Raw genomic sequence first — 55,370 nt, forward strand, 5'->3', positions numbered from 1 at the left:
CGCGAGCTCTGCCGCCGACACCGATGACCGGCCCGCGAGCGGATGATCCACCGACATCGCCACGTCGAACGGCTCGCTCAACAGCGTCGTCACCGACAACTGTTCCGACGGCCAGGGCTCGTCGTGGTCCATCCGGTGCGCGATGACGAGGTCGTACTGATCGACGAGCTCGGCGAACTCGGGCTGCGCGACATCATGCTCGCCGAACACCAGCGACGGTCCACCCTCAGCGTCCTCCAGCAACCCCGGCAGCAACGCCTGCCCCGCACTCTGGAACGCCGCCACTCGCACCCGCGCCCCAGTGTCGCCGCCGTATTCGCGCACCGTCTCGGCCGCACGGTCGATCAGCGTGTGCACCGTGCCGGCCATCTCGGCGAGCGCCGTGCCTGCTTCGGTCAGCCGGATCTCGCGCCCCACCCGATACGTCAGCGCGACACCGAGCTCGCGATGCAGGGCGGCCAGCTGCTGCGAGATCGCCGGCGCCGTCACGTGCAGGTGCCGCGCGACCGCCGCGATCGTTCCGCGCTCGGCCAGTTCGCGCATGATCCGCATCTGAGAGAGATTCATCAGCTCAAGCTAACTGGTCACGTGGAAACCCTCAATATTCATGACGGATCGATCTGGCTACGTTGGTCACCAGGACAGCGCAAGGACGCCCGTCCGCGACAGCCGGTACCACCGGTCGCCGCCGCTCCCGCAGGAAGGAACGCCGTTGCTCGCCCTCTGGAAACGACCCGACACCGCCGGTTTCGAACTCGTCGAGCGTGCGATGCCGGCCATGGGTTCCGACGACGTCCTCATCCGCGTCCACCGCACGGGTATCTGCGGCACCGACCTCCACATCGAGTCGTGGGACCCGTGGGCGGCCGGCGCGGTCGACGCCCCGCTCGTCCCCGGCCACGAGTTCTCCGGCGAGGTCGTCGAGGTCGGCAGCCGCGTCGAAGGGATCCCTGTCGGCGCAGCGGTCTCCGGTGAGGGCCACCTCGTCTGCGGCACGTGCCGCAACTGCCGCTCCGGCCGCCGCCACCTCTGCCGCCACACCCGCGGCCTCGGCGTCAACCTCGACGGCGCCTTCGCCGAGTACGTCGTCCTGCCGGCCACCAACGTGTGGGTCCACGGCGACCAGGTCACCCCCGACCTCGGCGCCCTCTTCGACCCCCTCGGCAACGCCGTCCACACCGCGCTCAGCTTCCCGATCCTCGGCGAAGACGTCCTCATCACCGGCTGCGGCCCCATCGGGCTCATGGCCATCGCCGTCTGCCGGGTCGCCGGGGCGCGCAACATCGTCGCGACCGACGTCGTCGCCGACCGCCTCGAGAAAGCCCTCGCCGTCGGCGCGGACCGCGTCGTCGACGTCTCGAAGGAGCGGGTCGCCGACGCCCAGGCCGAGCTCGGCATGCTGGAGGGCTTCGACATCGGTCTCGAGATGTCGGGACAGGCTGCCGCGGCCAGTGAGCTCATCGAGAACCTCAACACCGGTGGCAAGGTCGCGCTCCTCGGTCTCCCGTCGACCAACATCGAGATCGACTGGACCAAGGTCATCACCCGCATGATCACCATCAAGGGCATCTACGGCCGGGAGATGTTCGACACCTGGCACCACGCGAGCGCGATGGTCGACCACAGCCCCGAGCTCCGCAACGCCCTCGAATCGCTCGTCACCGCCCGCTTCCCGCTCGCCTCCTGGCAGGACGCGTTCGACACCGCACGCGGGGGAGCGGCGGGCAAGGTGCTCATCGACTGGACCGACACCCGCGACGTCGTCATCACCGGCGTCATCGACGAACAGGCACCGGTCGCCGCCCACGCCGCGACCGCCGCCTGAGCGACCGCCACACTCAGCTCAACCGCCCACTCGACCCCGAGGAGACGACATGTACGGCACCATCAAGACGCAGCTGCGCGATCAGCTCGACCGCATCGAGGCCGACGACCTCACGAAGCGCGAGTTCGCGATCACGTCCCGCCAGGGCAGCCACGTGACGATCGACGGCCGCGAGGTGCGGAATTTCTGCGCCAACAACTACCTCGGCCTCGCCAACGAGCCGTCGATCGTCGATGCGGCGAAGCTGGCGCTCGACGAGTGGGGCTACGGGCTCGCGAGTGTCCGCTTCATCTGCGGCACGCAGCAGATCCACCGCGACCTCGAGCAGGAGCTGAGCGCGTTCCTCGGCACGGAGGACACCATCCTGTTCTCCTCCTGCTTCGACGCGAACGGAGCCGTCTTCGGGGCGCTGTTCGGCGAGCACGACGCGATCATCTCCGACGCGCTCAACCACGCGTCGCTCATCGACGGCATCCGTCTGAGCAAGGCCCGACGCCTGCGCTATCGCAACCGCAACATGGCCGACCTCGAACAGCAGCTCATGAATGCGGCCGACGCTCGTCGGACCGTCATCGTCACCGACGGCGTGTTCTCGATGGACGGCTTCTACGCACCCTTGGACGAGATCTGCGACCTCGCCGACCGCTACGGCGCGCTCGTCCTCGTCGACGACTCGCACGCCGTCGGCTTCGTCGGCCCGGGTGGTCGCGGAACGCCGGAGTTGTTCGGCGTGCAGGACCGCGTCGACATCCTCACCGGCACCCTCGGCAAGGCGCTCGGTGGTGCGTCGGGCGGGTATGTGAGCGCGAAGCAGGAGATCGTCGACGTGCTGCGGCAGTCGGGCCGGCCGTACCTGTTCTCGAACAGCCTGGCGCCGTCGCTGGTCGCCGGAGCGCGTCGGGCCGTGGAGCTCGCGGCGGAGGGTGACGAGCTGCGCGAGGGACTGTTCCGCAAAGCCGACCTGTTCCGTGCCCGCATGACCGAGGAGGGCTTCTGTCTGCTGGAAGGCTCGCACCCGATCATCCCGGTGATGTTCGACGACGAGCAGCAGGCGGTGCAGGTAGCGGCGCGGATGCTGGAGCAGGGCATCTACGTGATCCCGTTCAGCTTCCCGGTGGTGCCCCGCGGCGAGGCTCGCATCCGCGTGCAGATCAGTGCCGCCCACAGCGAGCAGGACATCGAGGACTGCGTCGCCGCGTTTGTAGCGGCGCGGGGGTAGGTGCGGCGGCTACTCAGTGAGGTGATCGGCGTCGCTGAGGCCGGCCGTCGATCGAAGTCGCATGCTCAGCACGTGCCGCACCGACCCGTTTGCTCCGAGGTCGTCGTCCACCCGTCGCATGCCGATCTTCTCCGCCACGCGCGACGACGCCCGGTTGTCGGGGTGGACGATCGCGACGAGCTCTGACGAGTCCGTGTGCTCCCGGGCGAAGTCCCGACTGGCGGAGGCGGCCTCGGTCGCGAACCCTCGACCCTGCCAGGCGGGGCTCACGTGGTACCCGACCTCGAGCTTCAGCTCGCCGTTGACCCGTTGCCACGTCAAGCCACAGTCACCGACGAAGTCGCCGTCGTGGGTCTCGAGGATCCACAGGCCGAGGCCGTACTGAGCGTAGTTGTCCTCGTTCCAGGCGATCCACGCCGCGGCCTGCTCGCGGGTCTTCGGTGACGGGTAGAACTCCATGACCGCAGGGTCGCCGAGGAGCTTCGCCATCTCGTCGAGGTCCGCCGGTGTCATGCGCCGGAAACGGAGGTGCTCCGTGTCGTGGGGAAGCGCCATCAACCGCGCCGCATGCTGCGCGCAGCGAACCCGTCGAGCGCTGCCAGAACGGGAGGCGCAGTCCAGAGACGGTTCCGCTGTCGCGACGAGCCGACCGTGAGGATGCCACGGTCGACGAGGGTGTCGAGGGTGTTGAAGACCGTGCGATCTGAGGCGTCGAGATGTTCGCGCACGAACCGACTGTTCATCACCGGATGTTCCAGTGCCAGTGCCGTGATGCGATGCGCGGCCGAATCGGCGCGGATGTCGCGCAAGGCCTGCTGCCATGCGGCCCGGATGGTCTCGATCTCCTCCACCAACGTCCGTCCGTTGGCGATCGCGAGGAACGCACCGTCGGCGAAGACGCGGACGATCGGCTCGACGTCGCCCTGCCGATAGCTGGTGAGTGCAGCGAAGTAGTCGTCGCGCTGCTGCAGGATGCCGGCTGAGATGGGTACAGTGACCCCGCTGGTCAGTCCGACTCGCCGGAGGGCGGCCTGCACCAGCGCTCGACCGGTGCGCCCGTTGCCGTCAGGGAACGGGTGGATGGTCTCGAATTGCGCGTGAGCGACGGCGATCGCAGCGAGCGGGAGGGGTGCCGGTCGGAGGGAGTAGGCGATGAAGTCGTCCATCGCCGCTGCGACACGGTCATGGTGCGGCGGAACGAAGTCTGCTTCATGCGGTCCGAAGTTGCCGCCCCCGATCCAGACCTGCTCGTCGCGATATCGGCCGGTGATCTCCGGTGCCGATGTGCCGAGGAGCTGCTCCTGCATGGCGATGATCGTCGTGTTGGAGAGCTCGTCCGATGCTGCGAGTGCTGCCTCGAGAGCTCGGACATTGGCGACGATGAGTGGGGCGTTCCCGGTGTCGCGCTCGTCCAACTCGGCCTCGGCGATCGCCTTCGCGCTGCTCGTCAGGTTCTCGATCTGCGAGCTCGACGCAGATTCGCTCCGCAGCAGGATCGACGAGAAGGGCGCGGTGACGTGACCGACCTCGTTGTCGAAACGGATGATCCGTTCCTGCGCTTCGCCCAGCAGCTCCACGAGATCATCCGACAAGCGGATGTCGAGGTCCGCGATCGGCGGCGGGACCGCGGCGTCGTATGGCTGTGCGAGGAGCAGCCGCTCGCGCTTCGGTAACGCGTCGGGAGCGATACGCGACCGCCAGGGCCGCTGTTCATACATGACAGCGGTTGTCATCGTTCCCTCCTGTTCCCGGCCGAAGTTGCAGTTGTGAGAGCCGTTAGTGAAGTTTAGACGCTTATCCTTCACTAAGGAACCTTCGGGGTGCAGTCTGGACGCCGATGTCAGCGGTTTGACTCTCCCGTAGGGGGAGGCGTGATGCTTGAAACATGTTGCACATCGGAGAGTTCGCAGGCATGACCGGGTTGAGCGTCAAGGCGCTCCGCCACTACGACGAGAAGGGCGTCCTGGTTCCGGCTGACGTCGATCCCGACTCCGGCTACCGCCGCTACGGCGAGGAGCAGGTGCGCTCGGGCGTGATCGTGAAGGCCCTCCGCGATGCCGGCGTCCCCCTCGCCGCGGTGGGTGTCTCCGTCGCAGGCGCCGACCCGTCGACCGCTCTCGACGTGCACCACCGCCTGGTCCTGGAGCAGCGGGAGCAGGAGGACCACGCGTTCGCGCAGGCCCGCTCGGTCGTCGCGTCGCTCGCGGCACCGGTCGAGATCGTCGAACGCGCGCTCCCGCCCCAGCCCTACGTCGGCCGGGTGCTCACCGTGCCGCGCGGCGACGAGGACGCCGTGACGGACGACGACGCGAACGAGCAGTTCTCACAGCTCTACGTCGCCCTGCAGGAGGCCGGGGTCGGTCCGACGGGCACGTTCTGGACCGCGCTCCGTCCGGGTGAGCAGGGGGCGGTCGAGATCGTCTGCTGCTGGCCGACCTCGTCGCAGTTCGAACCGAGGTGGGGTGGTGACGAGACCACGGTCGACGTGTTGCCCGAGCGGACCGAGCTCGCCGCGGTCTGGCGATCCGAACCGGGCGTCGAGCTCCCCGAGGGATCGACGCACCCCGCGGTGGTCGCCCTGTTCGACGCGATCGCGGAGCGCGGCATCACGATGCCGACCACCGAGCTGCGGCAGCGGGTGCTCGGCCAGACCGCCGACGAGTACACGGTCGAGGTGTCGATCACCCTGCCGTGAGGTCGCGGTCCCATCGCGCTTCCCGGGGGTGTGTCGGGCCGGGTCGTTAGGCTGGAGTCGTGGCCAACAGCAAAGATTTCGACACCCGGTACGAGCTCCGTGAGTTCCCGTTCGCGAACGGGGCCGACGGCGAACCGACGCCCGAGAGCCTTGCGGCCCTCGACGCCATCGGATTCGGCTTCCACGAGTCCACCCCGAAGCCGGAGGCGCGCAAGCGCAAGGTGAACGAACTCATCGCCGACGAAGCGGTGCTGCTCGGCGCCTACGTCCGCAAGCCGCAGCCCGGTTCGGTCGACGAGACCTGGCCCGCCGGCACCTTCTCCTGGTTCCCGAAGGCGCTCAGCTGGGGCGACGGCACCAGCATCAACACGCAGGCGATCTCCGACGTCACGGTCCGCCCGACCGAGCGTCGCCGCGGCATCCTGCGCCGCATGATGACGCAGGCTCTCGAGCGCGGCGTCGCCGACGGCTATGCGGTCGCGGCCCTCACCGCCAGCGAGGGCACGATCTACCGTCGCTTCGGATTCGGCTCCGCGATCCGCGAGCGCAACGTCGTCGTGAAGCGCGCGAAGGCCCTGCCGTTCCTCGCGCCGACGAGCGGCATCGTGTCGGTCGTCACGCCCGAGTACCTGGTCGACGGCGTCGCACGTCAGGTGTTCGACCGCTTCGACGAGCGTTCGATCGGGTCGATGGTCCGCAACACCGGGTCCTGGCCGCTGGTCCTCGGCACCTTGGGGCGCGACGGCGAACCGGCGAAGGACACCCGCGCCGCCGTGCACCGTCCCGCCGACGGCGAAGAGGTCGACGGCTACGTCACCTGGCGCATGGTCGAGCAGCCCGGCGGTCAGACCGGCATCGAGATCATCGACCTCGTCTACGCGACCGACGCGGCCTACCTGTCGCTGTGGGAGTTCCTGCTCTCCATCGACCTCAACGACGTCGTGAAGTACAACCGCGCCCGGCTCGACGACCCGATCGTGTCGGCCCTCGGCGACAACCGCGCCTACGACATCGAGCACGAAGAGGACCACGTGTGGCTGCGTGTCCTCGACCTCCCGGCCGTGCTCGCGTCACGGCCGTTCGCGGTCGACGGCACGTTGACGATCGCCGTGACCGACGCCCTCGGCTACGCGGCGGGCACCTTCCGCCTCGAGGTGACCGGTGGTCGTGGAACCGCCACGAAGCTGAGCGACGAGACCGACGCTGCCGGTGCCGACCTCGCGCTCGACGTCGCCGACCTCGGTTCGCTCCTGCTCGGCGCGGTCTCCCCGGTGTCGCTCGCCGCAGCCGGTGTGCTGCAGGCGGCCGACCCCGCTGCGCCGCTCCTGCTGCGATCGATGCTCCAGACGCCGCGCGCGCCGCACGGGATCACCTTCTTCTAGGGCGGTCCCGAGCAGCGACCCGCGGACATCGCGCTGTCGCGGATCAGTCGCGTTGCTCGATGAGGGTGAGCTGCGTGCCGTCGGGGTCGATGAGGAATCCGGCTCGGAGTCCCCAGTCCTGCATCCGGACCGGGTGCAGGCGAGGCGCGCCGACGGTCGCCTCGGCGACTCCTGAACGTCGGATGGCGTCGTAGAGCTCGTCGACGTTGGCCACACGCAGGCAGCACATGAAGCTGCTCGACGCGGGGTCGAGGTCGGGCGCCGGGAAGAACTCGAGCTGCAGACCACCGCGGACGAGGATCAACCAGCCCTCGTCTCGGAACGCGCGCTCGAAGCCGAACGCCGAGTAGAACGTCTCCGTCACGTCGAAGCTGCGGGACGGCAGGTTCGGTGTCGCGCGGTCGTGTCGTGTCGAGGTCATGGAGTCGATGATCGCAGCGCGACGGCCGGCTGGGAAGGTCAGGCCGACGCGGTCGGTGTCGCGAGACGTTCGCGGAGGAAGGCGACCACGCGCTTGCGTGCTTCGAACGCCGGGTGGCCGTCGCGCTCGCGGACCTCGCCGGTGAGGACCGAGTGCGCGGTCTTCGAGAAGCCGGCGGCGTTGCCGGGGGAGGAGTCGAGTTCGATGACCTCGAACGCGTCGCCGAGTTTGGCCGCGATGGTGGCGAAGCGCTCCCGCGGGACGGCCCGATCCTCGCTGAAGCGGAGGCCGAGTGCGCAGACCGAGCCCCGAGCCGCACGGGCTGCGACGGCGTCGAACTCGGCGGCGGACATCCCGGGGTCGATGCGGCGGGCCCGGCTGACGGGGAACGGCGTGGACGGCTGGCTCATGACGGACGCGAGGACGTGCTCGTCGACGGCCGCCGCGAGCGCGAATCCGCCGGTGAAGCACATGCCGATGACGCCGACGCCAGGACCCGGCGTGCGGGCGGCGAGGTCGGCGGCCAGTGCCCGGACGTGGTCGGCGACCGGTCGGTGGGCGCCGGTCGCGAACGCCTTGAACTCGGCGGAGACGCAGACCTTGCTGACGCTCGCGAGCGTGTAGCCGAGGGTCCCCTCGTGTCCAGGCGTCCCGAACGGTGACGGGATCGCGACGGTGAAGCCCTCCGCGACGAGGTGCTCCGCGAGCCCGAGGACCTCGGGCGTGAGCCCGGGCAGCTCGGGGATGAGGACGACGCCCGGCCCGGACCCCTTCTCGAAGCGGTCGTGCGTGACGCCGCCGCCGGTGAACGGGGTCCGCACCCAGCCGGTGAGGTCTGCGCGTGGAGCGGTGTCGGTGGTCGCGTCGTCGGTCATGGGGTGAGCGTAGTCCTGCGGACTGGAGCCACGGGCACTGTCGCGCACTCGGGGCACGTGGTACACGGCGTGCCCCGAGTGCGGAGGCGTGCCCCACTTGCCGGCACGTGCCCGAGCGCGAACGCACGTCCCGCCTGGGAAGCCACCCGCCGTTCACCTCCCGGTCACCGCCGCTCCTCCACCCGGCCACCCCACGCCGATGGGATGGGACACGATCCCCGTCCCTTCGTGCCCTGGAGACCCATGCCCCGCCTCAACCGCGTGTTGACGATGACCGCCGCGTGCGCCATCGGTGCAACCGCACTCATCGCGACGCCCGCCGCCGCCATCGCCGCCCCAGCGCCGGGGCTCCAGATCAACGAGGTCGAGTCCTCCGACGGCGTCCCCGGCGACTGGATCGAGTTCACCAACACCGCGACGACCGCCGTCACGCTCGACGGCTGGGTCGTGAGGGACAACAAGGACGACAAGCCCTACGCCTTCCCGGCCGGCACCGTCGTCGAGCCTGGCGCGTTCCTCGTCATCGACGACACGCAGTTCGGCTTCGGTCTCGGCAAGGACGACTCGGTCCGCCTGTTCGACCCGACCGCCGCGATCGCCGACGAGTACTCGTGGACCGCACACGCGCCGGTCACCTACGGCGTCACCGCCGACCGCGCCGGCTGGGCCGAGACCACCGAGTCGACGAAGGGCGCCGCGAACGTCTTCACCGCACCCGAGGTCCCGGAGACCGACGGTGAGATCCGCATCAACGAGATCGACTCGCAGCCATCCGACTGGGTCGAGTTCTTCAACCCCGGCACGACGGCGCTCGACATCTCGCGCTACGAGATCCGCGACAACTCCGACGACCACCGCTGGCAGTTCCTGCCCGGCACGTCGATCGCGCCCGGCGAGTTCCTCGTGGTCGACGAAGCGACGATCGGCCTGGTCGGCGGCACCGAGACGCAGGGCGCGTTCCGCGAACCGATCGGCATCGGCAGCGCCGACGAGATCCGCCTCTTCGACGCCGCCGGCACCCTCATCGACCGCTCGGGAACGTGGAGCGGCCACGCGGCCATCAACGGTGACTTCATCGCCGCGACGCTCGCCCGCTGCCCCGACGGCGAAGGCGACTTCACGCTCGCACGCATCACCAAGGGGGCCGCGAACGACTGCGTCCTCCCGAACGTCGCGATCAACGAGGTCGAGTCGAACAAGGACACGACCGACTGGGTCGAGATCGTCAACCTCGAGGCGACCGCGCTGGACATCTCCGGCTGGACGCTCATGGACAACGACCCGGTGAGCCACGCCGCTGACACGACCCCGCTGCCCGCGGGCACGATCCTCGAGCCCGGCGCCTACTTCGTCTTCGACCAGAACGTGAACTTCGCGTTCGGGCTCGGCAACGGCGACACCACCACCGTGCGGAACGCCACCGGCGCGACGGTCGCCGAGTACACTTACGCGGCCCACGCGGACGGCGTCTTCGCGCGCTGCCCCGACGGCACGGGCGAGTTCGTCGACACCGCCGTCTCCACCAAGGGCCTGCGCAACGCCTGCGGCAACCCGGTGCGCATCAACGAGGTCGAGTCCGACGGCGGGTCGCCCGACGACTGGATCGAGCTCGTCAACCCGACGGCCGCCGCCCTCGACGTCTCCGGCATCGTCGTGAAGGACGACGACGACACCCACGCCTACGCCATCCCCACCGGCACGACCATCGCGGCCGGCGGCTACCTCGTCATCGAGCGCGCAGCCCTCGGCTTCGGGCTCGGCGGCGGCGACACGGTCCGTCTGTTCGAGGGCGACGCACTGCTCGACTCGACCACCTGGGGCGAGGGACACCCGGCGAACACCTGGGGACGCTGCCCCGACGCGACCGGCGCCTTCGCAGCGACGGCCGAGGCCACCAAGGGCGCGGCCAACGTCTGCGCCGGTGAGATCCCGGTCGATCCGTGGCCCGGTTCGCCCGACGTGACGGTGCTCGACACCACGCCGATGTTCCTCGAGGACAGCTCGGGACTCGACACCCAGGTCACCGCCGACGGCGCGTTCCTCTGGGCGGTCGACAACGGCACCGGCTCGTTCTGGAAGCTCGCGATCGCCGCAGACGGTTCGGTCTCGTTCGTCGACGGTTGGGAGAACGGCAAGCGCGCCCGCTTCCAGAAGGACGCGTCGAACCCGTCCGCTGCCGGCCCCGACACCGAGGGCATCACCGTCGACGGGGCTGGTTCCGTCTATGTCGGTGTCGAGCGCGACAACAGTGTGAAGGGCACGACCCTCAACGCCGTGCTCAAGGTCGACCCGAACGCGCCCGGCCCCGACGTCGTCGCGTCGCAGGAGTGGGACCTCACGGCCCTGCTGCCGACGGTCGGTGCGAACCTCGGTGTCGAGGCCGTCGAGTGGGTGGCCGACGGCGACCTCGCCGGCAAGCTCTACGACGACAACACGAAGGCGACGTACGACCCGGCGGACTACGCGGGCCACGGTGACGGACTGTTCTTCGTCGGCGTCGAGGACACCGGCGACGTGTACGCGTTCGCACTGAACGCCGACGGCTCGGCCACGCTGATCTCGACGATCGACCCGGGGCTCCCGGCGGTCATGGCGCTCGACTACGACACGACGCTCGGCGTGCTGTGGGCCGTGTGCGACGACGGCTGTGCGGGTACCGGTGCACAGATCACGCTGAACGGGACCGAGCAGCCCGGGATCGCTCAGGTCGAGCGTCCGGCGGGACTGCCCAACCTCAACAACGAGGGCTTCGCGACCGCGCCGGCCTCGCTGTCGGTCGACGGCAAGCGTCCCGTGTACTGGTTCGCCGACGGCTACGCTTCCGAGGCCCTGCGCCTCGGTTCGCTGCCTGGGACCACGACGACACCGCCGACCGGTGGGGTCACGCCGCTTCCAGGGACGAGCCTCACCGAGGCCAACCGCGGTGCGATCACGCTGGCGGACTCCGTGCGACGGGGCGAGACCGTGACGGTCGGCCTCGAGGACCGATTCGCGGCGACGGCCGTCGAGGTGTGGCTGTACTCGACGCCGGCGCGAATCGCCACCGGCACGACGAACGCCGCCGCTGACCTGTCGGCCACGATCCCGGCCGACGCGACGCTGGGCGACCACCGGGTCGCGGTCTACGCGGCGGATGGCTCGCTCGTCGGCTGGACCGAGGTGCGGATCGTCGCGGCCGACGGGACGAGCGTCGACGGTTCGGCGTCAGGTGGGGCACTCGCGACGACGGGTACCGAGCTGTCGTTCGGCACGATCGGTGCGGGGGTCCTGCTGGTCCTCCTCGGTGGAGTCCTCGTCGCGATGCGTGCGCGTCGCCGGGCGGCCTGACCGACTGAACGTCCGACGGCCCCGGGAGCACACTGCTCCCGGGGCCGTTCGCGTCACCGGTCGGGCCTGCCCGGTGTGTGGTGGTGTTGCCAGCGCGGTGCTGTGACGTGAGCGCGGGTCTGGCGCGTGGGCGCGGGTCTCCGGAGGGGCGCGCTCGCGGGTGTGGGGTGCGCCCGCGCCGGGTCGGGTGCACTCGCGTCAGCGCACCGCGCTGGCAGCAGGCAGAGGACGCAGGTCGGGTCCGGGTGCGATGCTGGGTGGATGGACGAGCAAGGGAGGGCCGAGGGTGGCGTGACCGTCGGTCGGGCGGCGGCGGAGATCGGCGTCAGCGTGCGGACGCTGCACCACTGGGATGAACTCGGGGTCGCGCACCCGTCCGGAAGGAACCAGAGTGGCTACCGCTCCTACCTGCCCGTCGACATCGCCCGCCTCCGCCGCGTCCTGCTCCTCCGCGACCTCGGTGTCCCGCTCGCTCGCATCCCCGCCCTCCTCAGCGCACCGGCCGCGGAACGACGCGCGGAGCTCACACAGCGTCGGCGCGAACTCGGCGACACCATCAAACGGCTCGAAGCCGTCGCCCGGTCCGTCGACCGCCTGCTCGAAGCCGACGAGGTCGGCGTGCTCGTCCCCGAGGAGGAGCGCCAGGCGGTGTTCAGCGACGACTGGAACCCCACGATGGCCGAGACCGCCCGCGCCCGCTGGGGCGACTCCGCGCAGTGGGCCGAGTACGCCGAGCGGTCCGCGACCCGCACGCCGGACGACTGGCGTGCGCTGGTCGGGCCCATGCGTGACCTGGTCGACGAACTCGCCGAGGCCAAGCGCGCCGGTGTCGTCGCCGGGAGCGAGACGGCGAACACCCTCGCCGAACGGCATCGCGCCGCCCTCAGCGAGTACTTCCACTGCACGCCGTCCATGCACGTGATCACCGGCCGCCTCGCCCTCACGGAGCCCGGCATGGCCGACACCTACGACCGGATCGACCCCGGCCTCGCCGCGTGGCTCTCACTGGTCATCGACGCGAACGCACGCAACCACGGCGTGGACCCCGACACCGCCGTCTGGGAGTGAGGGGGAGCCGCCTCAGCCCAGCTCGCGGAGTGCCACCTCGATGATCGTCGCGCTCGGGACGTGCAGCGCCTCCGCGGCGGTCGTCCCCGTCGCTGACAGGTAGGCGTCGACGAGACGGTTGCCCGCTGCATACCCGGCACCCATCGGCAGACCGACCGGCTCGCCCCCGTATCGCAGCGCGGCTTCGTCGCCGTGCACCCACGAGACGAAGTGCTGCATCCCTCCGACGTGGAGACCCTCGACGACCCGGTCGAACACCGCGTCGTCGTCGAGGTGCGCGACACCGATCGGCGTGTAGCCGGACGGTCCGTACATCTGCCGGGCGAATGCGTCCGCGATCCCCTCCGACACCACCTGCTCACCGACCACGACGGTCGCCGGATCCCACACCACCCCACCCGGCGCGTATCGCAGGTTGTGGTTGAGTTCGTGGACGGCGGCCGCCTCGAGGCGCGCGAGGTTCTCCTCCGTCGGCCAGAGGATGAGGGAGATGAACCCGGTCGCGCTGCCGTTGCCGATGAACCCGCGGATCGACTCCATGAAGTAGGTGTCGTCGGGGTCGCCGAGGACGAGCAGGACGGTGATGTCGGGGACGACGAGGTTCGACACCGCCGCGAGCTGGGTGGCGACCGCCGCGTCGAGTGCCCGTGAGATCCGTCCCCATGCGTCCGCCGCGACGAGTCGATCGAGGGCGTCGACGACCCGATCCCGGCTCCGATCGATCGGGAAACCCGAGCCCATCGTGTGCATGGCGAGCAGGTCGACCTCGCCCGGGAAGTACCGGTACATGTCGGCGACGGGCTCGAGCATGGCGCGGAGTCGCGCGGGTCGTTCGGCTTCCGGCGCGTCGAGGACGGAACGCATGCCGCTGGCGGTGTCGAGGATCGTGATGGTCATGGCGACGACGCTAGAGCCTCACGCCGCGTGAGGGTCAAGTGCCCTACCCCGGGAAACTGCCAGCGCGGTGCGCTGACGCGAGTGTGGTGTACCCGGCGTGACCGGTGCACGACCGGCCCGGCCGCTGCACAACCGGCGTGGCCGCGCCCCGCGCGCGTGAGCGCGACCCTCCGGAGACCCGCGCTCACGCGTCAGACCCGCGGTCGCGTCAGCGCACCGCGCTGGCCCAAGGCGACGGCGGGCGGAGGAGCGGGCTACCGGGAGCGCAGCACGTCGAGCGCGTGGGGCGAGAGCGGTGACCCGGCGCGCTTCGCGGCGTACAGTGCGGCGCCGATCGCCGGACCCAAGAGCGGGGTCCGGAGTTCGTACCGGGCCGGCAGTGCCGCGATGGCCTGCTCGAAACCCGACCGCACCGGCTCAGCGGAGAACACCCCGCCCGAGTACGACACCGGAACGACCTCGTCGCCGCTGAAACCGAGCTCCACACGGGTCGCCTCGACGATCTCCGCCAGCTCCCCGCTCGCGTCGGCCAGGATCCGCGCCGCGACCTCGTCACCCTGCTCGGCCGCAGCGACGACCGTCTTCGCGAGATCCGCGATCCGGCCACGTTGACCCTTCCAGCGGTTCATGACGACGTCGATCACATCGAGGTCGCTCGTGATCTCGACCCTCGCTCGCACGAGGTCGACGAGCGGGCCGCGCGGCAGGCGGCCGTCGCTCATCCGCGTGAACGCGTTCAAGCCTCGAGCGGCGATCCAGTACGCCGAGCCCTCGTCGCCGAACAGCTCGCTCCAGCCGCCGACCCGGTGCCCGCGGCCACGGCGCTCGCCGTACGTCATGGAGCCCGTGCCGCTGATCACGTTGATCCCGTCGACGGCGCCGAGCGATCCGGCCCACCCGCACACCATGTCGTTGTCGCAGGAGAACCGGTCATGACCGAGCACGTCGCGCGGCAGCGCATCGAGGTGGACGATGTCGGAACTCACCTCGCCGTACCCGGGCAGACCGAAGAAGGCCTGATCGATGTCGGCGGTCGTGACACCCGCCTGCCGGCACACTTCCGAGACACCCTCGGTGAGGATGCGACCGACCAGCTCGATCCCCTCGTCGAAGTAGTAGCAGCTCGCCGTCCTCGCTTCCGCGAGCACCCGTCCGGCGTCGTCGAGCAGCACGAAGGCCGTCTTCGACCCGCCACCGTCGACGCCGAGGTACCGCGCCACGACTACTGCTCCTGCAGCTGAGCGGCGACACTCCGAGCGTCGTCGACGCCGTCGAACTCGTGGATCCGCACGCCCTGCACGACGCGGTTCACCGTGCCGCTCGGGAACGGGTTGTCCGGGGTCGCACCGAGCTGCAGCGAGTAGGACAGGCCGAGCAGCTGGGCCACGAGCACGTAGCCGATCGCGAGCTGCGCGTCGTCCAGGCCGGCGAGCTCGGGCAGCACCCAGTCGTACGCCGTGGCGCCGTCGACCGGCTCGGAGGAGATCGCGATCACGCGCTCCGGCGACAGCGTCGCGCGCAGTTCGGTGACGATGTCGAGGTCGTACCGCCGCGTGTACGGATCGGACGACAGGTAGACGACGACGAGCGTGCTGTCGTCGACGACCGCCTTCGGTCCGTGACGGAACCCGAGCGCCGAGTCGTAGTAGGTGACGATCCGTCCGGCGGTCAGCTCGAGCAACTTGAGCGCCGACTCGCGGGCCAGACCGGTGAGCGGGCCGCTACCGATGTAGACGACGCGTTCGCACCCTTCGTTGGCGAGCGCGCGGATGTCCACCTCGCGCTGGTCGAGGATCGTCGTCGCTCCGGCCGCGAGCGCCTGCACCGCGGCGTCGTCAGCACCGCCGAGGATGAGGAGGACCGAGAGCAGCATCGAGCTGAAGCTCGACGTCATCGCGAAGCCCTCGTCGTTCGACCGCAGGGGCATGAGGACGGTGAGCGACGAGGCGCGGTCGTGGTGGCGTCGGTACAGCTCGCCGGTCTCGTCGCACGTGATCACGAGGTGGTGCACCTCGGCGAGTGACTGGTCGGCGAGTTCCGTCGCAGCCACGCTCTCGGGGCTGTTGCCGGAGCGCGCGAACGACACGAGGAGCAGCGGGACGTCCTCGGCGAACGACTCCTGCGGGTTGGAGACGATGTCGGTGGTCGCGACGGCGTCGATCCGGCGACGGAGCGTCCGGGTCAGGGCCGGTGCCGCGATCTCGCCGATGAAGGCCGAGGTCCCCGCCCCGGTCAGGACGATGCGCAGCTCGGGCCGTGCCAGAAGCGGCGCGAGGAACGCGTCGATCTCCTCGCGGCGGGCGGCGATCACCGTCGACGCCTCGAGCCAGACGTCGGGCTGCTGGGTGATCTCGCGGACGGTGGCTTCCGAACCGACGATGGTGGTGATGGACACGGGTTGCTCCTGGGGTGGGTCGAGGTGACGAGGGGGAGTTGCGAGGTATCGATGTTGGTTGAGCGTTCGACGCGCGCGCGGCGATGGACGTGATCCTGCCACGCCGGGATCGGCGCCTACCCCTTGAGGCCTGAGAAGGTCATGGTCGCCACGAACTGCTTCTGGGCGAAGAGGAAGAACACGATCAGCGGGAGCGTGGCGACGACGTTGCCGGCCATGAGGAGCGCCCAGTCGGTGCGGCGCGCGCCCTGGAAGTTCGTGATGCCGAGCTGCAGCGTGAAGGCCTGGTCGTTGTTGATCGCGATGAGCGGCCAGACGAGGTCGTTCCACGAGCCCAGCAGGGTGAAGATCGCGAGCGTCGCCAGTGCGGGCTTCGCGAGCGGCAGGATCACCCGGAAGAACACCTGGAGTCGGGTGCAGCCGTCGATGAGCGCGGCCTCTTCGAGCTCCGCCGGCAGCGACAGGAAGAACTGCCGCATGAGGAAGATGCCGAACGCGGACGCCAGCCACGGCACGATCGCCGCCCCGAGGCTGTCGATGAGCCCGATCCGGGAGAACAGGATGTAGGTCGGGATCATGAGCAGCTGCGTCGGGATCATGATCGTCGCGACGATCATGAGGAAGCCCATCGTCTTCCCGCGGAACTTCAGGCGCGCGAACCCGTAGCCGGCGAGCGAGCAGAGCACGAGGTGGGACAGGACCGCGACCGTCGACACGATGACGGTGTTGCCGAGCCAGAGCAGGATGTTCGACTCGGAGAACAGCTTCGCGAACCCGTCGAAGGTGATGTGCGACGGGAGGATACGAGGCGGGTAGGTGTTGATCTCCGACTCCGGCGTCACCGAGGTGATGAACATCTGCACGAACGGGATGGCGAAGATGATCGCGATCGGTGCGAGCACGAAGTGCCAGGGGCTGAAGCGCCGACGCGTGCGTCGTTCGGCGGGCGGAGCGGTCACGGACGACTTGCCGGCGGCGGCGTCACCGCGTGGCGGGGTGGTCAGGACGGTCATCAGAATGCCTCCACGTTGGAACGGCGGGAGTACAGGACGACACCGATCGTGGCGATGAGTGTCACCACGAACAGCCCGTAGGCGACCGCGGAACCGTACCCGAACTGCAACTGTTTGAACGCCGCGTCCCAGAGGTAGAACACGATCGTCTGGGTGGCGCCGAGCGGGCCGCCCCTGGTGGTGGTGTACACGAGGTCGAACAGCTGGATCGCCTGGATGAACTGCCAGATGGCGACGAACACGGTGACCGGCCCGAGCTGCGGGAAGGTGATGCGCCAGAAGGACTGCCACGCGTTCGCACCGTCGATCCGCGCGGCCTCGAGCAGTTCGGAGGGGATGTCCTGCAGCGCCGCCAGGTAGATGACGGTCGTGAAGGCCGCCTGCCCCCAGAGCGACATGATCGTGATGACGACCATCGCCTGCCCCTGGTCTTCGAGCCAGCCCTGCGCCGGGAGTCCGAGGAACCGGAACACGGTGTTGAGCAGCCCGAACTGCGGGTTGAAGAGGTACGTCGTGAGGATGCCGGTCGCGGCCGCGGAGGCGACGAAGGGGACGAAGATCGCCGTGCGGTAGACGCCGATGAAGCGGATCCGGCGGTTGAGCGCGACGGCGAGGAAGAGTCCGAGCCCGAGCGAGGCGGGGACGAACAGCAGCGTGTAGACGACCGTGTGGATGACGGCCGCCTGCAGCTCGTCGTTGCCGATCATGCTGGCGTAGTTGTCCAGCCCGACCTGCTCCGGCTCGCTGAAGCCGTCCCACTTCTGGAGCGACAGGAAGAACGCCCAGATCGCGGGGAAGATCGACAGGCCCAGCACGATGAGCATGGCCGGGGCGACGAATCCCCACCCGGTGAGGTTGTCGCGGAGTCGGTTCTTGGCTCGCCGGGGCGGAGCCGGGAGGCGTTCGGGTCGCTCCGGCTCCGTCCTGGGGGTCGTGTCGCGTCCGGCGACCGTGGACATCAGTCCTCCGCCAGGGCGTCGTCGGCGGTCTTCGCGGCGTCCTCGAGGGCCTGCTTCGGGTCGCCCTGGCCCTGCAGCACCGAGGAGATCGCCTTGCCGATGGCCTCCGACAGGCCGACGTAGCCGGGCACCGTCGGACGGGCCTGCTTGGCGTTCACGCCGTTCTCGGCCATCACGTCGAGGCCGGGCAGCTGCTCGACCTGCGCCTGGAACTCGGGGGTGTCGATCTCGCTCGAGCGCAGCGGGAGGTTGCCGTAGGCGACGTTCCACTTGAGGTCCTGCTCCGAGTCGGTGAGCCACTTCGTGAACTCGTACGCCCAGTACTCGCGGTTCTTGTCCTTGTGGTCGAACAGCGCCCAGACGTCGGGGCCGGAGACGGTCTGGTGGTCGCCGTCGGTGCCGGGGAGGACGGTGACGCCGTACTTCGTGCCCTTCGTCTGCAGCGTCGACAGCTGCCACGGACCGGAGGTGATCATGCCGATGCGGTCGCTTGCGAAGAGGTCGCCGAACTTGGTGTCGGTCTGGTCGAGGTAGACGCTCTTGTCGTCGACCGCCATGTCGCGGAGGAAGGTCAGTGCGTCGACGCCCGCATCCGAGGCGAACTCGGCCGTCTTGGCGTCGTCGGAGATGATCGACCCGCCGTTCTGCCAGAGGTGCGGCCAGAACTGCCAGGTCGTCTCCTCGCTGCCGGAGACCGAGTACGCGTAGCCGTAGGTGTTCGTCGCCGGGTCGGTGAGCTGCTTCGACGCCTCGCGGAAGTCGTCCCAGGTCCAGTCGGCCGTGGGGTAGTCGACGCCGGCCGCATCGAACACGGTCGTGTTGTAGAGGAGGGAGATGTTGTCGACCACGGCGGGGAAGCCGATCGTCTTCTCGCCGGTCGGCTGCACCGTCTTGCGGGCCGCCTCGGAGAACTCGTCCCACTTCACGTCGGGCTCGGCCACCTGGTCGGTGATGTCGAGGGTGCGGCCGGACGCCTCGAGCCGGCTCGCCCAGGAGCCGAAGGCGTACGAGACGTCGGGGTAGTTGCCGCCCGCGAAGCTCGCGGAGAGCTTCTGCAGGAGGTCCTCCGTGGACGGCGCGCCCGAGGACACGTCGATGGTCACGTTGGGGTGCAGCTTCTCGAAGTCGTCGACGAGACCGGTGAGGATCTGCTGTGCGGCGTCGGCCTGCCCGGTCCAGAAGGTGAGCTTCACCTTCGCGTCCTTGTCGAGCGTGGTGGCGCCGGAGGATCCGCCGGCGCACCCGGAGAGCGCGAGCGCTCCGGCGGCGAGGACGGCGGTCGCGGTGATGAGGCGACGTGCCCGGCGGGCGTGCGGTGAGGTGGAAGCGTGGATCGTGGAACGGGGTGGGAACATCGGTGGTCGTCTCCTGTGTCGATCGTTCGGGAAGGATTCGGTTCGGCGGTGCTTCGGGTCGGTCAGAGGCGGTCGGCGGGGATGATCTCCCGCAGAGGCTCCGGCAGCAGCTCGCCGTGCGCGGCGACGAGGTCGTTGCACAGCTCCCAGATCTGCTCGGGCGTGAGGGTGGACGAGGCGTTCGGGTCCATGAGGACCGCCTGCCGGATGAGGGTCGGGTTGCCGGTGCGGGCGGCCTCGATCGTGAGTTCCGCGACGGAGACGTACGGGCGGTTGAGCGCGGCGCACTGCACGGGCAGGGCGCCCATGGGCTGCGGGACGATGCCGTTCCCGTCGACCTGGACGGGGACCTCGACGACGGCGCCCTGCGGCAGGTTGTCGATGAGGCCGCGGTTGACGACGTTCCCGTGGATGAGGCGCGGGGTGTCGGTCACGAGGGAGTGGATGAGCTGCGGGGCGTACTCGCTCGCCTCGTCCTCGAGCGTCAGCGGGGTCCCGGCGGCGAGAGCGGCCTTCGTCGCCTCGAACTCCGCGACGTTCTCCTCGCTGATGCCGAGGTACTCGAGCGGCTGGAGGCGGAACCGCTCGACCTGCTCGGGGGAGCGGAGGAACCATGACAGGTACTCGGAGGAGTGCTCGCTCGTCTCGGTCGGGTAGTAGCCGATGCGGCGGAACATCTCGACGCGCACGCGGCGGCTGAGCTCCGGGTCCTCGCGGATGCGGTCGCGCAGGGCCGGGTAGAGGTCGCGGCCCTCGTGGGTCCACTCGAGCAACCACGACTGGTGGTTGACGCCGGCTGCACGGTAGCTCGTGCCCTCGATCGGCACGCCGACGAGTTCGCAGAGGTCGTTCACCGTCCAGAACACGCTGTGGCAGAGGCCGATCGCGCTGATGTCGGGGGCGACGACCGACGCCCACCAGATGTTCATCGCCATCGGGTTGGTGTAGTTCAGCAGGTGGGCGTCGGGGCAGATCTCCCGCATGTCGGCGGTCAGCGCCGAGAGCAACGGGAAGGTGCGGAGGGCGCGGAAGACGCCGCCGACGCCGGTGGTGTCACCGATGGTCTGCAGGAGGCCGCGGGCCGCCGGGATCTCGAGGTCGGAGACGGTCGCGCGGATGCCGCCGACCTGGACCATGTTGATCACGAAGTCCGCGCCGGCGAGGGCGCGACGACGGTCGGACTCCGCGGAGATCGTCGCCCGGCCGTCGAGGCGCTCGTCGACGTGGCGGGCGGTGCCCTCGGCCACCGCGAGGCGTTCGGGGTCGATGTCGTGCAGGACGATCTCGAGGCCGGCGAGGTCGCGGTAGCGGAGGAGGTCGGCGATGAGTTGGCGGGTGAAGACGACGCTGCCCGCCCCGATGAAAGTCACTCGTGTCATGGAGTGATCATCGACTACAGTGATCGAACCGAGCAAGAACTTGATCGGAAATCGATTGAAATGATCACTTTCGCTGAGCAGAGCCGTCGGCGACGAGGGAGGGGTTCGCCGTGGGAGGACCGACCGCAGCCGAGCTCTCGCGACACGCTCCGTCCGGGAAACGCAGTCAGCGGATGCGCACCATCCTCGCGCTCCTCGCGGCGGAGGACGCCGTCGTCTCGATCGACGACCTCACGACCCGGCTCGACGTGTCGGCCCCGACGATTCGGCGCGACCTCGCCGACCTCGACGACCTCGGTCTCGTCCTCCGGACGCACGGTGGCGCTCGGGCGGTGGAGTCGCGCGACGAGGTGCCCGTACGGTTCCGCGACACGCAGTTCCGTGAGGCCAAGCGTCGGATCGCCTTGCGCGCGGCGGAGATGATCCCCGCGGGACCGTACGCGATCGCCCTGAGCGGTGGCACCACCACGGCGGCGGTCGCCAAGGAGCTGAGCAACCGTGCGGAACTGACGATCGTGACGAACTCGCTCACCACGGCGACCGAGATCGCCTCCCGGCCGAACCTGCAGGTGATCATGACGGGAGGACTGGTGCGCTCCTCGTCGTTCGAGGCGGTGGGGGCGCTCGCCGAGAACACCTTCAGCGCGATCAACGTGGGCACTGCGATCCTCGGGACCGACGGCATCAGTGCGCAGGGCGGTGCGACGACGCACGACGAGCGTGAGGCGCGGACGAACCTCGCGATGGTGCGGCACGCGCAGCGGGTCATCGTGGTCGCCGACGGCTCGAAGGTCGGGCGGGTCACGCTCGCGCGCATGGCCGAGTTGGGGCAGATCCACGACCTCGTGACGGACTCCTCCGCCGACCCCGACGAGCTCGAGCGCCTGGCGGCCGCGGACATCGCCGTCCACGTCGTCGCCCTCTGACCGCTCCATCCCTCCTCTGCGGCTTGTGCCAGCGCGGTGCGCTGACGTGAGCGCGGGCCTCCGACCTGAGCGCTGGTCTCTGGAGGGGCGCGCTCGCGGTTGTGGGGTGCGCCCGTGCCGAGTGGCGCACACTCGCGTCAGCGCACCGCGCCGACCTCAACCCCACAAATGTCGCGGGCACGGACGGCATTGTTCTAGTACCATTGCAAACATGTTGTTCCGCGTCGATCCCACCTCCGCGGTCTCGCTCGCCGAGCAGATCGCGGTGCAGGTGCGCTCCGGTATCGCGACGGGCGCGCTTGCGCCGGGAGAGCGCCTGCCGCCCGCTCGCGACCTCGCCCGAGCACTGCAGATCAACATGCACACGGTCCTCCGCGCCTACGGAGAGCTCCGCGACGACGGGCTCATCGGGATGCGTCAGGGCCGCGGTGCGTGGGTGAACGAGGACGCAGCGCCGGGCCTCGTCCGGGTCAACGAACTCGTCGCCCAGCTCGTCACCGAGGCACGCAAGTTCGGGATCACCCCGAAGGACCTCAGCCGGATGATCGAACGTACCTGACGATCTCCGACGCCAACCGCACGACCCCGACGGTCGACGACACCGACGATCAGACCACCTCAGCAGCTCAGGGGGAGCACATGCACGACACCACCACGCCGCCACCGGCAGCACCAGCGCGCGGACGGATCATCCTGGCCGGCCTCGCCATGGCCGTCCCGGCGATCGTGATCGCATTCACCCGGTTCGTCTGGGGCGATGCGCTCCCGGTCGACGTCGCCTCGCACTGGTCGGGCACCGGGGCGCCGGACGACTCCCTACCCGCCGCGGGCGTCTTCCTCGTGACACTGATCATCGCGTCCGTCGCCGCGATCTCGACGAGCGTCCTGCTCGCCCTGCCGAAGCCGGACATGCGGACCAAGCGGATGATCCTCCTGTTCCTCGGCATCCTCGCCGGCATGGCGGCGTCCGTCTGGGTCATCCCCACCTGGCTCACGCTGCAGGCCGGCTCGGTCGACGGCGCCGTCCTCGGCTGGTGGCTCCTCCCGCTCGGGGCGTGCAGCCTCTGGGGCGTCATCCCCGCCGCGCTGCTGCCCGCCCGACCGGTGTTCGCCGGCGCCGCCGCCCGGCCAGCGCCGATGGAGCTCGGCGAGACGGAGGTCGGTGCGTGGAGCCGCAGCCTCACCGCCCTCATGTTCGTGTGGCTGACCGTGATCGTCGTGACCATCGGCGCTGCCGCCTACACGCCTGTCCTCCTTGGAGGTGAGCCAGGTGCCGCGGTGTTCGGGCTGTCGATCGCCGTTGTCGCCGCCCTGCTCTGCGCCTCCTTCATCCGCCTCCGGGTGAGCGTGGACTGGCGCGGCCTCCGCGTCGTCTCCCTGTTCGGCATCCCGCTGAAGCGCATGTCCCTCGATCGGATCGACGTCGTCGAAGCCACCGACATCCGCCCCGGCGACTGGGGCGGCTGGGGCTACCGGATCATGCCGGGACGCTCGGCCGTCGTGCTGCGCTCCGGTCCCGGGCTCGTCGTCACGAGCACCTCGGGCAAGCAGTTCGCGATCACGATCGACGACCCCGAGTAACCCGCCGCACTCCTGCAGGCGCTCGCCGCCCGAGCCGGCTCGCGCGTCTGACGTTGCACCGCGTGACGAACCGGACGTCGAACCTGTCGTGAAGCCGTACGGTGAATCCATGAGCGAAGCACCCTTGTCCACGGAGCCGTCCACGACCACGCTGCCCTCGACCACGATCGGCGCGGGCGACACCGCCGCGGAGGTGGGAGCCATCGGGTACGGTGCGATGTCCATCGCCGGTACCTACGGGGCGATCGCCGACGCCGATGTCATCACCATCCTCGACGCCACCCTGGCGAGCGGCGTGAACCTCATCGACACCGCGAACGTCTACGGCGACGGCCGGAGCGAGGAACTCCTCGGCCGGTACCTGGCCGGGCGTCGCGACGACGTCTTCCTCGCGTCCAAGGTGGGCATCGTCACCGGCGGCGGTATCGGCAAACGAGGGATCCGCGGCGACCGTGCACACCTCCACGAGCAGATCGAAGGGACACTCACCCGCCTCGGCACCGATCACCTCGACCTCTACTACCAGCACCGCGTCGACCCCGACATCCCGATCGAGGAGACGGTGGGGGCGCTCGCGGAACTGGTCGCCGCCGGCAAGGTCCTCCGCATCGGTCTGTCCGAAGCGACGGGCGAGGAACTCCGTCGCGCCCACACCGTGCACCCGATCGCCGCGATCCAGTCCGAGTGGAGCATCGTCAGCCGCGACATCGAGACGTACGTGGTCCCGGCGGCGGCGGAGCTCGGCGTGACGGTCGTCGCGTTCTCGCCGCTGTCGCGCGGGCTGTTCACGGAGGACTTCACGGCCGAGACGGTACCGCTCGGTGGGACGCGAGCGAACTTCCCGCGCTTCCAGCCCGAGCACCTCACGGCGAACCTCGAACTGGCCGCACGCTTCCGCACCCTCGCCCACCGCATCGGGACGACCGCGGAGGCGCTCGCGCTCGCCTGGGTGCACGACCGAGGGCAGCAGCTCGGCGCGCGGGTCGTCTCGATCCCCGGCACCCGGAGCGTCGCGCACCTGCACGCGAACCTCGAGGCGTTCCAGGTGGAGCTGACGGACGAGATCCGAGCCGAGATCGACACCTACGCCGACCAGGTGAGTGGTCCGCGGGCCGCCGATCCGAACTGGGTGTCGGGCGGTCGCGAGGGGCTCATCTGATCGGGACCGAGCTCGAGCACGGTTCCGATCACGCGGTCAGCAGCCGATGGCTGGTTTGCCGGGGCGGCAGGGTTTGTCGACGCCGACGGTCGAGTTGCGGACGATCTGCACCGCGTGGGGTTCGTCGGTCGGGATCGACAGGGTTCCGACGACGGGAAGCCAGCCGCTGTCACCGATGCGGTACTCCGCGGCGTACTCGACCTCCGCGGTAATGGTCTTCGTCCCAACCGTCGTGTAGCGGTGGCTGGTCGGGGTCTTGGAGAACTCGGCGAGCCCGAGGGCGGCCCACGAGGATCCGCCGGTGCGGGTGGTGGTCGTGTCGCCGTCGCCGTAGTCGAAGGTGAAGGCGACGGGGATGAAGTTCACCTCCGCGACCTGGCCCAACAGGGTGCCGGTGCGGGTGTGGCCGGAAGCGGCTGCGATGACGTTGGTGTGGAGCCCGCGGACACCCCAGGCGGCGGGCTCGGTCGTGACGGTGGGTGCGGCGGGGGCGAAGCTGGCGACGTCGCGGATCGTGACCGGGGCGACAGGTGCTGCTCCGAGGTCGGTGCCGAGGTCGCCGGGCGTGAAGGTGTAACACTCGTCCGGCCGCATGAGGCTGCAGACCGTCCGTTCTCCGTTGGGCCCGTCGGTCACACCGGGCGGAAGCTCGGCGGAACCGCCACCGCTGTCTCCGCCCGTCCCGCCACCGGACCCGCCGCCAATACCAGGGCGTTCGACGCTGCCACCGATATCAACGGACCCATTGCCGACACAAGCGCCCTCCAGCTGGCCCTCCGAACCGCATGAGGTAGCGAACGCAGCGCTTGCGGGTGCGAGTGTGATCGCAACGAGCAGGGCCGTCGCGGTAGCGAGTGCGCATCTCAGATTTCGCATGACTCTCCTTCGGCGTCTACGTCGTGGTCGAGAAGAACGAAGTCGGACTTCCCATTGCCACCCACACCTACGTCGTACGCCCAAGTACGGGTCCGGGGGCGGTCAGGGCGTACCGTCGAGTTGCCTGCAGCGTCAAGAACGTCGACAGAGCTGAGATCGATGCAAGACTTCGCCTTCGCAATGACACCGAGGGAGTCTGGAGTGGAGTACCACTCTGCGATGCGGGTCGAGACGAGCGTCGGTGCGCCCACGAGGGTCTTTCCCGCAGTAGCGAGTTCGATGAGGCTGCCGTGCTCGAACTCAGCCAACTCGTCTCCGACGATGACATCGATTCGATCGACGTCGACACCCCCTTCGACGAGGATCGTGTTCGAGATCCGCATGAACTCCTGATACGTCTCCGTCACCGCCGCCAGTGCCTGTTCCTCGTTCTCGAAGACCGGAGGAGTCCTGCTCGGAGGGGGAGCAGGCTCGGCTGCAGTGCATGCGGTGAGGGCGAGGAGTCCCATCGTGAGAACGAATGTGGAGAGGGTTCGAGGTACGGAGATCGTTGGCATTCCTCGACGCTACGGGCGGTCGAGGTGGCCCCTCGGGTTATCCACAGAGCAGATATGCCTACACCGACATATGCCGCGGATGTCAGGGTCAGGAGCGGCCGAGCCACCAGGCAGGGGAGGCCGCGATGACGGTGCGGGCCGCGGCGTCGATGTCGTCGAGGTCGCCGGATCGGAGCCACTCCTCGATCGCCGCAACCGTGCCGGCGCCGGCGTAGGCCACGAGCATGCGCACGTGTCGCTCCGGCGTGATGCCGTCCTCGCGAGGTGGGGCGATGTGCGGGTGCCGGTCGAGATGGTGCGCGAGCGCCTGCTCGATTCGCTCGGTGAGGGCATCACGCAGGGGGCCGATGAGTCGGGGGTGCATCGAGTTCCGATAGATCGTCGCGTGCTCGGCCACGTGGCGCAGGAGGTCACGCTCTGACTCGTCGAAGACGCTCAGCGTCGAGTCGCTGTGCGCCGGCAGATCGGCGTGCGCACGGAGCGTCTCGTCCAGTTCCTCACCGAGCACGTCGGCGAGCAGGTGGACCGGTGTCGCGGCGTGGCGATAGAAGGTGTCGCGCGTGATCCCAGCCACCCGGGACACCTCCGCCACGGTCACCTGATCAATGCGCTTCGCCGCCGCGAGGGTGTGGATCGCGTCGCGGAGGGCACTGCGCGTTCGTGCCTGACGGGGGTCCATGCGTTCACTCTAGTGAGACTCGACCGGGCGGCTCGTGCCCCAAGTTGCACCACGGCTCGGAGAGTGCAATACTGCACTTCGTGATGCAGAGTGCAACTTCGACGAATCGGCTGTCCGACCGGATGGCCGCCACCGCTGCGCGCCTGACGACCGTGTCGCGTCGGCTCACGGCCACCCAGGGCCTCAACGGCTTCACCATCGAGGAACTCTGCGAGGAGGTCGGCGTCTCGCGTCGCACCTTCTTCAACTACTTCCCGAGCAAGGAGGACGCCGTCCTCGGCATCGACGAGACCGAGGAGACCGAGCGGTTCGCCACCGAGTTCCTCGCACTCGGCTCGCGGGGGTGGCGCGCCGTGCTCGACGACTTCATGCTCATCGCGGCCGGCCATGCGGAGCGGTCCGGGTTCGGTCTCGCCGAGCACGTCGACTTCCACGCCGCCCTCGAGCGCGAACCCAAGCTGCTGGTCCGGTTCATGGGTCTCAACCGCGAGCGCGAGCAACTGCTCGTCGAGCTCATCGCCGTGCGGGAAGGCGTCCCGGCAGACGACCCGCGTGCCCGCGCCTGCGCCGACCTCTTCGGGATGGCGATCAAGACGACGATGGCGCGCGTCTTCGGCAGCGGCGTCGCCGACCTCGGCCAGGGCGGCGAGTTCGACATCGTCGGCTCCATCCGCGACTGCCTCGCGACGTATCGCACCATCCTCGAGCCCGCCGACCCCGAATCCGCCGACGCCGGACCCACCGCCGCCGCGCCTCAGAACCCCCACACGAACCCCACTCCCCGAAAGGACCTCCCGTGACCGCCGCCACCGCCGCACCCACCGAGGGCCCGATGCTGCTCACCAAGCGCCGCATCTGGATCATCTTCGCCGCCCTCATCGCGGGCATGCTGCTCTCCAGCCTCGACCAGACGATCGTCTCGACCGCCATGCCGACGATCGTCGGACAGCTGGGCGGCGTCGATCACCAGGTCTGGCTCACCACCGCCTACCTCCTGGCGACCACGATCGTCATGCCCGTCTACGGCAAGTTCGGTGACGTCCTCGGTCGTCGTCGGCTCTTCCTCGTCGCGATCGCCCTGTTCACGATCGCCTCCGTCGGCTGTGCGTTCGCGGGTGACTTCACGCAGCTCATCGTCTGGCGCGCCGTCCAGGGCCTCGGTGGCGGTGGCCTCATGATCCTGTCGCAGGCGATCATCGCCGACATCGTGCCCGCCTCCGAGCGCGGCAAGTACCTCGGCCCGCTCGGCGCGGTGTTCGGTCTCTCCGCCGTCGGTGGCCCGCTCCTCGGTGGCTTCTTCGTCGACCACCTCACCTGGCAGTGGGCGTTCTACATCAACATCCCGGTCGGCATCGCTGCCTTCGCGATCGCGTTCTTCACGCTGAAGCTGCCGAACAAGAAGGCGACCGCGCCGATCGACCTCCTCGGCGTGATCTTCCTCTCGGCGTTCACCACCTGCCTCATCTTCTTCACCGACTTCGGTGGCGACGCCGCTCACGGTTGGGGTGCGATCGAGACCTGGATGTTCGGCATCGGCATGCTGCTCGCCGCGCTGCTCTTCGTCATCACCGAGGCGCGGGCCAAGGACCCGATCATCCCGCTGTCGCTCTTCAAGAACCCGACGTTCATCAACGCGACCGCGATCGGCCTCACCCTCGGCCTCGGCATGTTCTCGGCGATCGGCTTCGTGCCGACCTTCCTGCAGATGTCGTCCGGTACCTCGGCAGCCGCATCGGGTCTCCTGATGATCCCGATGATGGTCGGCCTCATCGGTACCTCGATCGTCTCGGGGAACCTGATCACGAGGACCGGTCGCTACCGGATGTTCCCGGTCATCGGTACGCTCGTCACCGCCGCCTCCATGGTCGCGTTCACGACGCTCACGGCGGACACCCCGATCTGGCTGATCTGCGTCTTCCTGTTCTTCTTCGGCGCCGGTCTCGGCCTGATCATGCAGGTCGTCGTGCTCGTCGCCCAGAACTCGGTGGACGCGTCGATGGTCGGAACCGCGACCAGCACGAACAACTACTTCCGCGAGGTCGGGGCGTCACTTGGCGTCGCCGTGTTCGGCACGATCTTCACCACGCGCCTCACGGCCAACCTGAAGGACGTGTTCGCCAGTTCGGGTGCAAGTGCAGGTGACGCCTCCAATGCGGCGGCGACGATCGATCCGCAGACGCTCAGCCAGCTTCCGCCAGGCATCCGCGACGGTGTCGTGACCGCCTACGCCGACGCTCTGGCCCCGGTGTTCTGGTACCTGCTGCCGTTCATCGGTGCGGCCTTCCTGCTGTCGTTGTTCCTCAAGCAGATCCCGTTGTCCGACGTCGCCGGGCTCGTCGCCCGCGGTGAGGCGGTCGGTGGGGACGAGGCGGAGTCGCTCGAGGCCGCAGCGCGTGGCAAGATGCCTGCTTCGACCGCCGGGGCGCCCTCGTTCGACCGGGCCTCGTCGACCGACGACAGTGAGCTGGCGGACGCTGATCGCGAGCAGTCACCGCGGTAGGACTCGCCGCTGCCCGACGCCGGCCCTGGGACACACCGTCTCGGGGCCGGCGTCGTCATGCTGCCGGGTCGGTTGGAACTATCTGACATGTGACTTATAGATGCGTATGCTGGAGGTGCTCGCCAGAGCCGGCGAGCAGAATGGAGCCGCATCATGTCGAATGAATCCATCCAGGGCCGGTTCGCCGGCAAGGTCGCGATCGTCACCGGGGGCGTGTCCGGCATCGGGGCGAAGATCACCGAACGGCTGGTCGCCGAGGGTGCCTCGGTCGTCGTCGCGGACATCAACGCCGAGCTGATCGCGAGCGCCGCCGAGACCTTCGGCGATCGTGTGTGGGGTCGGCGCACCGACGTGACCGACGAGGCGGACTTCTGCGCGTTGGTCGCCGAGACCGTCGAACGCTTCGGCACGCTCGACACGCTCTTCAACGTCGCCGGTGGATCACGTGCCGGGACGATCACCGACATCTCCTTCGAGGACTGGGACTTCACCGTCCGGCTGAACCTCTACAGCGCCTTCAATGGGACACGGCTCGCCGCCCGTCAGTTCCTCGCGGAGGGAAAGGCCGGGTCGATCGTCAACATCGCTTCGCTCAACTCGCTCGTCCCCATGCACTTCGGCGTCGGTTACACGGCGTCGAAGGCCGGCGCGGTCATGTTGACCAAGCAGGCGGCCCTCGAGCTCGGTGAGCACGGCATCCGCGTGAACGCCGTGTCGCCAGGTCTCGTCGCGACGCCGTTGACGAAGTCGTTGACCGACATCCCCGGTGTGCAGGCCGCGTACGACGAGCGCATCCCGCTTCGTCGTGCCGCTGCGCCGGAGGAGATCGCCGCAGCCGCCCTGTTCCTCGCGAGCGACGACGCGTCGTACATCTCGGGCGACAACCTCGTCGTCGACGGCGCCTGGCAGACCACGGGGTACCCGGACCTGCGACCGTTCATGAGCTGATCGATCTCGGGTGGGGCCGACGGCTAGCCTTTCGGGGAGACGACCTTGATGCGGGAGTGACCCGAGGGGCCGCCGGTCGACTCGATGTAGGTCTCGAACGCCTCGAGCGTTCCGCGGACGGCCCGTCCGGCGAGCCCGAGCGCCGCAGCGGTCCGTTCGACCGCGGACACCGGCTTCCAGTGCACCGTGACGTCCACGCGGGTCTGCTGTTTGTCGATCGCGTCGAAGGTGGCGTCGCCACTGAACCAGACGTCGCCCTCGATGGTGCGCCAGACCAGACGCTCCTCGGGGAGCTGCTCCAGGATCTCGACGAGGAACTGCCGCGAGAGCTTGCTGATCGCGACAGTCCAACGGCTGTAGACCTCGCCGGTCGTCGTCACCTCGCGCACCGCCGGGAGGAACTCCGGGTACGACTCGAAGTCGACCCACTGCTTGTAGACGGCGGCGATGGGCAGGTCGACGACGATGCTGTGCTGCACGGTCGAGACCCCGTCCTCCGCCGTGCGGGTTCGCTTCGCCGTCTCTTCGTCCCCGGGCTCGAACGATCCGTCGTCGGGCACGGAGTCCGTGCTTCCTCGTCGCTTCATTTGTCCTTCTTGTCCTTGTCCTTGCCGTTGTTGCCGTTGTCGCCCTTGTTCCCGTTGTTCCCGTTGTTCCCGGAATCGTCCCCGCCTCCGTCGTCTTCGACCGGTGCAACGGGTTCGGCCGGCGCGACCGAACTGGGTTCCGGGGTCGGTGCCGGGGTCTCGACCGCGGGGGAGAGGTCGGCGCGGACGAGCGCGATCGCCGCACGGATGTCCGCGGCTCGGGTCGCCGAAACGGTCCCAGCCGCCTCAGCAGCGGCCAGCTGCGCCTCGAGCGCGTCGAGAGCCGCGAGCGCACCCGCAGTGTCGCCGTCGGCGGCTGCGTTCGCGGCCACGAGCACACGACTCTGCAGGTCGCGGCCGGTGTTCGCGTCGAGGTCTGCAGCCGGTCCGGCGCAGCCACTCAGGAGGGCGACGACGACCAACGGTGCTGCGAACAGCCGGAGCCCTCGGTTCCAGGAGTTCCTCATGGCGTCACCTCCCGCAGGAGTTCATCCAGATGCGTCGACAACGGTTCGGGCAGGGTGGGCAGCGTCGGGGCAGGCGGCTGTGCCTGGGACACGATGAACCAGACGACGGCGACCGCGATCACCAGCAGCACGGCCGCGAGGATCAGCCAGCGTCGAAGGCGCCGCGGCTGGTGCGCTGCGGCCTGTCGCCGTGCACCACCGTCGAGACGTCGCTCCGAGCGGCGAGTGCCGTCGAGCACCGCGGTCGGGCCGGTCTCGGCGGGCGCGCCTGTCATCGGCGCGAACGGTGTCGTCGAACCGAGCGGTTCGGTCGCGGCCGTCGGTGACGGGTAGGCGGTCGTCGTCATCGCAGGTGCCGAGGTCGCCACGGTCGCATCCGCCGGGTCGAGCACGGGGTCCATCGCGCGGACGGTCGTCGCGACGTCGAGGGCGGTGGGGCGCTGCGCCGGATCGGCGGCGGTCATCGAGGTGAGCACCGACTTCCACTGGTAGCCGAGCTCGCCGGGGATCGTCGGCGACGCGTTGAGGCGTGCCATGAGCGACTCGTGCGTGGTGGTCTGCGGGTAGGCGCGACGACCGGTCAGGGCTTCGAGGAGTACGAGTCCGAGGGCGTACACGTCGGCCGGAGGGGCCGGATCCGCACCACGGACGAGTTCAGGACTGAGGTAGGCGACCGTGCCCATCAACGAGCCGGGCGCGGTCATCCGGGTGCTGTCGATGAGGTAGGCGATGCCGAAGTCGGCGAGCTTCGCGCGGTACTCCTGGTGGGGCAGGATCGTCGGTCGCAGCAGCACGTTGGACGGCTTGATGTCGCGATGGACGACCCGCGCCGCGTGCACCGTGTGGAGTGCCTCCGCGAGGTCGACGGCCATCGCGGCGACCTCGGACGACGGAAGCGGCGACCGAGCGATGCGCTGGGACAGCGTTGGGCCGTCGACGTGCTCCATGACGAGGTAGGAACCGTCGCCCGCCACGACCCTGGCGTCGAAGAGGGTGACGAGGGCCGGGTGGTTCAGGGACGCGAGCAGACGCGTCTCCGAGGCGGTCCTGGCGCCGTCGGTCGCATCGGTCGTTCCCGGGCGGAACAGCTTCACCGCCACCTTGCGCCCGAGCACCTCGTCGGTAGCCAGATGGACGGTCGCCATCCCGCCGGCACCGATCGGTCGCTCGAGTCGATACCGACCGTCCAGCAGTTCGCCGCTCTGGGACGGCGCGGTAGCGGGTTCGGTCATGGGTGGTGCGGCCGGTCCGGTCGTCAGAGGACGGGGCCGTCGTTGTCGGTCGTGCTGCGGCGGGTGACGCGTTCGCCGCTACCGGGGTCCACTGCGGAGCGCGTGGTCGAGGAGACCTGTCGACGGCGGAGCACGAGCACGAGCGAGATGAGGAACACCACTGCGCCGGCGGCCATGAGGATGTACCCGATGAGCGTGAGGTCCACAGCGGGGACGTCGACGTTCACGGCGAAGGCGAGGATGGCGCCGATGACGATCAGGGCGATTCCGGTTCCGAGACCCATGAGTAGCTCCTCTTCTCGACGACCGTGAGTTCGAGCGGATCGCTCAAGGGGTGTTCACGGACGACTCAGCCTATTATTGAGTCAATGACGGTTGAGTCAACGGGGGTTGTGTCGGTGGAGTCGCTGGCGGTAAGGGCGTCCAAGTTCGCCGCGCTCTCGGAGCCGGCGCGGCTGCGCATCGTGGACCTTCTCGCGCTCGGCGACCTCTCACCGACCGAGATCCAGCTCGCCCTCGGGATCGGGTCGAACCTCGTCTCCCATCACCTCAGCGTCCTCCAGCGAGCGGGGATCCTCTCGCGCTCACGATCCGAGTCCGATGGACGCCGCAACTACGTGCGGCTCGTCCCGGGGGCGTTCGACCGCCTCGCGCCCGAACCGATCAGCGCCCCGGCGCGGGTCGTCTTCGTCTGCACGGCGAACTCGGCGCGGTCGCAGATGGCGGAGGCACTCTGGCAGGACCGCAGTGACGTCCCCGTCGCATCCGCGGGCAGCCGGCCGGCGAGCGAGGTCAACCCGGGCGCCGTTCGGGCGGCGGCACGCCATGGCGTCCGGATCAGCCCGAGCGTTCCACGCGCGACGGCGGAGGTCCTCCGGCACGGCGACTTCGTCATCACCGTGTGCAACCGGGCGCACGAGGAGCTCGGCGGGCTGGACGACCTGCACTGGTCGATCCCCGACCCTGCCGCGCCTGCGACCGACGAGGCGTTCGACGAAGCGTTCCGGGACATCCGGCTGCGCGTCGACGAGTTCGTCAGTCGGCTGGCACCGGGCGCCGGGTAGGACCGGAACGCCCGGCGGTGGCAGCTGGTCGCGGCACCGACCTCATCCGGCGTCGGGCAGGAGTTCCGGGCACTCGCCGCCGGGGACGGTGGCCAACTCGAAGTGCCAGATCTCGTTCGCGTAGGTCTGGCAGAGGCCGTAGTCGGCGCCGTGCTCGATGAGCCAGTAGTCGGCGTCCGTCGCACCGATGTCGACTGCCGCCCCGCGCGTGTGCGAGGAGCCGTCCGGCGTCGCGACGTACTGCCGGGCGGCCGCCTCACTGCCGTACTGGAGGATCGCCTCGTCGAGCAGGTGCTGCTGGTACGCCGTGCTCCGCCAGCCGGAGCTCACGTACAGCGCGACGTCGTCCTGCGCCGCTGCGTCGGTCGCTTGCTGGACGGCCTCCAGGAGGGCCGCATCGAGGTTCGCGATGGCCGGGAGATCGGTGTCGTAGGCCGAGTACCGGTTCTCCTCCAACACGCCGTCGTCGGTTCCGAACGCGCCATCCGTCGTGGTCGTGGTTCCGGCACCCGCGTCTGCGGACGGGCGCTCGGCCAGCGCGGTGATCCCGCGGGTGATGGTCGGCGCGACGCCCGTGCACGCGACCAGGGCGATCGCGGCGGTGAGGGCGACGGCCGTGGCGGCGAGGATGACGACGGCTCGGTTGGAGCCCCTCCGGGCGACGGTGCTCCGTCGGCCCGGGTGCCGGTGCTGCTGCTGCTGGATGTCGTGGTGCATGGTTCCTCCTCGGTCGGTCGTCGGTGTTCGGCACGCGACGACCAGGCCTCCAGTCCAGCTCGACGGCGGTTGCGCGGGCGTCGGACGATCACCAGACGGTTCCGAAACACGGTGCCGCCTACGATCGACACGACGCCCATCGCGGGCGCCGGAGCGACGCCATCGACGCGTCATCCGTCCCGAACGCCGGAGGTCCCATGCGTGTCCTGATCGCCGAGGACGAGCAGTACCTCGCCGAGAGCATCCTCGAGGGCCTGCAGCACGAGGGGCTCGCCGCCGACCTCGTGTTCGACGGCGACACCGCGCTCGAGCGGCTCGCCGTCAACGCCTACGACGTCGTGGTGCTCGACCGCGACCTCCCTGGCACGCACGGCGACGACGTCTGTCGCTGGATCATCGCCCAGGAACTGCCCTGCCGGGTGCTCATGCTCACCGCGGCCGCCGACCTCGACGACAAGGAGAGCGGCTTCGAGATCGGCGCCGACGACTACCTGACCAAGCCGTTCGAGCTGCGTGAGCTCGTCCTCCGGCTCCGCTCGCTGGCGCGTCGACCCAAGGCGTCGCTCCCGCCCGTCCTCGAATACGCCGGTGTGCGGCTCGACCCGTTCCGCCGCGAGGTCTACCGCAACGGCCGGTACGTGCGCCTGGCGAAGAAGCAGTTCGCGGTGCTGGAGATCCTGCTCGCGGCCAAGGGTGGCGTCGTGAGTGCCGAAGAGCTGCTCGAGCGCGCCTGGGATGAGCACGCCGACCCGTTCACGAACGCCGTGCGGGTGACGATGTCCACGCTCCGGAAGGTGCTCGGCGAGCCGTGGATCATCCACACCGTGCCGGCCGTCGGCTACCGGGTCCTGCCGCCAGGTGAGGCTCCCGCCGAGACGAGCGGCGCGGACGCCGACGACGAGGACGACGAGGTGGGCGAATGACCGCCGCTCCGGCCATCGGTGACAACGCCCGGCCGACGTGGATGACCGCTCGCGTCAAACTCACCGCGACCTATGCCGCCTTCACCGTCATGACGGGACTCATCGCGCTCATCGTCATCAACGTCATCATCTGGCGGTTCCCCAGCTATCCGCTCGCGCCCGCCGGCGACAGTCGACAGATCTACGCCATCTCCCGCGGCGAGATCCGCGACTCGCTCATCAACTACTCGATGCTCGCACTCATCGCGATGGCCGTGATCGGCACCGGCGTCGGCTGGATCGTCGCCGGACGGGTTCTGCGGCCGCTGCGGGACCTCAACGCGGCCGTGCGCGCGGCGGCGGAGGGCTCGCTCGACCACCGCATCGCGATGACTGGTCGCCGCGACGAGTTCCGTGAGCTCGCCGACCGCTTCGACGACATGCTCGCACGCCTCGAGCAGTCGTTCCTGACGCAGAAGCGGTTCGCGGCCAACGCCTCGCACGAACTGCGGACACCGCTCGCGACGATGAAGATGCTCATCGAAGTCGCCCAGGCCGACCCGGAGGGCCGCGACGTCGACCGCGCGCTGCGGCGGCTGCACGAGACGAACGAGCGGGGGATCGCGATCGTCGAGGCGCTCCTGCAGCTGAACCAGCTCGATCGCCGACCGCTCGTGACCTCGCCCGTCGACCTCGCGTCGGTGGCTCGCGACGCGTCGCAGCTCATCTCGCCGGAGGCCGCCGACGCCGGGATCACGATCTCGTCGACCCTCCGGAGCTCATCCGTGCGCGGCAACCGCGTGCTCCTCCAGCAGCTGTTGACCAACCTGCTGTCGAACGCCGTGCGATACAACCGCGGTGCGGACGGTTGGGTCTCGGTGTGGGTCGGACCCGACCCGCATGCGCCGGGACGCGCCGTCGTCGTGGTCAGCAACTCGGGGCCGCTGCTCGACGAGGCCGAGGTGGCGCGGTTCGTGGAGCCGTTCGACCGGCGGGACGCGCGGATGGCGCGGGCTGCCGGTCGCGATCGGGGGAACGGCCTCGGGCTCACCCTGGGTGCCCGCATCGTCGAGCTGCACGGCGGGTCGCTGCGGCTGGCGCCGCTGCCGGCGGGTGGACTCGAAGTGACGGTGCTGCTGCCGGCTCACGACGCCGACCCGGCCGGAGTCTGACTGCGGAACGACGGAACCCGGAACGACGGAACGGCCGACCGATCATCGGATCGGCCGGCCGCTCAGGTCGGTGCGGCGGTCACTGCACGGCGCAGGCCCTGGCCTCATCGAACAGGTCCTCCGGCAGGTCCCACACCCCGTTCGCATCCGGGTCCGGGACGTCGAACCCCTGGTCGCGCAGGCACTGGGCGCGGAGCCGGAGCTCGTCGGAGAGCTCCGCCTTGCTGGGCTGATCGGGGTTCGCGGGCGGCGGGCCGAGTTCGTCGGCGCAGGCGTCGTAGGCCGTGTTCATCGCCTCGTCGCCGTCGAGGGTGATCGCGGTGCCGGGTTCCGGGTCCTCGACGTCGAACCCCTGGTCGCGCAGGCAGCCGGCGAGGGAGATGGTGTAGTCGTCGAACGCCTCGGCGTAGGAGTCGGCGGTCGACGGCGATCCACCGCTCGACGGGGCTTCCGCGGATCCGGAGCAGGCGGTGAGCCCCAGCATGAGGGCGAGGACGGGGACGGCGAAGCCGAGGGCTGTGGGTCGGCGCATGGGTGGACCTTTCTGACGGGCGACCGGTGTCGGTCACCCAGCCATCCCATCAACCGGCCTGTTCCGTCCTCGTCTCCCGATCACCAGACGTTCCCAACATCCCGCCCCTGCCCGCGAACTGTCACCAACGGCTAGTTGGGGCGGCCCGGACTGGCAGCAAGTGACAGTTCGCGGGCAGGGGAGGGGTCAGTTCATGCGTGTGACGATCCAGACGATCAGCGTCCCGACGACGAAGGCGACGGGGATCCACGTCCCGGATCGTCGCAACCTGCGGCCGGACGGAGCGACACCCGGCGGCGGGGTGAGCAGTCCGACCGCGGGTGAGGCGGTCTGAGCGCCGGGTGCGCGCTGGTGATCCACCGCTCCGGTCACCTGCGACAGAAGGCGGTCGTCCCGCCACCGAGCCCACTGGTCGAGCTTCGTCATCAGCGCGTCGACGACGCTGAACAGCCAGGCCCAGGTGTCGGGGTCGAGGGTCGACACCTCCCGTTTCGTGTAGAGGAACATCCAGTCGTCGATGATCTCGACGTCGAGCTCAGCGGCGTGGTCGATGAACCTCGCCATGATGTCCGGCGTGAACAGGTACAGGGCGTCGCGTTCGTAGCCGGCGGGACAGTAGAGCGTGAAGTGCCGGTCGAAGTCGCCTTCCAAGGACAGCCGCTGGGCCCGCTGGAACGCCGCCGGGAGGTTCGAGCCGAAGCCGTTGTTGCCGATCGCATCGAGCACGATGTTCGGCAGCGGGACGTCGAGCTTCACCGCGACGTACCCCCAGCGGTGCGTCGTCGAGCTCTTCCCGTGACGGACCGTGTACCGGTAATTGCCGAACTCCACGGGGCGGGGACGGTCACCCCGCAGCACGTCGGTCGACTGCCGCGACGATCCGATCCCGAAGATCATGCCGGGGAACGGCGGGTAGCTGAGGTCTGAGGTGTAGGTCATCCCGTTGGCCGCGGCGAACTGGGAGAGGCGGAAGCGCTTGATGCGCCTCGTCCGCCAGGAGAGGACCGCAACCACCGCGACGGCGGCGGCCGCGAGGAGTCCGATCCCGAGCAGCGGTGTCGGGCCGGATCCACCCCGTGAGGGCGTGGGCAGCGTTCCCAACAGGACGAACCCGCCGACGGCGACCACGACGATCCCCGCGATCAGGCCGATGAACAGCCGGGCGGACGGCGCGCGATGGTACGAGGGCGCCTTCGCCATGGCGTCGCGGTCGATGGGGTCGATGAGCGCTCGGGTGTCGATCGTGCCGTCCATCCCCACACGCTACCTGCCCGCGAACTGTCACTAACTGCTAGTTGGAGCGGTCCGGACTAGCAGCAAGTGACAGTTCGCGGGCAGGGGGGAGGGGATCACATCGAGCGGCGGAGCCAGCTTTCGACGCCGGAGACATGGACCGTGACCAGCGCGCGGGTCAACTCGGTGTCGCGCTTCTCGAGGGCGTCGACGATCGCGTGGTGCTCCTGCAGGGTGCGAGCGACGGCCTTCTCCTCGGTGAGGCCGCGCCAGATACGGGCCCGGACCGTCTTGCTGCCGAGCGCGGCGAGCAGGCTCGCGAGATAGGCGTTGCCGCTCAGCTCGATCACGCGGGCGTGGAACTGCAGGTCGTGCGCGACGAGGTCCTCGACCGTCGTGGACTCGTCGACCTCGTCGACCATGCTGCGCAGCTCGGCGATCCGCTCGTCGTCGAGGTGCTGGATCGCCATCACCGACGCGGAGGGTTCGAGGATGCGGCGCACCTCGAACATCTCGATGAGGGAGGCGTCGGCGTGCATGTCGATGACGAACGACATCGCCTCGTGCAGCAGGCTCGGCTCCAGCGTCGTGACGTAGGTGCCGTCGCCGCGACGGACGTCGAGCACGCGGATGAGCTCCAGCGCCTTCACCGCCTCGCGGAGAGAACTGCGGGAGAGCCCCAGGGTCTCGCTGAGCTCCTTCTCCGGAGGCAGGCGCTGGCCGGGTGTGAGATCGCCGGCGACGATCATCGCCTGGATCCGCGCGATCGCTTCGTCCGTGACTGCCATGCGACCCCCTGCTCGAGCGAGACGGTCACGTGGAACACCGCCTCGCGCCATGATACATCCGACGTTTCCGCGGGCCGCGCCCCGACCAGGCTCCACGCACCGGCGACACCGGGCACCTTGTGTTACGTCAGGTTGAGCGCCCTCTCGCGGCCCGTCCGATCACTCCCTACTGTTGCTGCAACCCGACGTCCCGGTGCACCCCGTCCGCACCGACAGCGGACATCGGCACGCTCCACCACCCCCCCGCACCGTCCCGCACCCCACCGTCATCTGGAGTCCCCATGCGTCGTCGATCGCGCCTCGCGCTGTCTCTTGTCACCCTGGCCGTCGTGGCCGGCCTGGCCACCGGTTGTTCGCTCAAGCAGTCCTCGTCCAGCGAGTCGACGAGCGGCGCCGCTGCCAGCTCCGCCGCCTCCGACGTCGACGTCCCCTCGCTCAAGGGGAAGACCGTCGGCGTCGCCGCCAAGGACGTCGTCCGCGACTTCGGCCGCCTCACCTACCAGGGTGTGCAGGACCGCCTGGAGGAGCTGGGCGCCAAGGTCGTCGCCACCCAGGCCGACGCACAGGACGACAAGCACCTGGCCAACGTCGAGAACCTCGTCTCGCAGAAGGTCGATGCGATCGTCGTCATCCTCGGGGACGCGACCACGCTCGCCCCGGCGTTGCAGCAGGCGAAGGACGCCGGCATCCCGGTCTTCACGATCGACCACGCCAGCGAGAACTCGGTGAACAACATCGGTTCCGACAACTGGCAGATCGGCTCCACCCTCGCCCGGACCCTCGCCGAGGACATCGGTGGGAAGGGCAAGGTGCTCGTCTTCAACGGCTTCTACGACGTCACCCCCTGCCAGATCCGTTACGACGAGTTCAAGCTCGTGCTGAAGAACTACCCGAACATCGAGATCATCGAGCCCGAGCTGCAGGACATCTACGAGGGCACCATCGAGGACGCCAAGCAGAAGACGAACGACGCGCTCACCCGCTACCCCAAGGGCGAGATCTCGGCCGTGTGGTCATGCTGGGACCTCCCGGCGATCGGTGCCTCGCAGGCCATCGACGCGGCGGGCCGCGATGAGATCAAGGTCTACGGCGTCGACGCGGAGCCCGGAGCGCTCGACCTCATCCAGGACCCCGACTCGGTCTACCAGTTCACGGTCGCGCAGCAGCCGACCCTGTTCGGGACGACGAGCGCGAACAACGTCGCCCTGTACCTCGGTGGCAAGCAGGACGAGGTGCCGCTGAGCACCTACCTCGACGCCGTGTTCATCGACAAGGCGAACGTCGCCGACGAGCGCAAGCGACTCGGCCTGGAATGACGCACGACACCTCGATCGACGGTCGGACCGCCCAGCGCGCGCCGGGCGGTCCGACCGGTGCGGCCACGACCGAAGTCTCGGCTCCCGCCGTGAGCATGCGTGGCATCGCGAAGGACTTCGGCGGTGTCCGGGTGCTGGACGACGTCGACCTCGAGGTGCACCCCGGCGAGGTCGTCGCGCTCGTCGGCGAGAACGGCGCGGGCAAGTCGACGCTCATCAAGATCCTCACCGGCCTCTACACGGCGAGCGAGGGCGCGATCGAGATCGACGGCGAACCGGTCGTCATCCGCAACCCGGGTGATGCCGAACGCCTCGGTGTCCGCGTCATCCACCAGGACCGCCACCTGGCGGGTCGACTCACGGTCGCGGAGCAGCTCTTCCTCGGGTCGCGCTCCGCGTTCCTCACCGGCCGGCAGCTCGACCGGCGCGCCGAGCGCGAGCTGCTCGACCTCGTCGGGCTGGACGTACCGGGGAAGACCCTCGTCGACGAGCTGAGCGTCGCCGAGCAGCAACTCCTGCAGCTCGCGATCGCGACGATCACGCGCCCACGGGTCCTCGTGCTCGACGAACCCACCGCACCGCTCGCCGCCGGCGACGTGGAGCGGCTGTTCCGCACCGTCCGGACCCTGCAGGGCCAGGGCGTCGCCGTCATCTACATCTCCCACTACCTGCAGGAGGTGCGCGACATCGCTTCCCGCGTCGTCGTGCTCCGCAACGGTGAACGCGTCGGCGCGCTCGACCTCGCCGATCCCGACGCGACCCTCGACGCCATCGTCCAGCTCATGGTGGGGCGGAGCGTCGAGGAGTTCGGCGACCGCGAACGCATCGTCGCCGAGGCCAGCGCCGAACCGGTCCTCGCGATCGACGGCCTGACGGTCGCGGAACGGCTGCACGGCATCTCGATCGCCGTCCGTCCGGGCGAGATCGTGGGCGTCACGGGTCTCGTCGGCTCGGGCCTCGAGGAACTGGCCGACGCGGTCACCGGCTTGCGCGCGCACGGCGGAACCGTGCGGCTCGGCCGGGCGACGATCCGCTCGCCGCGGGCCTTCGTCCGGGCCGGTGGGGCGTACGTCCCGGCCAACCGCCACCGCGACGGCATCCTGAACCGTCAGTCCGTCCGCGAGAACCTCACGCTCGCCGCGCTCGACCGCATCACCGGTCTCGGCGGCATTCTGCGTGGTCGACGCGAGCGGGAGATCGCCGCCGACCTCGTCACGAGACTCGACGTCCGGCCCGCGAACGACACCGCGGTGGCCGGAAGCCTGTCCGGCGGCAATCAGCAGAAGGTCGTGCTCGGTCGGTGGCTCGCGGCCGGGTCGACCGTGTTCGTGCTCGACCAGCCGACCTCCGGCGTCGACATCGGGTCGCGCCAACAGATCTACGCGGAGATCGACGCGCTCGTCGCGCAGGGCGCCGGCGTCCTGCTCGTGAGCGTCGACCTCGAGGAACTGATCGGGCTCGCCGACCGCGTCCTCGTGCTGTACCGCGGGACGATCCGGACGGAGCTGCCCCGATCGCAGGCGACCGCCGACACGATCCTCGCCTGGTCGACGGGCGCCACCGAGGTCGCGTCCACGCCGCCGGCCCCCTCTGTCCCGCCGGCCCCTTCGGTCCCTGAGCTTGTCGAAGGGCCCACGTCGTCGACGCAGGCTGATCCCGACCGGCCCGGCCCCGCGGGATCCGCCGGAGGCGCCACGCCACCCACCAGAGGAGCCTCCGCATGACCGCCCTCTCCGCTCCACCCGCCGCGCCCTCGGCCGCGGCGGAGTCCACGACGAAGCGTCGCCCGGTCTCCCGGTTGGGACTCATCGGCTACGCGATCGTCGTCATCGAGGTCGTCGTCTTCGCGGTCGCCTCGCCCGGCTTCCTCGACCCGGCCAACCTCGCGACGATCCTCACCCAGTCGGCGGTCTACGCGATCGCGGCCTTCGGCCTGTCCATCGTCGTCGTCACGGGCGGTGAGGACGTCGTCCGCGGCGGCATCGACCTCTCGATCGGCGCCGTCCTCGGCTTCTCCGGCGCCCTCGTCGCGGTACTCCTGCAGGCCGAGCTCGGTCTGCCGCTCGCGCTGCTCATCGGGCTCGGAGCCACGGCGGTCATCGGGCTCGTGAACGGGCTCGTCGTCGTCGCCGGGATCCGCCCGCTCCTCGTCACCCTCGCGATGATGAGCATCGTCACGAGCCTCACGATCGTCATCACGAACAACGTCAAGGTGCCGGTCTCCGACGCCGGGCTGGTCTGGTTGCGGAGCGGACACGTCGTCGGTGTGCCTGCCGCGGTCGTCGTGCTGCTCCTCGTCTTCGCGGTCGTCGCCTTCGCCACCGGGTGCACCAGCTGGGGCGTGAAGAACGCCGCGGTCGGGCAGAACCCGACGGCCGCCCGGGTGGCCGGGATCGACGTCAACCGCCACATCGTCGTCAGCTACGTCCTCGCGGCGGTCCTCGCGGGGATCGCGGGCGTCCTCATGACCAGTCGACTGTCCGCGGCGCTTCCCGGCATCGGCGAGCAGTCGCTCATCGACATCCTCCTCGCGACGTTCCTGTCCATCGCGTTCTCCCGTCGGCTCGTCGTCACGATCTCGGGGACGCTGTTCAGTGCCGTGTTCGTCGCGATCCTCACCAACGGCTTCAGTCAGCTCGGCGTCCCGAGCCAGTGGATCGGCATCACCAAGGGTGTGCTGATCCTGCTGGTCCTCGCGGTCGCCGCGATCCGCGAACGGAGCGTCAAGCGATGAGTGTCGACACGCGCACGCAGTCCTCCGCCACCACCGGAGCCTCCGTCCCGAACGCCGGATCGGCTGGACCGGGAGGCGGCGGCGACAAGCGTCCCGGCGGCCCGCTCTCGAGCCTGACGGTCCGTGGCCTCGGCGCCGCGGTCCCGCAGGCGCTCGCCCCCGCCGTGCTGGCCGTGCTGCTCATCGTGTTCGCGGTGCTGTCGCCGTCGTTCCTGACCGCCGACAACCTGCTCGGGGTGCTCAACCAGAACGCGCTGCTCCTGCTCGCGGCCGTCGCGATGACGGTCGTCGTCCGCGCCGGTGGCATCGATCTCTCGATCGGTGTCGCCATCGACCTCGCGGCGCTCACCGCGTCGGCACTCCTGGCCGACGACTACGTGGCTTGGGTCGCGATCGTCGGCGGTCTGGTGGTCGGCCTGCTCGTCGGGGCCGTGAACGCGTTCCTCATCGTGGTGCTGCGCATCCGGCCGTTCCTGGCGACGCTGAGCGTCTGGTTCATCGGTGGTGGCGTGCAGCAGGTCGCGACCGACGGCGGGTCACCCATCTACCTGTCGCGGAGCAGTGTGCCGGACGAGTTCGCGTGGCTGGGTGCCGGAACCGTGCTCGGTGTCGCCGCGCCGATCGTCGTCGCCGTGCTCGTGCTGATCATCGTCTGGGCTGCGCTCGAACGGAGTCGCTGGGGTCGGGTACTGACGGCCGCGGGGGAGCAGCCGACGGCGACCCGGATCTCCGGGCGGCTGGCGGGGACGTCGATGGCGACGGCGTTCATCTTCGCCGCCGGGATCGCGGCCATCGCCGGGCTGATCCTGGCCTCGCGCAGCCAGGGCTTCGTCGCGAACAGCGGTCAGCTCTACGTGCTCGACTCCATCGGTGCGGTGTTCATCGGGACGACGCTGAGTCGGACGGGGCGGCCGAACCTCTTCGGGACGCTCGTCGGCGTGCTCATCTTCGCGCTGCTGACGAACGGGATGAACCTCATCGGGCTGTCCTTCTACTGGCAGGGTCTCGCCCGCGGTGTCGTCCTCATCCTGATCCTGCTCCTCGGTGTCCTCCTGGCGCGCGACCGCGCCCGCAAACCCCTCACCTGACGCCCGTCCGAGTCCCGCTGTGGTGGTGGGGTTGCGCCAGCGCGGTGCGCTGACGCGAGGAGGAGCGACTCGGCGTGGGCGCGACCCACACGCGTGAGCGCGGGTCTCTGGAGACCCGCGCTCACGCCCATGCCCCGCGGTGACGTCAGCGCACCGCGCTGGCATCACCCGAAGGGACGGATCAGACCCGGAGGTCGAGCCAGGCGACCTGCTCCGGGGTCAGCTTCAGCGACAGGGCGTCGGTCGACGAACGCGTCTCCTCGATGGACCGCGGGCCGATGAGGGCGAAGGTCGGGAAGTCCTGCGCCAGCACATAGGCCAGGGCGATCGCGGTCGGCGCGACACCCAGCTCGGTGCCCAGCTGACGGGCGCGGGCCAACCGCTCGAAGTTGTCGTCGCTGTAGTAGCAGCGCACGAGATCCGGGTCCGACAGGTCCTCGGGTTCGGCACGCCCGGTGAAGAACCCACGTGCCTGCGACGACCACGGCAGCAGCGGCGTCTTCGTCTCCTCGAGCCACGCCCGGCTCGTCGGATCCGTCACCTCCACGCACCCGGCCCACGGCACGTCGAGTGCGCGGGCGAGACCGAAGTGGTTGCTCAGCGCCGCGAACCCCCGCTTCCCGTTGGCCGCCGCATAGGCGTTCGCCTCCTCGAACCGCTCGATCGACCAGTTGGAGCCACCGAACGCACGGATACGACCGGCCTCGGCGTGCTCGTTCAGCACGTCGACGAACTCGCCCACCGGCACCTCGACGTTGTCGCGGTGCATCAGGTACAGGTCGAGGTGGTCGGTGCCGAGCCGCTCCAGGCTCTCGAACAGCTGACGCGAGATCGACTCCGGGTCGCAGAACGGCGTGTGCGCACCCTTGCCGATCACCACGACGTCGTCGCGGAGGCCACGGTTGGCGAGCCAGCGTCCGAGCAGCTGCTCCTGCAGGCCGTCGCCGTACAGCCAGGCCGTGTCGAAGGCGTTGCCGCCGCGCTCGAAGAAGTCGTCGAACATCGCCGACGCATGCGAGAGGGTCTGCTGGTTGTCGACACCCATCACGAGCCGCGAGATGTCGTGGTCGATGCCCGCGATGCGACCGGTCGGCATCGGGAGCTCGGCGCGGACGGCGAGCGGCCGGCCGGAACCGGTCGGGATGTCGGTGTCGATCGACTCGAACGGGTACTCGAGGCCGACCGCCTCGCGCCAGCGGTCGAGGGTCGCCGCGTTGCCGAGCGAGTCCGCCCAGCGCATCTGGGGTGCCTGACCGGCGTCGGCGAACGCAGCGACCGCGTCGGCCTGGAACGCGTACTGCGGTGCGCCTGGGATGTGGATCGACTCCGTGCCCGAGATGGTACGGACCTCGATCGTCGAGCCGTCCTCGACCGACGGCAGCCACGGGTCGGACACGATGATCTGGCCCGTCGAGCCCGTGACGACGACGCGGTTGTCGTCCTGCACGCGCACGCCGCTCGTGACGTGCGCCGTGATGCCCGACGGGAAGACGAGCGACGCGCTGGCCCACTCGTCGACACCGGTGGAACCGATGGCGCCGTTCCCGGTGACCTCGGTCGGGTCGGCGAACGGCGCACCCACGGCGGCGCCGGCGACGAGGCGCGAGATGGAGACGGGGTAGCCGCCGACGTCGAGGATGCCGCCGCCCGCCAGCTCCGGGTTCATGAGCCGGTGCTCGGCCGGCAGGTTCGCGGCGAACGCGAACGACGCCTCGATGTGCTGGACGTCGCCGATCGCGCCGGACGACACGAGCTCGACGAGCTTGGCGGTCTGCGGGTGGAACCGGTACATGAACGCCTCGGCGAGGTACACGCCGGCACGACGGGCTGCCTCGATCGCGAGCATCGCACCCGCGCGGTTCACCGAGAGCGGCTTCTCGCTGACGATGTGCTTGCCGGCTTCGGCCGCTTCGATGACCAGCCGGACGTGCTCCGTGTGCGGGGTCGCGATGTAGACCGCGTCGACGCCGGGGTCGGCCAGCAACTCGGCGACCGAGCCGTACCCGCGGACGGGAGCCGTGCCGTCGCCGAAGCGCTCGCCGAACTCCGCGGCACGCGACGCGTCACGACTGGCGACGGCGGCGAGTCGACCGGTGCGACTCGCGTGCAGCTCGGTCGCGAACCGTTCGGCGATCGTTCCGGGTCCGATGATCCCCCAGGCGACGTGTTCCATATGGTGGTGCTCCTCAACGTTGATCGGCGGTGCAGTGGTCGGTGGCGAACGTCACCGTGAACGTTCACGGTGCGAGCGTATCAGTACGATGTGACCATGACCAGGCCCCGCGATGATCACGCTCCGGCGCGAGCGACGATCATCGACGTCGCCCGGGTCGCCGGTGTCTCGCGCCAGACCGTGACCCGCGCACTCAACGGGATGCGCGACGTCAGCGACGCCACCAGACAACGGGTCGTCGAGGTCGCGGCCTCGCTGAACTACCGTCCGAACCGCGCCGCGCAGCACCTGGTGAGCGGCCGGACCACGACGCTCGGACTTGTCGTCGACGACCTGCGGAACCCCTACTACCCGGAGCTCGCGGCCGCGCTCGTGCAGCAGGCGGCCGAGCGGGGATGGACCGTGTTGGTCGCCGAGGTCGGGGGAGCGGCGAACGCATCGGGCGAGCGGCCCGCCGCCGCGGATCGTGGACCGGACCTCCCCGACGCGGAACGTGCGCAGCTCGCCGAACTCGCACGGCAGGTCGACGCGGTCGTCGGGCGCAACGGTGCCGACCACGGAGCGCTCCAGGGCGCCTTCGCCACGATCCCGTTCGTCTCCCTCGGCGACCACCGGCCAGACGAGTCCGAGGCCGGAGCGGACTCGTCCGGCTCGGAACCCGCGCTGCAGGTGGCGGGCGTCGACATCGACTTCGAGGACGGCATCCGACAGGCGCTCGCCCACTTCGTCGCGACCGGCCGCCGGTCGATCGCCATGATCGACGCCTCGGCGGAACCGTCCGGACGGCGTCTCGCGTACCGCGCGTTCCTCGAGGAGCACGGCTTGCCGTGGTCGGAGGCGTCGGAGACCTGGGCGGAGGACACCCACCAGGGCGGGGTCTCGGCCGCCCTGCGGTGCCGCGCCGCGATGCCCGACGTCGACGCCGTGCTCGTCTTCAACGACGTCATGGCGGTCGGCGTGCTCAAGGGCCTCGCCCGTGCCGGGGTCAGCGTGCCGGAGGACGTCGCCGTCATCGGTATCGACGGACTCGACCTCGGTCGCTTCGTCACCCCTGAGCTCACGAGCGTGGCCGTCGACAAGGGCGACATTGCACGGCACAGTCTCGAACTGCTCGACGGCATGATGTCCGGCACGCTCCCGCTCTCGGGGCCGTCCGTCCGACGCTCGGTGGGTGTCTCGCTCGTCGTCCGCGAGTCCGCCTGAGCCAGTCCGCCTGGCCGCTCCGCAGGGCCCTCCGCCTGAGCCGCACCGGCCCCGTCGTCGGGACGGTCGCGGAGGACACGGCAGACTGGTCACATGTCTGAACTCCTCGCCCTCTGTCGCGTCGAAGCCCTCCAGATGGACGACGGCTCGATCGGTGTCACCGCGATCGACAAGCGCCCGGTCGACGAACCGCTGCACGTGCGGCCGATGGGGTTGTACGGCGACGTGCAGGCCGACCGTAAACACCACGGCGGCCTCACGAAGGCGCTCTACGCCTACGCCGAGGAGGACGCGCGGTTCTGGGAGGGCGAGCTCGGTCGGCAGATCACGCCGGGGCTGTTCGGCGAGAACCTCCGCACGCAGGGGCTCGACGTGAACGGTGCCGAGATCGGTGAACGCTGGCGGATCGGCGACACCCTCGTCGTCGAGGTGACCTGCCCGCGCACCCCGTGCGGCACCTTCCAGCGGCGCTTGGGTGAGCCCCGATGGGTGAAGCGCTTCGCCGACGCAGCACGGCCCGGCGCCTACCTCAAGGTGGTCAAGAGTGGGACGGTGCAGGCAGGCGACCCGATCGAGATCGTCCGACAGCCCGGCCACGGCGTGACCATCGCGTCCTGGTTCGCCGCGGCGGACGAGGCGCAGGCGGTCGCCCTCGAGCAGTCGGAGCAGTCCGGCACCGTGGCGCTGGCCCCCGAGATCCACGAATCGATCAAGCAGCTCCGCCGCAAGCGCTGAATCGCCCCGCGCGGGCACGTGTCCAGGTTCGCGGCACTGCGTGCAAGGCGTGCCGCGAGCGCGGGCACGTGCCAGGAAGCTGAGTGCAAGCTGGGCACCCGGAACAGTCCGGAAGCGGACGCTGTTGCATACCATGGAGCCGAAGACCGGAGCACGCGGGGACCCCGCACGGTGCTCGGCACGAAGGAGGAGTCACGATGAGTGCAGCAGACGAGCAGAGCACGACGACCGAGCGCGCGGTGCTGGCCGGCGGATGCTTCTGGGGCATGGAAGACCTCGTCCGGAAGATGCCGGGTGTGAAGTCGACGCGCGTGGGCTACAGCGGTGGCGACGTCGCCAACGCCACCTACCGCAACCACGGCACCCACGCGGAGGCCCTCGAGGTCGTCTTCGACCCGAGCAAGCTGTCCTTCCGCGAACTCCTGGAGTTCTTCTTCCAGATCCACGACCCGTCGACGAAGAACCGTCAGGGCAACGACGTCGGCCTGAGCTACCGTTCGGCGATCTTCTTCACCTCGCCCGAGCAGGAGCGCGTCGCGCGCGACACGATCGCCGACGTCGACGCCTCAGGGCTGTGGCCCGGCAAGGTCGTCACCGAGGTCGAGCCGGTGTCCGAGTTCTGGGAGGCCGAGCCGGAGCACCAGGACTACCTGGAGCGCATCCCGTGGGGCTACACCTGCCACTTCGTGCGCCCGGGCTGGAAGCTCCCGCGCCGCGCCGAGGTCGCGGAGCAGGCCACCGCGTAAGCACGTCCACAGCGCCCGGCACCTCGGTGTCGGGCGCTGTGCTGTGCGTGGACCGGCAGGCTTAGACGCCGTCGGCCCGCGAGGAGTTGACGGCGTCGGACGCCAATCGTGGCGCGAACCGCGGGTCGAACTGCAGCGGTGGATCGTCTGGTGATGCCAGTGACGGCTTCCCGAGGCGGACCCACTCGAGGTACTGGAGATAGGGGTCGGACCCGGCATCGACCGGCGCATCGACGATGCGCTTGCGTCCCCACGGCCACTTCCACCCCACGATCAGCATCCTACGGAGGGTTCCTGAAGATCTGCGGACCATCGCGCCACGATCTCGCAACGATGGCGTCGAGGCGCGCTCGTTTCGTCTGATGGATATGGAGTTGTCCATCGGACGTCGGTGCTGTCATGATGAAGCACGGCGGAGATAGCTAGACAGTCGAGATACTTCGAGGGGTTGTCCGGATCCGGTCGCTGCACCCGCCGAGAGAGGTCGTCCCATGGGCTCCACCGGCAGCGAGACGTCTGAACTCCGTCGAGCCTGGGTCGAGCAGCTCACGGCCGACCGCTTCGGCGTCTTCGTGGGCGACCGGCGCATCGGGTTCATCGACGTGGACTGGCCGTTGCACGTCGCCTTGCGCGGAACCGATTACGAGACGGCCGTCGAGGTCGATCGCGCGATCCGGTTCGATCAGGCGCTGCGTGCCGTCCTCGCCGCCTGAGTCGCCTCCGGTGTCCGGCGACTATGATCGCAGCACGGTTCGGGTGGGCGGTCCGCCGGGCGGTACCCGGTGGACCTGCGAGACGGAGGGGGGCTGACATGACCGACTCCAGTGCCGAGCCCTGGGCATCCGGCCTCCCAGTCCTCGAACTGCCGATGTTCCCCCTCGGCTCCGTGCTGTTCCCGCACATGCCGCTCGCCCTGCGGCTCTTCGAGGAGCGCTACCTCACCATGCTCGCCCACCTGCTCGAGGCCGAGGATCCGGCGTTCGGCGTGGTGCTCATCGAACGCGGGCGGGAGACGGGCGGCGGTGAGCATCGCTTCCGCACCGGGACCGTGGCCGAGATCGTCGAGGTCGACGGCGGCGAGGGATTCGTCGCGGTGATCGCCGAGGGTGGTCAGCGCTTCGAGGTGACCGACTGGTTGCCCGACGACCCGTACCCACGTGCCGAGATCCGAACGCTCGACGACCTGGAGTGGGAGGAGCGCTGGGAGCCGCTGCGGGACGAGACCGAGGCGGCGGTTCGGCGTTCGCTCGCCGTGGCCAGCGAGTTCAGTGAGCAGCAGTGGGCCTCGGTCGTGGAGCTCGCCGACGACCCGCTGGAGTCGTCGTGGCAGCTGGCGGGCATCGCGCCGGTGAGCGAGATCGACCAGATGCGGTTCCTCTCGGCTGGGTCGCTCGAGGAACTCCTGGTCGGTGTGCGCGATCGCGCCACCGAGGCCGGCGAGGCCTTCATCGCGGGCGGCATCGCCGACGCGGACGACGAGGACTGGGACATCCTCGGCGGCTGAGCCCCGTCGTCGCACCTCGACAGGCTCGGTGACCGGCAGTGCACTCGGCCACCGGAGGGTGGCTTCCCCCGGATCGCTGAGCCCCCGCCGGTCACTGGGTCTCCCTCCGCCGGTCACTGAGTCTCCCTCCGCCGGTCACTGAGTCTCCCTCCGCCGGTCACTGAGCTTGTCGAAGTGCCCTTGCGGATTCGTGGAAACGCTTTACTATTTCCTATAGGATCTTTTTGACCGGGAGCACCAGCCCCGAGCAGTCCCTGAGCGCAATGGAGCATCATGACGGATACGACCGCGACCGCGTCGACCCCCCGGTGGACCGCCGACACCTGGCCCATCGCCACCTGCCTGCACGGCATCCCGCCCGTCGACCGCAACGGCGTCTCCCTGCACGACGCGGAACCCGAAGCCTGGGACGACCTCTTCGCGCAGGTCGCCGGCGTCGGGTTCACGCTCGCCGAACTGCCCGACAGCCACGTCCGGCCCGCCGACCTCGAACCGTCCCGTCGCGACGAGTTCCTCGCGATCGCGAAGTCGCACGGCGTCGGCGTCCCGTCCGTCCACCTGCAGCGACAGAGCGTGATCATGCCGGGCCACGAGGAACGCAACCTCGAGTACGCGCACCGCACGATCGACGCTGCCGCCGAGTGGGGGATGCAGGTCTTCTCCACGGGCCTGCACCAGCCCTTCAACGACGCGCAGCGCAAGGCGCTGTGGTTCTGGACCGCGCAGGGCCCGAAGGACCCCGACGACCCAGAGGTCTGGAACGCCGCCGTCAGCCGCATCCGCGAACTCGGCAAGCACGCGGCCGACGTGGGCCTGCCGCTCGCACTCGAGCTCTACGAGGACACCTATCTCGGCACCGCCGACAGCGCGGTCCGGTTCGTGGAAGAGGTCGGGCTCGACAACGTCGGCCTGAACCCAGACGTCGCGAACCTCATCCGCCTGCACCGCCCGGTGGAGGACTGGCGCGAGCTGTTCGCCAAGACCCTGCCGTACGCCAACTACATGCACGTGAAGAACTACACCCGCGACGAGGCGGCCGACGGCAGCTGGGCGACGTCCGTGCCCTCCACCATGGAGGCCGGGCTCATCAACTACCGCCAGGTCTTCCGCGACGCCGTCGAGCTCGGCTTCAACGGCATCATCCTGGCCGAGCACTACGGCGGCGACAGCCTCGGGATGTGCTCCACCAACCAGAAGTACATCAGGACCCTGCTGCCGCAGGCCTGATCCAGACGACCACAGGAGAGCTTCATCATGACCACACACACCATCGCCGTCGTCGGATCGGGGTACATGGGCGGCGGCATCGCCCAGGTGCTCGCGCTGTCCGGCGCCACCGTCCGCATCGCCGACATCTCAGAGGAGATCGCGCGCAAGAACTACGACCGCCTCATCGCCGAGGCCGAGCAGTTCGTCGCCGACGGACTCTTCCCCGCCGACGCCGTGGATCGGATCCGCGCCAACGTCTCGCCCGCCGCGTCCATCGAGGAGGCCGTCACCGGAGCCGACTTCATCGAGGAGGCCGTCCCCGAGAAGATCGAGATCAAGCACGAGACCCTCCGTCGCATCAGCGCCGCCGCTTCGCCCGACGCCATCATCGGCTCGAACACCTCGACCATCCTCATCGGTTCGCTCGCCGAGGCCGTCACGAACCCGGAGCGGTTCCTCGGCGTCCACTTCTCGAACCCGGCCCCGTTCATCCCCGGTGTCGAACTCATCCCGCACGAGACCACCGCCGATGCGGCGATCGCCACCGTCGAGGAGATCGTCGCAGCGACCGGCAAGGAGACCGCCCGCGTCAAGGACGCGACCGGCTTCGTGCTCAACCGCCTGCAGTACGCGCTGTTCCACGAGGCGACGCAGCTCGTCGAGGAGGGCGTCGCGACGCCCGAGGACATCGACACGATCGTCCGCACCACCTTCGGCTTCCGGCTCCCCGTCTTCGGTCCGTTCGCGATCGCCGACATGGCCGGACTCGACGTGTACTCGTTCTGCTACGCGTCGCTCCAGACCCGGTGGCCCGAACGGTTCGCCACCCCGGACTCCCTCAAGGAGCTCGTCGACGCCGGCAAGTTCGGCACCAAGTCGGGTGCCGGCTACCTCGACGTCCCGGCCGACCGCACCCCCGAGCTGATCGCCTATCGCAACAAGGCGTACGTCGCGATCAAACAGCTCATGGACGAGCTCGGCCCCGCGCCCATCAACTGAGCACGGCGCCGACCGAGCGCAACGTCCGACTCGATCGGACACCGACTTCTCCACTCCCACGCAGAAAGGCCGGCCATGACCGCCACCACCTTCCCCGAATCCAAGACCGTCGTCCTCACCGGCGCAGCCTCCCCGCGCGGCATCGGTCGCGCCTCAGCCCACCACCTCGCCGAACTCGGCTGGAACATCGGGATCATCGACCTCGACGAGGCTGCGGCGCAGGCGGTCGCCGCCGAGATCGCGGAGCAGCACGGGGTGCAGGCGGCCGGCGCCGGCGCGAACGTCGCCGACGAGGCGCAGGTGCGTGCCGCGTTCGACGCGCTCGAAGCCGCCCTCCCACAGCTCGTCGCCCTCGTGAACCTCGCGGGCGTCGCCTCACCCGTGCCCTACCTCGAGGTGAGCGCCGACGAGTGGAAGCGCGTCATCGACATCAACCTCAACGGCGTCCACTACACGACCCGCCGTGCGGTCGAGTCGATGGTGTCGAACGGCGTCGGTCGCGTCGTCAGCCTGTCGTCCGTCTCCGCCCAGCGCGGCGGCGGCACCTTCAGCAAGACGGCCTACTCGGCGGCGAAGGCCGGCGTGATCGGCTTCACCCGCAGCGTCGCCCGCGAGCTCGGCCACGACGGCATCACGGTCAACGCCATCTCGCCCGGACCCATCGACACCGACATCATGAGCGGCACCCTCACCGAGGAACGCAAGACGGCCATGGCCGCCGACGGCGTCCTGCCCCGCATCGGCACCCCACGCGACATCGCCGCCGCCATCGCCTACCTCATCAGTGAGGACGCCGGCTTCGTCACCGGTCAGACGCTGAACGTCGACGGCGGCCTCTACATGCACTGATCCACCACACGCACCACGAGCGAACGGAGCAGTACCATGCAGCACCTCACCGGTCAGTGGACCAAGTCCCGGTTGATCTTCCTCGGTCTCGGCGTCGTCTTCGTCGGCATCGGCCTCTGGATGATCATCCCCTCGATGGTCTCCTGACCACCGCCAGCAGCAGCAGCAGCAGTAGCGCCAGCAGCACCCACCCGCACCAGTCATCTCAAAGGAGAGTGTCTTGTCCACACCCAATCCGCCGGCGATCGGATCGACCAACGATCCGGCGCTGAAGTCGGCGATCCGCAAGGCGTCGAAGCACCTCATGCCGATGCTCGTCATCCTGTACTTCGTCGCGTTCCTGGACCGCACGAACGTCGGCTTCGCCGAGGAGGCGCTCAGCGTCGACCGCGGCATCTCGAACGGTGCCTTCGCCCTCGGCGCCGGCATCTTCTTCATCGGCTACGCGATCTTCGAGATCCCGAGCAACCTGCTGCTGAAGAAGTTCGGCGCCCGGTTCTGGCTCGCCCGCATCGCGGTGACCTGGGGCATCGTCGCCGCAGCCTTCGCGTTCACCACGAACGACACGATGTTCATCGTCCTGCGCTTCCTGCTCGGCGTGACCGAGGCCGGGCTCTTCCCCGGCGTCATCATGTTCCTGTCGGAGTGGTTCCCGAACAAGGTCCGCGTCCAGATGTTCTCGATCTTCTACCTGGCGCAGCCGTTCTCGCAGATGCTCGGCGCCCCGCTGAGTGGTGGCCTCATCAGCTTCGGTGACGCCCTGACCCCGTGGCACGGCTGGCAGGTGATGTTCTTCGCCGAGGGCATGCTGGCGATCCTGGCCGGGTTCGCAGCGCTGTACTTCCTCACCAACTCGCCACAACAGGCGAAGTGGCTGGACCAACAGGAGAAGGACTCGTTGACGGCCGCGATGGAACGCGAGGACACCGTCCGGCAGTCGGACGGCCCGACCGGTATCGCCAAGGCGATGACGAGTTGGAAGGTGTGGTACTTCACCATCATCTACTTCTGCCTGCAGATCGCGGTGTACGGCACGACGTTCTACCTCCCGCAGCAGGTGTCGAACCTCATCGGTCAGGACGTCGGCTGGCAGGTCGGTCTCGTGGCGGCCATCCCGTGGCTTGTGGGTCTGTTCGCCTGCTACTACGTGGGGCGGAACGCGAACACGGTCGTCCGTCGTCGCACCTGGGGAACGATGTTCTACCTCTCCACCGGCGTCTTCATCCTGGCCTCGGCCTGGGCCGGCGCGAACAACCAGCCGATCCTCGGCATCCTGTTCATCACCATCGCGGTGGCGAGCTTCCTCTCGGTCGGGCCGATCACGTGGGCCTACCCGACGGCGTTCCTCACCGGAACGGCTGCAGCGGCGGGCATCGGCCTCATCAACTCGCTCGGTAACCTCGGTGGCTTCGTCGCCCCGATCATGCGCACCGGCATCAACGAGAGCGTCCCGACCGACAGCGGCGTGTGGGGCGTGGTCTCGCTCGGGGTGTTCGCGTTCCTCGCAGCCGCGATGCTCTACTGCACCCGGTTCTTCCGTGGGGCGAAGGCGGACGAACTGCTGGAGACGACGGCGAACCGCACGGCGCACTAGTCACGACGCAACACCCGGACGGGGTCGATCGCTCAGGCGGTCGGCCCCGTTCTGCGCCCTTCGACAGGCTCAGGGACCGGAGGAGGGCGGCTCGGGGACCGAAGCTGGGCGGCTCGGGGACCGGAGGACTCGGTCCCTGAGCCTGTCGAAGGGCGGCTCAGTGCTCGGCGTCGCTGCGGGCGCGGGTGCGCACGAGCTCGATGTGCGAGCGCATGGCCGCCGCGGCGGCCTCGGGGCCGTCGGAGAACGCGTCGAGGATGGCGCGGTGCTCGACGACCGCCTGGTCGGCGTCGGTGACACCCGTCTCGACCGTCTGGCGCATGCGGTGCACGCGGGTGGAGATGCCCTCGGACATGTCGAGGAGGAACGGGTTGCGGGTGCCCTCGAAGATGAGGTGGTGGAAGTTCCAGTCCACCGCGAAGTACTCGCGGAGGAGTGCGACGGGGATCTCGCCGGCCGACGTAGCGGCGCGGACCCTGGCGGTCATCTC

At 69.4% G+C, this 55,370-nt stretch carries 54 protein-coding genes and 1 pseudogene (2 of these 55 running past the window's edge); 29 read left to right on the forward strand and 26 right to left on the reverse strand.

The features are described from left to right. Positions 1–567: pseudogene (locus tag CCK91_RS19980) on the reverse strand (LysR family transcriptional regulator) (its annotated part extends 294 nt beyond the left edge of the window); the annotation flags it as partial. A 145-nt stretch (positions 568–712) separates the two neighbouring features. On the opposite strand from CCK91_RS19980, the gene tdh reads away from it, so the two are divergent. Beyond that, positions 713–1,825: an L-threonine 3-dehydrogenase gene (gene tdh, locus CCK91_RS15470; RefSeq protein ID WP_086474787.1), complete on the forward strand. Its 1,113-nt coding sequence runs from the start codon at positions 713–715 to the stop codon at positions 1,823–1,825. A gap of 49 nt (positions 1,826–1,874) precedes the next feature. Next, positions 1,875–3,044 carry a glycine C-acetyltransferase gene (locus CCK91_RS15475; protein ID WP_086474788.1) on the forward strand — a complete coding sequence of 390 codons (1,170 nt, stop codon included), beginning with the start codon at positions 1,875–1,877 and terminating at the stop codon, positions 3,042–3,044. Between the two features lie 9 nt (positions 3,045–3,053). On the opposite strand, the gene CCK91_RS15480 is transcribed toward CCK91_RS15475, so the two are convergent. Then, positions 3,054–3,599 carry a GNAT family N-acetyltransferase gene (locus CCK91_RS15480; protein ID WP_242664573.1) on the reverse strand — a complete coding sequence of 182 codons (546 nt, stop codon included), beginning with the start codon at positions 3,597–3,599 and terminating at the stop codon, positions 3,054–3,056. Beyond that, positions 3,599–4,777 carry a Fic family protein gene (locus CCK91_RS15485; RefSeq protein ID WP_086474789.1) on the reverse strand — a complete coding sequence of 393 codons (1,179 nt, stop codon included), beginning with the start codon at positions 4,775–4,777 and terminating at the stop codon, positions 3,599–3,601. Before CCK91_RS15485 ends, CCK91_RS15480 begins: the two co-directional genes overlap by 1 nt. Before the next feature lie 152 nt (positions 4,778–4,929). Between CCK91_RS15485 and CCK91_RS15490 the strand changes: the two genes are divergently transcribed. After that, complete coding sequence (locus CCK91_RS15490; RefSeq protein ID WP_086474790.1) at positions 4,930–5,739, forward strand: MerR family DNA-binding transcriptional regulator; 810 nt, start codon at positions 4,930–4,932, stop codon at positions 5,737–5,739. 59 nt (positions 5,740–5,798) lie between these two features. Beyond that, positions 5,799–7,121 (forward strand): GNAT family N-acetyltransferase, encoded by a 1,323-nt coding sequence (locus tag CCK91_RS15495; protein ID WP_086474791.1) that lies wholly within the window; start codon positions 5,799–5,801, stop codon positions 7,119–7,121. Positions 7,122–7,164: 43 nt separating this feature from the next. On the opposite strand, the gene CCK91_RS15500 is transcribed toward CCK91_RS15495, so the two are convergent. Both CCK91_RS15500 and CCK91_RS15505 read right to left on the reverse strand, forming a co-directional pair. After that, positions 7,165–7,542 (reverse strand): bleomycin resistance protein, encoded by a 378-nt coding sequence (locus CCK91_RS15500; RefSeq protein ID WP_086474792.1) that lies wholly within the window; start codon positions 7,540–7,542, stop codon positions 7,165–7,167. Positions 7,543–7,580: 38 nt separating this feature from the next. Continuing rightward, positions 7,581–8,417, reverse strand: a complete 837-nt coding sequence (locus CCK91_RS15505) for a dienelactone hydrolase family protein (RefSeq protein ID WP_086474793.1) — start codon at positions 8,415–8,417, stop codon at positions 7,581–7,583. A 243-nt stretch (positions 8,418–8,660) separates the two neighbouring features. Between CCK91_RS15505 and CCK91_RS15510 the strand changes: the two genes are divergently transcribed. Then, positions 8,661–11,744 (forward strand): lamin tail domain-containing protein, encoded by a 3,084-nt coding sequence (locus CCK91_RS15510; RefSeq protein ID WP_086474794.1) that lies wholly within the window; start codon positions 8,661–8,663, stop codon positions 11,742–11,744. Positions 11,745–12,005: 261 nt separating this feature from the next. Beyond that, the gene (locus tag CCK91_RS15515) at positions 12,006–12,812 is read left to right on the forward strand and encodes a MerR family transcriptional regulator (RefSeq protein WP_086474795.1); all 807 of its coding nucleotides are present in this window, start codon (positions 12,006–12,008) and stop codon (positions 12,810–12,812) included. Positions 12,813–12,824: 12 nt separating this feature from the next. Here the strand turns inward: CCK91_RS15515 and CCK91_RS15520 are convergent, their stop codons facing one another. From CCK91_RS15520 to CCK91_RS15550, 7 genes are all read right to left on the reverse strand, one after another. Continuing rightward, a complete protein-coding gene (locus CCK91_RS15520) occupies positions 12,825–13,709 on the reverse strand; it encodes a DUF2268 domain-containing protein (protein WP_086474796.1) in 885 nt (294 codons plus the stop codon). A 254-nt stretch (positions 13,710–13,963) separates the two neighbouring features. Continuing rightward, a complete protein-coding gene (locus tag CCK91_RS15525; protein WP_086474797.1) occupies positions 13,964–14,929 on the reverse strand; it encodes an N-acetylglucosamine kinase in 966 nt (321 codons plus the stop codon). A gap of 2 nt (positions 14,930–14,931) precedes the next feature. Further along, a complete protein-coding gene (locus tag CCK91_RS15530; RefSeq protein WP_086474798.1) occupies positions 14,932–16,104 on the reverse strand; it encodes an SIS domain-containing protein in 1,173 nt (390 codons plus the stop codon). 116 nt (positions 16,105–16,220) lie between these two features. Continuing rightward, a complete protein-coding gene (locus tag CCK91_RS15535; RefSeq protein ID WP_086474799.1) occupies positions 16,221–17,117 on the reverse strand; it encodes a carbohydrate ABC transporter permease in 897 nt (298 codons plus the stop codon). Beyond that, positions 17,117–18,076: a carbohydrate ABC transporter permease gene (locus CCK91_RS15540; RefSeq protein ID WP_086474800.1), complete on the reverse strand. Its 960-nt coding sequence runs from the start codon at positions 18,074–18,076 to the stop codon at positions 17,117–17,119. Before CCK91_RS15540 ends, CCK91_RS15535 begins: the two co-directional genes overlap by 1 nt. Then, the gene (locus CCK91_RS15545) at positions 18,076–19,431 is read right to left on the reverse strand and encodes an ABC transporter substrate-binding protein (RefSeq protein WP_086474801.1); all 1,356 of its coding nucleotides are present in this window, start codon (positions 19,429–19,431) and stop codon (positions 18,076–18,078) included. Before CCK91_RS15545 ends, CCK91_RS15540 begins: the two co-directional genes overlap by 1 nt. 62 nt (positions 19,432–19,493) lie before the next feature. Beyond that, entirely contained in the window at positions 19,494–20,810 is a 1,317-nt protein-coding gene (locus tag CCK91_RS15550) for an alpha-glucosidase/alpha-galactosidase (protein ID WP_086474802.1), read from the reverse strand. A 173-nt stretch (positions 20,811–20,983) separates the two neighbouring features. Between CCK91_RS15550 and CCK91_RS15555 the strand changes: the two genes are divergently transcribed. From CCK91_RS15555 to CCK91_RS15570, 4 genes are all read left to right on the forward strand, one after another. Next, entirely contained in the window at positions 20,984–21,736 is a 753-nt protein-coding gene (locus CCK91_RS15555; protein ID WP_086475096.1) for a DeoR/GlpR family DNA-binding transcription regulator, read from the forward strand. Between the two features lie 211 nt (positions 21,737–21,947). Beyond that, positions 21,948–22,295: a GntR family transcriptional regulator gene (locus CCK91_RS15560; protein ID WP_086474803.1), complete on the forward strand. Its 348-nt coding sequence runs from the start codon at positions 21,948–21,950 to the stop codon at positions 22,293–22,295. A gap of 80 nt (positions 22,296–22,375) precedes the next feature. Then, a complete protein-coding gene (locus CCK91_RS15565; protein WP_086474804.1) occupies positions 22,376–23,317 on the forward strand; it encodes a hypothetical protein in 942 nt (313 codons plus the stop codon). Positions 23,318–23,426: 109 nt separating this feature from the next. Beyond that, entirely contained in the window at positions 23,427–24,476 is a 1,050-nt protein-coding gene (locus tag CCK91_RS15570; protein WP_086475097.1) for an aldo/keto reductase, read from the forward strand. A 36-nt stretch (positions 24,477–24,512) separates the two neighbouring features. On the opposite strand, the gene CCK91_RS15575 is transcribed toward CCK91_RS15570, so the two are convergent. The 3 genes from CCK91_RS15575 to CCK91_RS15585 form a co-directional block, all read right to left on the reverse strand. After that, on the reverse strand, positions 24,513–25,070 hold the full coding sequence (locus CCK91_RS15575) for a hypothetical protein (RefSeq protein ID WP_086474805.1): 558 nt from the start codon (positions 25,068–25,070) through the stop codon (positions 24,513–24,515). Between the two features lie 269 nt (positions 25,071–25,339). Further along, a complete protein-coding gene (locus CCK91_RS15580; RefSeq protein ID WP_133060018.1) occupies positions 25,340–25,909 on the reverse strand; it encodes a hypothetical protein in 570 nt (189 codons plus the stop codon). 88 nt (positions 25,910–25,997) lie between these two features. Beyond that, positions 25,998–26,588 carry a TetR/AcrR family transcriptional regulator gene (locus tag CCK91_RS15585; RefSeq protein WP_086474807.1) on the reverse strand — a complete coding sequence of 197 codons (591 nt, stop codon included), beginning with the start codon at positions 26,586–26,588 and terminating at the stop codon, positions 25,998–26,000. An 83-nt stretch (positions 26,589–26,671) separates the two neighbouring features. Here CCK91_RS15585 and CCK91_RS15590 point away from each other — a divergent pair, with 83 nt between their 5' ends. The 3 genes from CCK91_RS15590 (at position 26,672) to CCK91_RS15600 (ending at position 30,036) form a co-directional block, all read left to right on the forward strand. Further along, a complete protein-coding gene (locus CCK91_RS15590) occupies positions 26,672–27,388 on the forward strand; it encodes a TetR/AcrR family transcriptional regulator (protein ID WP_086474808.1) in 717 nt (238 codons plus the stop codon). Between the two features lie 32 nt (positions 27,389–27,420). Further along, entirely contained in the window at positions 27,421–29,088 is a 1,668-nt protein-coding gene (locus CCK91_RS15595; protein ID WP_086475098.1) for an MDR family MFS transporter, read from the forward strand. Between the two features lie 153 nt (positions 29,089–29,241). Continuing rightward, positions 29,242–30,036, forward strand: coding sequence for an SDR family NAD(P)-dependent oxidoreductase (locus tag CCK91_RS15600; protein WP_086474809.1), 795 nt, complete (start codon positions 29,242–29,244; stop codon positions 30,034–30,036). A 23-nt stretch (positions 30,037–30,059) separates the two neighbouring features. Here CCK91_RS15600 and CCK91_RS15605 read toward each other — a convergent pair whose 3' ends face one another. The 4 genes from CCK91_RS15605 to CCK91_RS15620 are packed head-to-tail and all read right to left on the reverse strand — an operon-like array spanning position 30,060 to position 32,606. Further along, positions 30,060–30,623 (reverse strand): SRPBCC family protein, encoded by a 564-nt coding sequence (locus tag CCK91_RS15605; RefSeq protein ID WP_086474810.1) that lies wholly within the window; start codon positions 30,621–30,623, stop codon positions 30,060–30,062. Next, on the reverse strand, positions 30,620–31,090 hold the full coding sequence (locus CCK91_RS15610; protein WP_086474811.1) for a hypothetical protein: 471 nt from the start codon (positions 31,088–31,090) through the stop codon (positions 30,620–30,622). The genes CCK91_RS15605 and CCK91_RS15610 overlap by 4 nt, the downstream gene beginning before the upstream one ends. Beyond that, on the reverse strand, positions 31,087–32,322 hold the full coding sequence (locus CCK91_RS15615; protein ID WP_086474812.1) for a serine/threonine-protein kinase: 1,236 nt from the start codon (positions 32,320–32,322) through the stop codon (positions 31,087–31,089). Before CCK91_RS15615 ends, CCK91_RS15610 begins: the two co-directional genes overlap by 4 nt. 23 nt (positions 32,323–32,345) lie before the next feature. Beyond that, entirely contained in the window at positions 32,346–32,606 is a 261-nt protein-coding gene (locus CCK91_RS15620) for a DUF6458 family protein (protein ID WP_064295666.1), read from the reverse strand. 84 nt (positions 32,607–32,690) lie between these two features. Here CCK91_RS15620 and CCK91_RS15625 point away from each other — a divergent pair, with 84 nt between their 5' ends. Further along, positions 32,691–33,386, forward strand: a complete 696-nt coding sequence (locus CCK91_RS15625) for a metalloregulator ArsR/SmtB family transcription factor (RefSeq protein WP_086474813.1) — start codon at positions 32,691–32,693, stop codon at positions 33,384–33,386. A gap of 42 nt (positions 33,387–33,428) precedes the next feature. Here CCK91_RS15625 and CCK91_RS15630 read toward each other — a convergent pair whose 3' ends face one another. Then, on the reverse strand, positions 33,429–34,103 hold the full coding sequence (locus CCK91_RS15630; protein WP_086474814.1) for a M15 family metallopeptidase: 675 nt from the start codon (positions 34,101–34,103) through the stop codon (positions 33,429–33,431). 197 nt (positions 34,104–34,300) lie between these two features. On the opposite strand from CCK91_RS15630, the gene CCK91_RS15635 reads away from it, so the two are divergent. Together CCK91_RS15635 and CCK91_RS15640 are read left to right on the forward strand one after the other, a co-directional pair. Beyond that, positions 34,301–35,026 (forward strand): response regulator transcription factor, encoded by a 726-nt coding sequence (locus CCK91_RS15635; protein ID WP_086475099.1) that lies wholly within the window; start codon positions 34,301–34,303, stop codon positions 35,024–35,026. After that, positions 35,023–36,177, forward strand: a complete 1,155-nt coding sequence (locus CCK91_RS15640; RefSeq protein ID WP_207568247.1) for a sensor histidine kinase — start codon at positions 35,023–35,025, stop codon at positions 36,175–36,177. Before CCK91_RS15635 ends, CCK91_RS15640 begins: the two co-directional genes overlap by 4 nt. A 79-nt stretch (positions 36,178–36,256) precedes the next feature. On the opposite strand, the gene CCK91_RS15645 is transcribed toward CCK91_RS15640, so the two are convergent. The 3 genes from CCK91_RS15645 to CCK91_RS15655 all read right to left on the reverse strand — a co-directional run bounded on the left by CCK91_RS15645 (position 36,257) and on the right by CCK91_RS15655 (position 38,730). Continuing rightward, positions 36,257–36,709: a hypothetical protein gene (locus tag CCK91_RS15645; protein ID WP_086474815.1), complete on the reverse strand. Its 453-nt coding sequence runs from the start codon at positions 36,707–36,709 to the stop codon at positions 36,257–36,259. A 186-nt stretch (positions 36,710–36,895) separates the two neighbouring features. Further along, a complete protein-coding gene (locus CCK91_RS15650) occupies positions 36,896–37,963 on the reverse strand; it encodes a hypothetical protein (protein WP_086474816.1) in 1,068 nt (355 codons plus the stop codon). 95 nt (positions 37,964–38,058) lie between these two features. Then, positions 38,059–38,730 (reverse strand): FadR/GntR family transcriptional regulator, encoded by a 672-nt coding sequence (locus tag CCK91_RS15655; RefSeq protein ID WP_064295672.1) that lies wholly within the window; start codon positions 38,728–38,730, stop codon positions 38,059–38,061. A gap of 281 nt (positions 38,731–39,011) precedes the next feature. Between CCK91_RS15655 and CCK91_RS15660 the strand changes: the two genes are divergently transcribed. Genes CCK91_RS15660 through CCK91_RS15675 form a run of 4 tightly spaced genes read left to right on the forward strand, consistent with a single transcriptional unit; the run spans position 39,012 to position 43,868 of the window. Beyond that, on the forward strand, positions 39,012–40,046 hold the full coding sequence (locus tag CCK91_RS15660) for a sugar ABC transporter substrate-binding protein (protein ID WP_086474817.1): 1,035 nt from the start codon (positions 39,012–39,014) through the stop codon (positions 40,044–40,046). Further along, positions 40,043–41,770 (forward strand): sugar ABC transporter ATP-binding protein, encoded by a 1,728-nt coding sequence (locus CCK91_RS15665; RefSeq protein ID WP_086474818.1) that lies wholly within the window; start codon positions 40,043–40,045, stop codon positions 41,768–41,770. Before CCK91_RS15660 ends, CCK91_RS15665 begins: the two co-directional genes overlap by 4 nt. Continuing rightward, positions 41,767–42,780, forward strand: a complete 1,014-nt coding sequence (locus CCK91_RS15670) for an ABC transporter permease (protein WP_086474819.1) — start codon at positions 41,767–41,769, stop codon at positions 42,778–42,780. Before CCK91_RS15665 ends, CCK91_RS15670 begins: the two co-directional genes overlap by 4 nt. Continuing rightward, the gene (locus tag CCK91_RS15675; protein WP_086474820.1) at positions 42,777–43,868 is read left to right on the forward strand and encodes an ABC transporter permease; all 1,092 of its coding nucleotides are present in this window, start codon (positions 42,777–42,779) and stop codon (positions 43,866–43,868) included. Before CCK91_RS15670 ends, CCK91_RS15675 begins: the two co-directional genes overlap by 4 nt. A 181-nt stretch (positions 43,869–44,049) precedes the next feature. Here CCK91_RS15675 and CCK91_RS15680 read toward each other — a convergent pair whose 3' ends face one another. Continuing rightward, positions 44,050–46,041, reverse strand: coding sequence for an aldo/keto reductase (locus tag CCK91_RS15680; protein WP_086474821.1), 1,992 nt, complete (start codon positions 46,039–46,041; stop codon positions 44,050–44,052). 96 nt (positions 46,042–46,137) lie between these two features. Here CCK91_RS15680 and CCK91_RS15685 point away from each other — a divergent pair, with 96 nt between their 5' ends. The 3 genes from CCK91_RS15685 (at position 46,138) to msrA (ending at position 48,725) form a co-directional block, all read left to right on the forward strand. After that, positions 46,138–47,244: a LacI family DNA-binding transcriptional regulator gene (locus tag CCK91_RS15685; protein ID WP_086474822.1), complete on the forward strand. Its 1,107-nt coding sequence runs from the start codon at positions 46,138–46,140 to the stop codon at positions 47,242–47,244. A gap of 93 nt (positions 47,245–47,337) precedes the next feature. Then, the gene (locus CCK91_RS15690; protein WP_086474823.1) at positions 47,338–47,979 is read left to right on the forward strand and encodes an MOSC domain-containing protein; all 642 of its coding nucleotides are present in this window, start codon (positions 47,338–47,340) and stop codon (positions 47,977–47,979) included. A 197-nt stretch (positions 47,980–48,176) separates the two neighbouring features. Next, on the forward strand, positions 48,177–48,725 hold the full coding sequence (gene msrA, locus CCK91_RS15695; protein ID WP_064295677.1) for a peptide-methionine (S)-S-oxide reductase MsrA: 549 nt from the start codon (positions 48,177–48,179) through the stop codon (positions 48,723–48,725). A 61-nt stretch (positions 48,726–48,786) separates the two neighbouring features. Here the strand turns inward: msrA and CCK91_RS15700 are convergent, their stop codons facing one another. After that, positions 48,787–48,996, reverse strand: a complete 210-nt coding sequence (locus tag CCK91_RS15700) for a hypothetical protein (protein WP_124767435.1) — start codon at positions 48,994–48,996, stop codon at positions 48,787–48,789. A 220-nt stretch (positions 48,997–49,216) separates the two neighbouring features. On the opposite strand from CCK91_RS15700, the gene CCK91_RS15705 reads away from it, so the two are divergent. From CCK91_RS15705 to CCK91_RS15730, 6 genes are all read left to right on the forward strand, one after another. Further along, the gene (locus CCK91_RS15705; protein WP_086474824.1) at positions 49,217–49,438 is read left to right on the forward strand and encodes a hypothetical protein; all 222 of its coding nucleotides are present in this window, start codon (positions 49,217–49,219) and stop codon (positions 49,436–49,438) included. A 98-nt stretch (positions 49,439–49,536) separates the two neighbouring features. After that, positions 49,537–50,229 carry an LON peptidase substrate-binding domain-containing protein gene (locus CCK91_RS15710; RefSeq protein WP_242664574.1) on the forward strand — a complete coding sequence of 231 codons (693 nt, stop codon included), beginning with the start codon at positions 49,537–49,539 and terminating at the stop codon, positions 50,227–50,229. A 273-nt stretch (positions 50,230–50,502) separates the two neighbouring features. Next, a complete protein-coding gene (locus CCK91_RS15715; protein ID WP_064295680.1) occupies positions 50,503–51,456 on the forward strand; it encodes a sugar phosphate isomerase/epimerase family protein in 954 nt (317 codons plus the stop codon). Positions 51,457–51,483: 27 nt separating this feature from the next. Then, a complete protein-coding gene (locus CCK91_RS15720; protein WP_086474825.1) occupies positions 51,484–52,437 on the forward strand; it encodes a 3-hydroxyacyl-CoA dehydrogenase family protein in 954 nt (317 codons plus the stop codon). 75 nt (positions 52,438–52,512) lie between these two features. Continuing rightward, positions 52,513–53,286 (forward strand): SDR family NAD(P)-dependent oxidoreductase, encoded by a 774-nt coding sequence (locus CCK91_RS15725; RefSeq protein WP_086474826.1) that lies wholly within the window; start codon positions 52,513–52,515, stop codon positions 53,284–53,286. 220 nt (positions 53,287–53,506) lie between these two features. Continuing rightward, a complete protein-coding gene (locus CCK91_RS15730) occupies positions 53,507–54,880 on the forward strand; it encodes an MFS transporter (RefSeq protein WP_242664575.1) in 1,374 nt (457 codons plus the stop codon). 157 nt (positions 54,881–55,037) lie between these two features. On the opposite strand, the gene CCK91_RS15735 is transcribed toward CCK91_RS15730, so the two are convergent. Continuing rightward, positions 55,038–55,370, reverse strand: the 3' portion of a protein-coding gene (locus tag CCK91_RS15735; RefSeq protein WP_242664576.1) for a GntR family transcriptional regulator. The gene runs 381 nt beyond the window's last position; the window shows 333 of its 714 coding nt (coding positions 382–714); its start codon lies beyond the right edge, outside the window — the gene reads right to left on this strand; it ends in the stop codon at positions 55,038–55,040.

Origin of the sequence: Plantibacter elymi (nom. nud.) (genome assembly GCF_900177795.1) — a bacterium.
Taxonomy (GTDB): domain Bacteria; phylum Actinomycetota; class Actinomycetes; order Actinomycetales; family Microbacteriaceae; genus Plantibacter; species Plantibacter elymi.

What these genes read in the sequence shown, in the direction of transcription:
- CCK91_RS15500 (WP_086474792.1), bottom strand. Translation starts at nt 7,542, where the DNA reads ATGACCTCGACACGACACGACCGCGCGACACCGAACCTGCCGTCCCGC.
- CCK91_RS15575 (WP_086474805.1), bottom strand. Translation starts at nt 25,070, where the DNA reads ATGCGGCCGGACGAGTGTTACACCTTCACGCCCGGCGACCTCGGCACC.
- CCK91_RS15725 (WP_086474826.1), top strand. Translation starts at nt 52,513, where the DNA reads ATGACCGCCACCACCTTCCCCGAATCCAAGACCGTCGTCCTCACCGGC.
- CCK91_RS15705 (WP_086474824.1), top strand. Translation starts at nt 49,217, where the DNA reads ATGGGCTCCACCGGCAGCGAGACGTCTGAACTCCGTCGAGCCTGGGTC.
- CCK91_RS15540 (WP_086474800.1), bottom strand. Translation starts at nt 18,076, where the DNA reads ATGTCCACGGTCGCCGGACGCGACACGACCCCCAGGACGGAGCCGGAG.
- CCK91_RS15475 (WP_086474788.1), top strand. Translation starts at nt 1,875, where the DNA reads ATGTACGGCACCATCAAGACGCAGCTGCGCGATCAGCTCGACCGCATC.
- CCK91_RS15590 (WP_086474808.1), top strand. Translation starts at nt 26,672, where the DNA reads ATGCAGAGTGCAACTTCGACGAATCGGCTGTCCGACCGGATGGCCGCC.
- CCK91_RS15490 (WP_086474790.1), top strand. Translation starts at nt 4,930, where the DNA reads ATGTTGCACATCGGAGAGTTCGCAGGCATGACCGGGTTGAGCGTCAAG.
- CCK91_RS15515 (WP_086474795.1), top strand. Translation starts at nt 12,006, where the DNA reads ATGGACGAGCAAGGGAGGGCCGAGGGTGGCGTGACCGTCGGTCGGGCG.
- CCK91_RS15485 (WP_086474789.1), bottom strand. Translation starts at nt 4,777, where the DNA reads ATGACAACCGCTGTCATGTATGAACAGCGGCCCTGGCGGTCGCGTATC.
- CCK91_RS15580 (WP_133060018.1), bottom strand. Translation starts at nt 25,909, where the DNA reads ATGCCAACGATCTCCGTACCTCGAACCCTCTCCACATTCGTTCTCACG.
- CCK91_RS15690 (WP_086474823.1), top strand. Translation starts at nt 47,338, where the DNA reads ATGTCTGAACTCCTCGCCCTCTGTCGCGTCGAAGCCCTCCAGATGGAC.
- CCK91_RS15585 (WP_086474807.1), bottom strand. Translation starts at nt 26,588, where the DNA reads ATGGACCCCCGTCAGGCACGAACGCGCAGTGCCCTCCGCGACGCGATC.
- CCK91_RS15715 (WP_064295680.1), top strand. Translation starts at nt 50,503, where the DNA reads ATGACGGATACGACCGCGACCGCGTCGACCCCCCGGTGGACCGCCGAC.
- CCK91_RS15660 (WP_086474817.1), top strand. Translation starts at nt 39,012, where the DNA reads ATGCGTCGTCGATCGCGCCTCGCGCTGTCTCTTGTCACCCTGGCCGTC.
- CCK91_RS15670 (WP_086474819.1), top strand. Translation starts at nt 41,767, where the DNA reads ATGACCGCCCTCTCCGCTCCACCCGCCGCGCCCTCGGCCGCGGCGGAG.
- CCK91_RS15630 (WP_086474814.1), bottom strand. Translation starts at nt 34,103, where the DNA reads ATGCACCACGACATCCAGCAGCAGCAGCACCGGCACCCGGGCCGACGG.
- CCK91_RS15560 (WP_086474803.1), top strand. Translation starts at nt 21,948, where the DNA reads ATGTTGTTCCGCGTCGATCCCACCTCCGCGGTCTCGCTCGCCGAGCAG.
- msrA (WP_064295677.1), top strand. Translation starts at nt 48,177, where the DNA reads ATGAGTGCAGCAGACGAGCAGAGCACGACGACCGAGCGCGCGGTGCTG.
- CCK91_RS15680 (WP_086474821.1), bottom strand. Translation starts at nt 46,041, where the DNA reads ATGGAACACGTCGCCTGGGGGATCATCGGACCCGGAACGATCGCCGAA.
- CCK91_RS15505 (WP_086474793.1), bottom strand. Translation starts at nt 8,417, where the DNA reads ATGACCGACGACGCGACCACCGACACCGCTCCACGCGCAGACCTCACC.
- CCK91_RS15655 (WP_064295672.1), bottom strand. Translation starts at nt 38,730, where the DNA reads ATGGCAGTCACGGACGAAGCGATCGCGCGGATCCAGGCGATGATCGTC.
- CCK91_RS15595 (WP_086475098.1), top strand. Translation starts at nt 27,421, where the DNA reads ATGCTGCTCACCAAGCGCCGCATCTGGATCATCTTCGCCGCCCTCATC.
- CCK91_RS15640 (WP_207568247.1), top strand. Translation starts at nt 35,023, where the DNA reads ATGACCGCCGCTCCGGCCATCGGTGACAACGCCCGGCCGACGTGGATG.
- CCK91_RS15685 (WP_086474822.1), top strand. Translation starts at nt 46,138, where the DNA reads ATGACCAGGCCCCGCGATGATCACGCTCCGGCGCGAGCGACGATCATC.
- CCK91_RS15535 (WP_086474799.1), bottom strand. Translation starts at nt 17,117, where the DNA reads ATGACCGTCCTGACCACCCCGCCACGCGGTGACGCCGCCGCCGGCAAG.
- CCK91_RS15710 (WP_242664574.1), top strand. Translation starts at nt 49,537, where the DNA reads ATGACCGACTCCAGTGCCGAGCCCTGGGCATCCGGCCTCCCAGTCCTC.
- CCK91_RS15480 (WP_242664573.1), bottom strand. Translation starts at nt 3,599, where the DNA reads ATGGCGCTTCCCCACGACACGGAGCACCTCCGTTTCCGGCGCATGACA.
- CCK91_RS15635 (WP_086475099.1), top strand. Translation starts at nt 34,301, where the DNA reads ATGCGTGTCCTGATCGCCGAGGACGAGCAGTACCTCGCCGAGAGCATC.
- CCK91_RS15720 (WP_086474825.1), top strand. Translation starts at nt 51,484, where the DNA reads ATGACCACACACACCATCGCCGTCGTCGGATCGGGGTACATGGGCGGC.
- CCK91_RS15570 (WP_086475097.1), top strand. Translation starts at nt 23,427, where the DNA reads ATGAGCGAAGCACCCTTGTCCACGGAGCCGTCCACGACCACGCTGCCC.
- CCK91_RS15545 (WP_086474801.1), bottom strand. Translation starts at nt 19,431, where the DNA reads ATGTTCCCACCCCGTTCCACGATCCACGCTTCCACCTCACCGCACGCC.
- CCK91_RS15650 (WP_086474816.1), bottom strand. Translation starts at nt 37,963, where the DNA reads ATGGACGGCACGATCGACACCCGAGCGCTCATCGACCCCATCGACCGC.
- CCK91_RS15555 (WP_086475096.1), top strand. Translation starts at nt 20,984, where the DNA reads ATGCGCACCATCCTCGCGCTCCTCGCGGCGGAGGACGCCGTCGTCTCG.
- CCK91_RS15550 (WP_086474802.1), bottom strand. Translation starts at nt 20,810, where the DNA reads ATGACACGAGTGACTTTCATCGGGGCGGGCAGCGTCGTCTTCACCCGC.
- CCK91_RS15520 (WP_086474796.1), bottom strand. Translation starts at nt 13,709, where the DNA reads ATGACCATCACGATCCTCGACACCGCCAGCGGCATGCGTTCCGTCCTC.
- CCK91_RS15645 (WP_086474815.1), bottom strand. Translation starts at nt 36,709, where the DNA reads ATGCGCCGACCCACAGCCCTCGGCTTCGCCGTCCCCGTCCTCGCCCTC.
- CCK91_RS15625 (WP_086474813.1), top strand. Translation starts at nt 32,691, where the DNA reads ATGACGGTTGAGTCAACGGGGGTTGTGTCGGTGGAGTCGCTGGCGGTA.
- CCK91_RS15565 (WP_086474804.1), top strand. Translation starts at nt 22,376, where the DNA reads ATGCACGACACCACCACGCCGCCACCGGCAGCACCAGCGCGCGGACGG.
- CCK91_RS15600 (WP_086474809.1), top strand. Translation starts at nt 29,242, where the DNA reads ATGTCGAATGAATCCATCCAGGGCCGGTTCGCCGGCAAGGTCGCGATC.
- CCK91_RS15615 (WP_086474812.1), bottom strand. Translation starts at nt 32,322, where the DNA reads ATGACCGAACCCGCTACCGCGCCGTCCCAGAGCGGCGAACTGCTGGAC.
- CCK91_RS15665 (WP_086474818.1), top strand. Translation starts at nt 40,043, where the DNA reads ATGACGCACGACACCTCGATCGACGGTCGGACCGCCCAGCGCGCGCCG.
- CCK91_RS15675 (WP_086474820.1), top strand. Translation starts at nt 42,777, where the DNA reads ATGAGTGTCGACACGCGCACGCAGTCCTCCGCCACCACCGGAGCCTCC.
- CCK91_RS15620 (WP_064295666.1), bottom strand. Translation starts at nt 32,606, where the DNA reads ATGGGTCTCGGAACCGGAATCGCCCTGATCGTCATCGGCGCCATCCTC.
- CCK91_RS15510 (WP_086474794.1), top strand. Translation starts at nt 8,661, where the DNA reads ATGCCCCGCCTCAACCGCGTGTTGACGATGACCGCCGCGTGCGCCATC.
- CCK91_RS15610 (WP_086474811.1), bottom strand. Translation starts at nt 31,090, where the DNA reads ATGAGGAACTCCTGGAACCGAGGGCTCCGGCTGTTCGCAGCACCGTTG.
- CCK91_RS15605 (WP_086474810.1), bottom strand. Translation starts at nt 30,623, where the DNA reads ATGAAGCGACGAGGAAGCACGGACTCCGTGCCCGACGACGGATCGTTC.